52 protein-coding genes (2 of these 52 running past the window's edge) are annotated in these 55,979 nt (G+C 66.9%); 30 read left to right on the top strand and 22 right to left on the bottom strand.

The window, feature by feature from the left end:
- The 6 genes in view from ACUJB0_RS03875 to ACUJB0_RS03900 are tightly spaced (each overlapping or abutting the next) and all read left to right on the top strand, a layout consistent with a single transcriptional unit that may run on beyond the window.
- On the top strand, positions 1–801 hold the 3' portion of the coding sequence (locus ACUJB0_RS03875) for a glycosyltransferase family 2 protein (protein WP_444844086.1). It extends 126 nt beyond the left edge of the window; the window shows 801 of its 927 coding nt (coding positions 127–927); its start codon lies off the left edge, out of view; the stop codon is at positions 799–801.
- Entirely contained in the window at positions 782–2,089 is a 1,308-nt protein-coding gene (locus ACUJB0_RS03880) for an O-antigen ligase family protein (RefSeq protein WP_444844087.1), read from the top strand. The genes ACUJB0_RS03875 and ACUJB0_RS03880 overlap by 20 nt, the downstream gene beginning before the upstream one ends.
- On the top strand, positions 2,076–4,040 hold the full coding sequence (locus ACUJB0_RS03885; RefSeq protein ID WP_444844088.1) for an acyltransferase family protein: 1,965 nt from the start codon (positions 2,076–2,078) through the stop codon (positions 4,038–4,040). The genes ACUJB0_RS03880 and ACUJB0_RS03885 overlap by 14 nt, the downstream gene beginning before the upstream one ends.
- Complete coding sequence (locus ACUJB0_RS03890; protein ID WP_444844089.1) at positions 4,037–5,293, top strand: glycosyltransferase family 4 protein; 1,257 nt, start codon at positions 4,037–4,039, stop codon at positions 5,291–5,293. The genes ACUJB0_RS03885 and ACUJB0_RS03890 overlap by 4 nt, the downstream gene beginning before the upstream one ends.
- On the top strand, positions 5,253–6,014 hold the full coding sequence (locus ACUJB0_RS03895) for a WecB/TagA/CpsF family glycosyltransferase (protein ID WP_444844090.1): 762 nt from the start codon (positions 5,253–5,255) through the stop codon (positions 6,012–6,014). The genes ACUJB0_RS03890 and ACUJB0_RS03895 overlap by 41 nt, the downstream gene beginning before the upstream one ends.
- Positions 6,011–6,304 carry a hypothetical protein gene (locus ACUJB0_RS03900; RefSeq protein ID WP_444844091.1) on the top strand — a complete coding sequence of 98 codons (294 nt, stop codon included), beginning with the start codon at positions 6,011–6,013 and terminating at the stop codon, positions 6,302–6,304. Before ACUJB0_RS03895 ends, ACUJB0_RS03900 begins: the two co-directional genes overlap by 4 nt.
- Before the next feature lie 23 nt (positions 6,305–6,327).
- Here ACUJB0_RS03900 and ACUJB0_RS03905 read toward each other — a convergent pair whose 3' ends face one another.
- Positions 6,328–8,772, bottom strand: a complete 2,445-nt coding sequence (locus ACUJB0_RS03905) for a hypothetical protein (RefSeq protein WP_444844092.1) — start codon at positions 8,770–8,772, stop codon at positions 6,328–6,330.
- Between the two features lie 28 nt (positions 8,773–8,800).
- On the opposite strand from ACUJB0_RS03905, the gene ACUJB0_RS03910 reads away from it, so the two are divergent.
- Complete coding sequence (locus ACUJB0_RS03910; RefSeq protein WP_444844093.1) at positions 8,801–9,256, top strand: hypothetical protein; 456 nt, start codon at positions 8,801–8,803, stop codon at positions 9,254–9,256.
- A gap of 115 nt (positions 9,257–9,371) precedes the next feature.
- On the opposite strand, the gene ACUJB0_RS03915 is transcribed toward ACUJB0_RS03910, so the two are convergent.
- The gene (locus ACUJB0_RS03915; protein ID WP_444844094.1) at positions 9,372–10,106 is read right to left on the bottom strand and encodes a polysaccharide deacetylase family protein; all 735 of its coding nucleotides are present in this window, start codon (positions 10,104–10,106) and stop codon (positions 9,372–9,374) included.
- Between the two features lie 417 nt (positions 10,107–10,523).
- Between ACUJB0_RS03915 and ACUJB0_RS03920 the strand changes: the two genes are divergently transcribed.
- Both ACUJB0_RS03920 and ACUJB0_RS03925 read left to right on the top strand, forming a co-directional pair.
- Positions 10,524–11,255 carry a Crp/Fnr family transcriptional regulator gene (locus ACUJB0_RS03920; protein WP_444844095.1) on the top strand — a complete coding sequence of 244 codons (732 nt, stop codon included), beginning with the start codon at positions 10,524–10,526 and terminating at the stop codon, positions 11,253–11,255.
- Between the two features lie 49 nt (positions 11,256–11,304).
- The gene (locus ACUJB0_RS03925; protein WP_444844096.1) at positions 11,305–11,676 is read left to right on the top strand and encodes a hypothetical protein; all 372 of its coding nucleotides are present in this window, start codon (positions 11,305–11,307) and stop codon (positions 11,674–11,676) included.
- Between the two features lie 16 nt (positions 11,677–11,692).
- On the opposite strand, the gene ACUJB0_RS03930 is transcribed toward ACUJB0_RS03925, so the two are convergent.
- The 3 genes from ACUJB0_RS03930 to ACUJB0_RS03940 all read right to left on the bottom strand — a co-directional run bounded on the left by ACUJB0_RS03930 (position 11,693) and on the right by ACUJB0_RS03940 (position 14,038).
- Positions 11,693–12,457 (bottom strand): helix-turn-helix domain-containing protein, encoded by a 765-nt coding sequence (locus ACUJB0_RS03930; protein ID WP_444844097.1) that lies wholly within the window; start codon positions 12,455–12,457, stop codon positions 11,693–11,695.
- On the bottom strand, positions 12,454–13,164 hold the full coding sequence (locus tag ACUJB0_RS03935; RefSeq protein WP_444844098.1) for a helix-turn-helix domain-containing protein: 711 nt from the start codon (positions 13,162–13,164) through the stop codon (positions 12,454–12,456). Before ACUJB0_RS03935 ends, ACUJB0_RS03930 begins: the two co-directional genes overlap by 4 nt.
- Positions 13,165–13,318: 154 nt before the next feature.
- Positions 13,319–14,038 (bottom strand): sensor histidine kinase, encoded by a 720-nt coding sequence (locus tag ACUJB0_RS03940; protein ID WP_444844099.1) that lies wholly within the window; start codon positions 14,036–14,038, stop codon positions 13,319–13,321.
- A gap of 180 nt (positions 14,039–14,218) precedes the next feature.
- Between ACUJB0_RS03940 and ACUJB0_RS03945 the strand changes: the two genes are divergently transcribed.
- Positions 14,219–17,413, top strand: a complete 3,195-nt coding sequence (locus tag ACUJB0_RS03945) for an EAL domain-containing protein (protein WP_444844100.1) — start codon at positions 14,219–14,221, stop codon at positions 17,411–17,413.
- Between the two features lie 36 nt (positions 17,414–17,449).
- On the opposite strand, the gene ACUJB0_RS03950 is transcribed toward ACUJB0_RS03945, so the two are convergent.
- Positions 17,450–18,082, bottom strand: coding sequence for a nitroreductase family protein (locus ACUJB0_RS03950; RefSeq protein WP_444844101.1), 633 nt, complete (start codon positions 18,080–18,082; stop codon positions 17,450–17,452).
- 242 nt (positions 18,083–18,324) lie between these two features.
- Between ACUJB0_RS03950 and ACUJB0_RS03955 the strand changes: the two genes are divergently transcribed.
- Positions 18,325–19,029, top strand: a complete 705-nt coding sequence (locus ACUJB0_RS03955) for a Crp/Fnr family transcriptional regulator (protein WP_444844102.1) — start codon at positions 18,325–18,327, stop codon at positions 19,027–19,029.
- Between the two features lie 14 nt (positions 19,030–19,043).
- Here ACUJB0_RS03955 and ACUJB0_RS03960 read toward each other — a convergent pair whose 3' ends face one another.
- On the bottom strand, positions 19,044–19,775 hold the full coding sequence (locus ACUJB0_RS03960; protein ID WP_444844103.1) for a lipid-binding SYLF domain-containing protein: 732 nt from the start codon (positions 19,773–19,775) through the stop codon (positions 19,044–19,046).
- Positions 19,776–20,009: 234 nt separating this feature from the next.
- Here ACUJB0_RS03960 and ACUJB0_RS03965 point away from each other — a divergent pair, with 234 nt between their 5' ends.
- A complete protein-coding gene (locus ACUJB0_RS03965; protein ID WP_444844104.1) occupies positions 20,010–20,219 on the top strand; it encodes a hypothetical protein in 210 nt (69 codons plus the stop codon).
- A gap of 196 nt (positions 20,220–20,415) precedes the next feature.
- Here ACUJB0_RS03965 and guaA read toward each other — a convergent pair whose 3' ends face one another.
- Both guaA and guaB read right to left on the bottom strand, forming a co-directional pair.
- Positions 20,416–22,026 (bottom strand): glutamine-hydrolyzing GMP synthase, encoded by a 1,611-nt coding sequence (gene guaA / locus ACUJB0_RS03970; RefSeq protein ID WP_444844105.1) that lies wholly within the window; start codon positions 22,024–22,026, stop codon positions 20,416–20,418.
- A gap of 69 nt (positions 22,027–22,095) precedes the next feature.
- Positions 22,096–23,568, bottom strand: a complete 1,473-nt coding sequence (gene guaB / locus ACUJB0_RS03975; protein WP_117011286.1) for an IMP dehydrogenase — start codon at positions 23,566–23,568, stop codon at positions 22,096–22,098.
- A gap of 399 nt (positions 23,569–23,967) precedes the next feature.
- Between guaB and ACUJB0_RS03980 the strand changes: the two genes are divergently transcribed.
- From ACUJB0_RS03980 to ACUJB0_RS04005, 6 genes are all read left to right on the top strand, one after another.
- The gene (locus ACUJB0_RS03980; RefSeq protein WP_444844106.1) at positions 23,968–25,119 is read left to right on the top strand and encodes a choice-of-anchor J domain-containing protein; all 1,152 of its coding nucleotides are present in this window, start codon (positions 23,968–23,970) and stop codon (positions 25,117–25,119) included.
- Entirely contained in the window at positions 25,116–26,531 is a 1,416-nt protein-coding gene (locus ACUJB0_RS03985) for a PA domain-containing protein (protein WP_444844107.1), read from the top strand. The genes ACUJB0_RS03980 and ACUJB0_RS03985 overlap by 4 nt, the downstream gene beginning before the upstream one ends.
- A gap of 122 nt (positions 26,532–26,653) precedes the next feature.
- Positions 26,654–27,157: a DUF4124 domain-containing protein gene (locus ACUJB0_RS03990; protein WP_444844108.1), complete on the top strand. Its 504-nt coding sequence runs from the start codon at positions 26,654–26,656 to the stop codon at positions 27,155–27,157.
- A 64-nt stretch (positions 27,158–27,221) separates the two neighbouring features.
- Complete coding sequence (gntR, locus tag ACUJB0_RS03995; RefSeq protein WP_444844109.1) at positions 27,222–28,250, top strand: HTH-type transcriptional regulator GntR; 1,029 nt, start codon at positions 27,222–27,224, stop codon at positions 28,248–28,250.
- 105 nt (positions 28,251–28,355) lie between these two features.
- On the top strand, positions 28,356–29,708 hold the full coding sequence (locus ACUJB0_RS04000) for an MFS transporter (protein WP_444844110.1): 1,353 nt from the start codon (positions 28,356–28,358) through the stop codon (positions 29,706–29,708).
- Positions 29,708–32,074, top strand: coding sequence for a GH36-type glycosyl hydrolase domain-containing protein (locus ACUJB0_RS04005; protein WP_444844111.1), 2,367 nt, complete (start codon positions 29,708–29,710; stop codon positions 32,072–32,074). Before ACUJB0_RS04000 ends, ACUJB0_RS04005 begins: the two co-directional genes overlap by 1 nt.
- A 15-nt stretch (positions 32,075–32,089) precedes the next feature.
- Here ACUJB0_RS04005 and ACUJB0_RS04010 read toward each other — a convergent pair whose 3' ends face one another.
- Entirely contained in the window at positions 32,090–33,001 is a 912-nt protein-coding gene (locus ACUJB0_RS04010) for a hypothetical protein (RefSeq protein WP_444844112.1), read from the bottom strand.
- A gap of 118 nt (positions 33,002–33,119) precedes the next feature.
- Here ACUJB0_RS04010 and ACUJB0_RS04015 point away from each other — a divergent pair, with 118 nt between their 5' ends.
- Positions 33,120–34,346 carry an esterase/lipase family protein gene (locus tag ACUJB0_RS04015; protein ID WP_444844113.1) on the top strand — a complete coding sequence of 409 codons (1,227 nt, stop codon included), beginning with the start codon at positions 33,120–33,122 and terminating at the stop codon, positions 34,344–34,346.
- Between the two features lie 3 nt (positions 34,347–34,349).
- Here ACUJB0_RS04015 and ACUJB0_RS04020 read toward each other — a convergent pair whose 3' ends face one another.
- Both ACUJB0_RS04020 and ACUJB0_RS04025 read right to left on the bottom strand, forming a co-directional pair.
- Complete coding sequence (locus tag ACUJB0_RS04020; protein ID WP_161099717.1) at positions 34,350–34,634, bottom strand: RnfH family protein; 285 nt, start codon at positions 34,632–34,634, stop codon at positions 34,350–34,352.
- A complete protein-coding gene (locus tag ACUJB0_RS04025; protein ID WP_444844114.1) occupies positions 34,624–35,058 on the bottom strand; it encodes a type II toxin-antitoxin system RatA family toxin in 435 nt (144 codons plus the stop codon). The genes ACUJB0_RS04020 and ACUJB0_RS04025 overlap by 11 nt, the downstream gene beginning before the upstream one ends.
- A 75-nt stretch (positions 35,059–35,133) precedes the next feature.
- Here ACUJB0_RS04025 and smpB point away from each other — a divergent pair, with 75 nt between their 5' ends.
- From smpB to ACUJB0_RS04040, 3 genes are all read left to right on the top strand, one after another.
- Positions 35,134–35,583 (top strand): SsrA-binding protein SmpB, encoded by a 450-nt coding sequence (gene smpB, locus ACUJB0_RS04030; RefSeq protein WP_161099718.1) that lies wholly within the window; start codon positions 35,134–35,136, stop codon positions 35,581–35,583.
- 105 nt (positions 35,584–35,688) lie between these two features.
- A complete protein-coding gene (locus ACUJB0_RS04035) occupies positions 35,689–36,462 on the top strand; it encodes a hypothetical protein (RefSeq protein ID WP_444844115.1) in 774 nt (257 codons plus the stop codon).
- Complete coding sequence (locus ACUJB0_RS04040) at positions 36,462–37,022, top strand: FlgO family outer membrane protein (protein WP_117011297.1); 561 nt, start codon at positions 36,462–36,464, stop codon at positions 37,020–37,022. The genes ACUJB0_RS04035 and ACUJB0_RS04040 overlap by 1 nt, the downstream gene beginning before the upstream one ends.
- Before the next feature lies 1 nt (position 37,023).
- Here ACUJB0_RS04040 and ACUJB0_RS04045 read toward each other — a convergent pair whose 3' ends face one another.
- On the bottom strand, positions 37,024–37,875 hold the full coding sequence (locus tag ACUJB0_RS04045) for an NAD-dependent protein deacetylase (protein ID WP_444844116.1): 852 nt from the start codon (positions 37,873–37,875) through the stop codon (positions 37,024–37,026).
- A 103-nt stretch (positions 37,876–37,978) separates the two neighbouring features.
- On the opposite strand from ACUJB0_RS04045, the gene ACUJB0_RS04050 reads away from it, so the two are divergent.
- The 6 genes from ACUJB0_RS04050 (at position 37,979) to ACUJB0_RS04075 (ending at position 43,303) form a co-directional block, all read left to right on the top strand.
- A complete protein-coding gene (locus ACUJB0_RS04050) occupies positions 37,979–38,563 on the top strand; it encodes an RNA polymerase sigma factor (protein ID WP_444844117.1) in 585 nt (194 codons plus the stop codon).
- Positions 38,560–39,393, top strand: a complete 834-nt coding sequence (locus tag ACUJB0_RS04055; RefSeq protein WP_444844118.1) for a zf-HC2 domain-containing protein — start codon at positions 38,560–38,562, stop codon at positions 39,391–39,393. The genes ACUJB0_RS04050 and ACUJB0_RS04055 overlap by 4 nt, the downstream gene beginning before the upstream one ends.
- Positions 39,390–40,727 (top strand): S8 family peptidase, encoded by a 1,338-nt coding sequence (locus ACUJB0_RS04060; protein WP_444844119.1) that lies wholly within the window; start codon positions 39,390–39,392, stop codon positions 40,725–40,727. Before ACUJB0_RS04055 ends, ACUJB0_RS04060 begins: the two co-directional genes overlap by 4 nt.
- Positions 40,724–41,428 (top strand): TorF family putative porin, encoded by a 705-nt coding sequence (locus ACUJB0_RS04065; protein ID WP_444844120.1) that lies wholly within the window; start codon positions 40,724–40,726, stop codon positions 41,426–41,428. The genes ACUJB0_RS04060 and ACUJB0_RS04065 overlap by 4 nt, the downstream gene beginning before the upstream one ends.
- A 69-nt stretch (positions 41,429–41,497) precedes the next feature.
- A complete protein-coding gene (locus ACUJB0_RS04070) occupies positions 41,498–42,553 on the top strand; it encodes a TIGR03118 family protein (protein ID WP_444844121.1) in 1,056 nt (351 codons plus the stop codon).
- A gap of 132 nt (positions 42,554–42,685) precedes the next feature.
- Complete coding sequence (locus ACUJB0_RS04075; RefSeq protein ID WP_444844122.1) at positions 42,686–43,303, top strand: FxDxF family PEP-CTERM protein; 618 nt, start codon at positions 42,686–42,688, stop codon at positions 43,301–43,303.
- 48 nt (positions 43,304–43,351) lie between these two features.
- Here ACUJB0_RS04075 and ACUJB0_RS04080 read toward each other — a convergent pair whose 3' ends face one another.
- The 4 genes from ACUJB0_RS04080 to ppsA all read right to left on the bottom strand — a co-directional run bounded on the left by ACUJB0_RS04080 (position 43,352) and on the right by ppsA (position 47,805).
- Positions 43,352–43,768 carry a DUF4259 domain-containing protein gene (locus tag ACUJB0_RS04080; RefSeq protein ID WP_444844123.1) on the bottom strand — a complete coding sequence of 139 codons (417 nt, stop codon included), beginning with the start codon at positions 43,766–43,768 and terminating at the stop codon, positions 43,352–43,354.
- 52 nt (positions 43,769–43,820) lie between these two features.
- Positions 43,821–44,774, bottom strand: coding sequence for an SPFH domain-containing protein (locus ACUJB0_RS04085; RefSeq protein WP_161084821.1), 954 nt, complete (start codon positions 44,772–44,774; stop codon positions 43,821–43,823).
- A gap of 22 nt (positions 44,775–44,796) precedes the next feature.
- A complete protein-coding gene (locus ACUJB0_RS04090) occupies positions 44,797–45,219 on the bottom strand; it encodes an NfeD family protein (RefSeq protein WP_444844124.1) in 423 nt (140 codons plus the stop codon).
- A 156-nt stretch (positions 45,220–45,375) separates the two neighbouring features.
- Positions 45,376–47,805, bottom strand: coding sequence for a phosphoenolpyruvate synthase (gene ppsA / locus ACUJB0_RS04095; RefSeq protein ID WP_444844125.1), 2,430 nt, complete (start codon positions 47,803–47,805; stop codon positions 45,376–45,378).
- A 154-nt stretch (positions 47,806–47,959) separates the two neighbouring features.
- Here ppsA and ppsR point away from each other — a divergent pair, with 154 nt between their 5' ends.
- Together ppsR and ACUJB0_RS04105 are read left to right on the top strand one after the other, a co-directional pair.
- Positions 47,960–48,808 (top strand): posphoenolpyruvate synthetase regulatory kinase/phosphorylase PpsR, encoded by an 849-nt coding sequence (ppsR, locus tag ACUJB0_RS04100; protein WP_161091794.1) that lies wholly within the window; start codon positions 47,960–47,962, stop codon positions 48,806–48,808.
- A 22-nt stretch (positions 48,809–48,830) separates the two neighbouring features.
- Positions 48,831–50,186 carry an amidohydrolase family protein gene (locus ACUJB0_RS04105; protein WP_444844126.1) on the top strand — a complete coding sequence of 452 codons (1,356 nt, stop codon included), beginning with the start codon at positions 48,831–48,833 and terminating at the stop codon, positions 50,184–50,186.
- Between the two features lies 1 nt (position 50,187).
- Here ACUJB0_RS04105 and ACUJB0_RS04110 read toward each other — a convergent pair whose 3' ends face one another.
- The 5 genes from ACUJB0_RS04110 to rnhB all read right to left on the bottom strand — a co-directional run.
- Complete coding sequence (locus ACUJB0_RS04110; protein ID WP_444844127.1) at positions 50,188–52,653, bottom strand: catalase; 2,466 nt, start codon at positions 52,651–52,653, stop codon at positions 50,188–50,190.
- 271 nt (positions 52,654–52,924) lie between these two features.
- Positions 52,925–53,371, bottom strand: a complete 447-nt coding sequence (locus ACUJB0_RS04115; protein WP_444844128.1) for an Xre family toxin-antitoxin system antitoxin — start codon at positions 53,369–53,371, stop codon at positions 52,925–52,927.
- 53 nt (positions 53,372–53,424) lie between these two features.
- Positions 53,425–54,627, bottom strand: coding sequence for an EAL domain-containing response regulator (locus tag ACUJB0_RS04120; RefSeq protein ID WP_444844129.1), 1,203 nt, complete (start codon positions 54,625–54,627; stop codon positions 53,425–53,427).
- A 20-nt stretch (positions 54,628–54,647) separates the two neighbouring features.
- Complete coding sequence (locus ACUJB0_RS04125; RefSeq protein ID WP_161084814.1) at positions 54,648–55,433, bottom strand: TrmH family RNA methyltransferase; 786 nt, start codon at positions 55,431–55,433, stop codon at positions 54,648–54,650.
- Positions 55,430–55,979, bottom strand: partial view of a ribonuclease HII gene (gene rnhB, locus ACUJB0_RS04130; RefSeq protein WP_444844130.1) — the 3' portion only. It continues 92 nt past the right edge of the window; 550 of the gene's 642 nt are visible here — the last part of the coding sequence; its start codon lies off the right edge, out of view — the gene reads right to left on this strand; its stop codon occupies positions 55,430–55,432. The genes ACUJB0_RS04125 and rnhB overlap by 4 nt, the downstream gene beginning before the upstream one ends.

Genomic DNA, 55,979 nt, shown 5'->3' on the forward strand with positions numbered 1-55,979 from the left:
GTGATCGTCATCGACAACGACCGCGACGGCAGCGCCCGGCCCGTGGTCGAGCAGGCGCGCGCGGCCGGCGGCCCGCCGCTGCTCTACCAGATCGAACCGGTGCAGAATATCGCGCTGGCGCGCAACCGCGCGCTGGCGCTGTGCCGCGCCGAGTTCATCGCCTTCATCGACGACGACGAGACGCCGTGTCCGGGGTGGCTGGCGGCGCTGCTCGAGTGCGCCGGCCGCTACCAGGCCGACGTCGTGTTCGGCCCGGTGCACAGCGTGCTGCCGCCGCACGCGCCGGCCTGGACGACCGCCTGCTTCCGCAAGGCGTCGCTGCCCACCGGCGCGCCGGTGCGCGTCGGCGGCGCCGGCAACGTCCTGCTGCGGCGCGCCGCGCTGGCAGCCGGCGACGGCTTCGACCCGGCCTTCGGGCTGACCGGCGGCGAAGACACCGACTGGTTCCACCGGCTGCACCTGCGGGGCCGGCGCCTGGTCTGGTGCGCCGAGGCCGAGGTCAGCGAGCCGGTCGCCGAGCTGCGCCTGCAGCCGCGCTGGCTGCGCCGGCGCGCCTTCCGCAGCGGCCAGACCTACTACCGGGTGTTTGTGCGGCGCTACCGGGCCGGCGCCAGCGTGCTGTGGTTTTCCACCAAGCTGCTGCAGCTGCTGGGCGGGCTGGCGCTGGCGCCGCTGCTGCGCGTGGCCAGCTACCCGGCCTACATGGCCCTGACCCTGCGCCTGGCCGGCGCCGCCGGCCAGCTCTCGCGCTGCCTGGGCGCCGCCGACTTCGAGGAGTATCATGCACGCCACCATCGATAGCCCGGCGCCGCGGCGCCACCCGGACCGCCTCAAGGCACTGCCGCTGCTGGTGCTGCTGGCCAGCTCCGGCCTGCCGATCAACTACACGCTCGGCCCCAGCCGCACCATGCTGGTGGCCGACGTGGCCGACATGACCCAGGCCGCCGCCTCCAGCGCCAACACGCTCAGTTCACCCGCCAACCTGCTGATGCTCGGCGGCCTGTACGCGTGCTCGGCCGGCATGCTGCTGGGCCGTCCGCGCAGCGTCGCCCTGGTGCTGGGGCGCAACTGGCCGCTGCTGCTGCTGATGCTGCTGCTGGCCGCCAGCGCCGGCTGGACCTATCTGCCGGAAAAGGTGGCGCTCAACGTGGTGCACAACCTGGGCGTGATCATGATCGCGCTGGCGGCCGCGCTGCACTACCGCCACCAGCCGGAGCGGCTGCCGCGCGACATCGGCCTGGTGCTGGGCGCGAACATGGCGCTGCAGGTGGCCGCCGTGCTGCTGGTGCCGATGTGGGCGATCGACTGGCAGGCCCGCTGGCAGGGCCTGACCGTGCACCCGAACACGCTCGGCGCGCTGGGCTTCACCACCTTCTGGGCCAACGCCAGCGCGCTGGCGGTCAACGGCCAGGCGCGCAGCCGCGTCGGCCGGCTGCACCTGGCCGGCTGCGCGCTGGCCGTCACGGCCATGGCCGGGGCCGACAGCGTGACCTCGAAGATGAGCGCGGCGGCCTCGCTGCTGCTGGTGCTGGCGATGCGCCGCCTGGCGCGGCGCCACGCCGGGCGCCGCCTGTACTTCGGCCTCGTGCTGGGCGGCGCGGTCGGCTTCCTGCTGTACCGGCTGATCGGCAGCGCGATCGACCTGGGCTGGTTGTTCGCGCTGCTTGGCCGCGACAGCAAGCTCACCGGGCGCGACGACGTCTGGCGCGACGCCTACCAGGCGATCGGCGCGCACCCGCTGCTGGGATGGGGCTTCGACGACCATGCGTACCTGATCGCCTCGGCCGGCATGCCCTATTCCAGCTACCACAACGGGCTGCTCGACCTGGCCGTCAACGGCGGCATCGTCGCCGTGCTGCTGCTGGCGCTGGTGTTCCTCAACTGGGCGCTGCGGCACCTGCGGCGCGACCTGCTGGCCGCGCGCTGCGCGCCGTTCTCGCTGGCCTTCGTGCTGCCGTACATGCTGCACAATATGACCGAGGCTTCCTACGTCTCGCCGCGCGGGCAGATGTGGGTGCTGTTCCTGGCGCTGCTGTTTGTCGGCGCCTGCAGACTGCCGCCCACCGGGGAACGCCATGGCGCCGCTTGAACCGGGCCGCTACCGCGCCGACATCGACGGCCTGCGCGCGCTGGCGGTGCTGGCCGTCATGGCCTTCCACCTGTCGCCCGCCGCGCTGCCGGGCGGCTTTGCCGGGGTCGACGTGTTCTTCGTCATCTCCGGCTTCCTGATCACCGGCGTCATCACGCAGGCGCTGCAGCGGGGCGAGTTCAGCCTGGCGCGCTTCTACCAGCGCCGCATCGTGCGCATCCTGCCCGCCTACGCGCTGGTGTCGGCGGTGACGCTGGCGGCGGCCAGCTATCTGATGACGCCCAACGACTACCTGTTCTACACCACCTCGCTGGCGACCTCGTGGGGCTTCGTGTCCAACCTGTTCTTCTCCATGCTGAGCTGGGGATACTTCGGCCAGCGCACCGAGGAGTTTCCGCTGCTGCACACCTGGTCGCTCGGGGTCGAGGAGCAGTTCTACTTCCTGTACCCGCTGCTGCTGCCCTGGCTGTGGCGCCGCGCGCCGCGCCTGCTGGTGCCGCTGCTGGCGCTGCTGGCCGCGCTGGGCCTGGCGCTGTCGGAATGGCGCACCGGCGTGGTCGGCAGCTACTTCCTGCTGCCCTACCGCGCCCACGAACTGCTGGCCGGGGCGCTGACCGCGTGGCTGGTGGCGCGCGCCGCCCCGCCATCGCGCGCGCGGGCGACGCTGTGCGCGCTGGGCGGCGCCGCGCTGGCGCTGGGGGCGGCGCTGTGGCTCAACCGCGGCACGCCCTTCCCCGGCCTGCGCTCGCTCTACCCCTGCCTGGGGGCGGCGCTGCTGCTGTACGCCGGCGCGCGCGACAACCCGGTCAGCGCGCTGCTGCGTCACCGCTGGCTGGTGCGCATCGGCCTGATGTCGTACTCGCTGTACCTGTGGCACTGGCCGGTGCTGTCCTTCCTGCGCTACCGCCGCGTCGAGCTGAGCGGCGCGTCCGCTGTCGCCGCCGTGGCCGCCATGTTCGCGCTGGCCTGGCTGTCCTGGCGCTACGTCGAACTGCCGGCGCGGCGGCGGCCGGCGCCGTTCAGGCGGGGCCTGCTGCGCTATTACGCGGCGCCGGCCGCGGTGTTCCTGCTGGTCGGACTGGTGTCGTACGGCACCGAGGGGTTGCCGCAGCGCTTTTCGGCCGACGCCCGCGAGCTGCTGTCGAGCTACTCGTTCGAACGCGACCTGGGCGGCGACTGCGCGCAGCGCGCCGGCGAATACCATGGCGTCAGCCTGGCCCACCTGGAGCGCCGCTGCGCCTTCGGCGCCGACGGTGCCGCCGCGCCCAGCGTGCTGCTGTACGGCGACTCGCACGCCCACCATTTCAAGCCCTTCGTCGACCTGCTGGCGCGCCGGGCGGCGCTGCGGGCGGTGTACTTCGTCGAAGGCAGTTGCGATCCGCTCGACCTGCCGCCGGCGCCACCGGCACCGGCCAGCGGCTGCCAGCGCCGCAACGCCGACCTGCTGCGGCTGGCGCCGCGGTTCCGCTACGTGGTGGTGGCCGGCCGCTGGCAATACAAGGGCGAGGAAGCGCTGTTTGCCGCGCGCCTGCGCACGGTGGCGCGGCAGGTCACGGCCGCCGGCGCCACGCTGGTGGTGTTCAAGGACAACCCCTCGGTGCAACGCGACCTGTCGCGCTGTGTATTGTTCCGCAAGCGGGGCTGGATCCCGGCCGGCAGCGACTGCGACATGAGCGCGGCCGAAGTGCGCGACGAACAGGGCTCGATGGACGGCGTCATCGACGCGCTGCAGGCGCAGCAGCCGGCGCTGCAGGTGATCGATCCCAAGCGCGCGTCCTGCGACGCCGTCCGCTGCCTGACCGCGATCGGCAACACCGCCTTGTACAAGGACGCCAATCACCTCAACACCCGGGCCGCCGCCCTGCTGGGCATGCGCTACATGACGATGGTCGGCAACCCGCTGGCGCCTGCCATCACCCACGCGGGCGCTGCGGCGCCGGCCTCGCCATGAACGGGCCGCCGCCAAACCGCCAGGCCGGCGGCCGGCCGCTGCGCGTGCTGGTGGTGCACAACCGCTATCAGCAGCGCGGCGGCGAGGACGTGGTGGTGGCGGCCGAAACCGCCCTGCTGCGCGCCAACGGCGTGGAGGTGAGCTCGTACCAGCGCGACAACGGCGAGCTGACGGGATTGTCGCCATGGGCCAGCGCGGCGGCCGCGCTGGCGACGGTGTGGTCGGCGCGCGCCGCGCGCGACATCGCCGCCCTGTGCGCGCAGCAGCGGCCGGACCTGATCCACTTCCACAACACCTACCCGCTGATCTCGGCGGCGCCCTACTGGACGGCGGCGCGGCGCGCGATCCCGGTGGTGCAGACGCTGCACAATTTCCGCCTGCTGTGTCCGCAGGCGATGCTGCTGCGCCAGGGGCGCTCCTGCCAGGAGTGCGTCGGCCGCGTGCCATGGCGGGCGGTGCTCCACGGCTGCTACCACGGATCGGCGCTGCGCTCGGGCGTGGCGGCGGCGGCGCTGTCCACGCACCGGCTGCTGGGCAGCTACCGGCGCCGGGTCGGCGCCTACATCGCCCTGAGCCGCTTCAGCCGCGAACTGTTCATCGCCGGCGGCCTGCCCGCCGCGCGGCTGCACGTCAAGCCCAACTTCGTCGGCGACAGCGGCGCGCCGCCCGCCGGCCCGCGCGACGGCGGCCTGTTCGTCGGCCGCCTGTCGGAGGAAAAAGGCGTCGCCGTGCTGCTGGCCGCCATGACGCGGCTGGGCGCGGGACGGTCCCGGCTGACGCTGGTTGGCGACGGCCCGATGGCCCCGCTGGTGCGCGCGCAGGCGCCGGCCCAGTGGCTGGGCGCGCTGCCGCCCGAACGGGTGCGGCTGCAGATGCGGCGCAGCCTGTTCCTGGTCGCGCCCAGCACCTGCCTGGAGACGTTCGGCCTGGCGGTGATCGAGGCGTTCGCCTGCGGGCTGGCGGTGATCGGCAGCGCCCACGGCGGCGTCGGCGAACTGATCGAGGATGGCGTCACGGGATTGCTGGTGGCGCCCGGCGACGCCGGCGACCTGGCGCGCAAGATCGGCTGGGCGCTGGACCATCCGCAGGCGATGGCCGCCATGGGCCTGGCGGCGCGCGCGCGCTATCTGCAGCACTACACGCCGCAACGCAACTTCCAGCAACTGCTGGCCATCTACCACACCCTGCTTCCCACCCAACCAGGAGAACCGCATGCCTTCCGACCGCCAGATCGTACTGAAGAGTCCTATTGATGTCATCGACTGGGGCCAGGCGCTGGCCAGGTTGCTCGATTGGGGAGCGCGCCGCGAAAGCCGCTACGCGTGCATGTGCAATGTGCACTCGGTGGTCACCGCCGCGCGCGATCCGGCATTTGGCAGCGTCATCGGCAACGCCGACATGACCACGCCGGACGGCGCGCCGGTCGCGTGGGCGCTGCGCCATTTCCGCGGCACGCCGCAACAGCGCATCAACGGCCCGGACCTGATGTGGCGCCTGCTCGGCGAGGCCGAGCGCAGCGGGCTGTCGGTGTTTCTGTACGGCGCCAGCGACGCCACGCTGACGGCGCTGCAGGCGGCGATGCGGCGCCAATTTCCGCGGTTGCGCATCGCCGGGGCGATCGCGCCGCCGTACCGGCGCCTGACCGAGGACGAGGACGATCTCGATGTCGGGCTGATCAACGCCAGCGGCGCCAACCTGGTGTTCGTCGGCCTGGGCTGCCCCAAGCAGGAGTACTGGATGGCCGCGCATTGCGGCCGCGTGCAGGCGCCCATGATCGGCGTCGGCGCGGCCTTCGACTACCATGCCGGCACGCTGCGCCGGGCGCCGCCATGGTGGCAGCATCACGGCCTGGAGTGGTTGTACCGCCTCGGGCACGAGCCGCGCAGGCTGGCCGGCCGCTACCTTGTCACCAACACGCTGTTCGTGTGCGGTCTGTTGCGCCAGATGCTGGCGACGCGGCGGCAACGGCAATGAACGCCGCCACGCCGCCGCCAGCCGCGCCATACGACCCCGCCCGCCTGCTCGACGCACTGCTGGAGCGGCTGCATTTGAAGAACGACGCCGCGCTCTCGCGGCTGCTGGAAATCGAGGCGCCGACGATCAGCAAGATCCGTCACCGCCGCGTCAACATCGGCGCGACGCTGCTGTTGCGCATGCATGAGGTCAGCGATCTCAGCATCGAAGAGCTGCGATCGCTGATGGGAGACCGGCGGGAGCGGCTGCGCCCGTCGGCCAGGAAGTGGCAAGGGGCCGGCCCGCGCTGAGGCGGCCCGGCCCCGCGGCCGGCCTAGCGCAGCAAGCGCAGCGGATGCGGATAGGTGTAAGGCTGGTAGCCCGGCTTGGCAACGAGGAAGTAATCGCGGTTCAGGCCGATCGAGGACGGGCAGGTGTTGTCGATGCCGTTCGTCGTGTAGCCATTCTGCGGATTGGCCGAGTTGTTCCAGATGTACAGCGAACGGATCTGGTCCGGCCCCGGGTAGGTGCCGCACGAGAAGCCTTCGGCCATCAGCTCGATGGTGCGGCTGATGGTTGCGGTGGCGGTGTTGTTGAAGATGACGCCGTCGCCGCCGCGTATGCCGATCGCCGTGCGCTGCAGGCCGCCGCTGATGTTGGTGGAATAGTCGTTGTTGTACACCTCGAAACTGCGCGAGCCGCGCGGCGACGACGACAGTCCATGCGCATCGGTCATCGCATAGTCCTTGGCCGGATCGGTGCCGACCACGCGGTTGTAACGGAACACATACGAAGAACCGTTGTTGGAGGCGATGTTATGCCGGTTTCCGGAGAAATAATTGTTCTCCACATAGACCGCGTTGGGCGAGCCCAGGTCCAGTGCCGGCCACGCGCCGCCACCATACACCACCACGCCATACCCCAGGTTGCGCAGATCGGCGCTGTAGTTGTTGAGGAAGTTGTTATTGTAGATGACGCCGCGCTGGCCCGGCGCATCGCCGACATACACCGCGCTGAAGATGAAGTCCTTGAAGGTTGAGTCATACACGCGGAAATCGCGGCAGCCGTTGAGCAGGCCGAGCCCCTTGTCCTGAATCGCGCCATTGGCGTTGCCCACCAGCGTCATGCCGGAAAATACCGCGGCTTGGCCGTTCTGGCAGTTGAAGGCCACCAGGTAGCTGGTGTTGGGGACGGATCCCTGCCGGCGGATGATGGTCTTGTCCTGGCCGGCGCCATGCAGTGCCACGCCGGCCGGAATCGTCAGCTGCTGGACACCCCAGTTGCAATCGCCCGCGGGAATGGCGACGTTCATGCCCGGCGTCGCCGTGTTGACCGCGTTGCTCACGTCATTGAAGCTGCAACTGAGCGCGACCCGGTCGGGCGTTGGCGCAGGCGTCGGTGCTGGCGTCGGTGCTGGCACCGGCGTCGGCGCGGGCGTGGGCGTGGGCGTCGGCGTGGGCGTGGGCGTCGGCGTCGGCGTCGGCGTCGGCGTTGGCGTTGGCGTTGGCGTTGGCGTTGGCGTTGGCGTTGGCGTTGGCGTTGGCGTTGGCGTTGGCGTTGGCAGTATCGCCGATGCCGAACAGGCGTACGGACTCCAGAAGTAAGTGCTGATGGTCGGGTCCCAGCCTGGATTGTCGTGGGTGGCCTGGTAGTACTTGCCGTTGTCGGCATAGCGCACGATATCCTTGGTCAGGTATTTGTGGCCCCAGACCCAGTCAGGATAATTGCAGGTCGGTGCCGTGCTTGGCGGCGTGGACGGCGCCACCGGTCCGGGATTGACGGCCGCCCGCAGTGGATGCGGGTAGGCATAGGGCGTGTAGCCTGGCCGGGCGCTGAGGAAATAGTCGCGGTTGGCGCCGATCGAGGCCGCGCAGTGGTTTTGCAGCCCGCCCGGATAGGTGGGGCTGGCCACCGCGTTGCCCCAGATATACAGCGAGCGGATCTGGTCCGGGCCGGGATACTTGCCGCAGACGAAGCCGTCCGTATCGAGCTCCACCGCACGGCTGTAGCCGGACGGCACGGCGTTATTGAAGATCACGCCATCGCCGCCGCTGATGTTGATGGCCGAGCGGACCTGGCCGTTGACACCGGCGGCCAGGAAGGTATTGTCGTAAATTTCATAGCTGCGCGTGCCATGCGCCGCAGTGCTCAAGCCGTGTACGTCGGTCATGAAGAAATCCTTGGTGCCGGTGGTGGCCGCCACGGTATTGCGGCGGAACACAAAGCTTGCACCATTGTCGCTGGACACGCTTTGACGATTGCCGCTAAAGCTGTTGTCTTCGATGTAGACCGCTTCCTGGCCGCCCAGCGCCAGCGCCGGCCAGTCGCCGCCGCCGTTGATCTCGACCGCGTAGCCCAGGTCGCCAAGGTCCTTGCTGAAATTGTCGTTGAAGCGGTTTTGCGCGATCACGCCGCGCTGCCTGGCCGCGTCGCCGACATGGATGGCGGCATACACGAAGCGGCTGAACGCCGCGTTGGTGACCTTGAAGTCGCGGCACCCCTTGAGCAGGCCCAGGCCGGCGTCGCGTATCGTGCCATCGCCGTTGCCCACCAGCGCCATGTTGGAGAAGTCGGCCACTTGGCCGTTGGAGCAATCATAGGCGACCAGGTAAGTGCCGCGCGCCACCGCGCCGCTGCGCTGTATCGTGGTCGAGTCCCGTCCGGCGCCGCGCAGATAGACCCCTGCCGGCACCGTCAGTTGCGCGGTTCCCCAGTCACAGGTGCCGGCCGGTATCTGCACCGACATGCCCCCGCTGGCCTTGCGCACCGCGGCGTTCACGTCCGCGTAAGAGCAACTGGCGGCGTTGATGGTGTTCGATGAGGTGACTACGCCCTGGGCCAGCAGCACCGCTGCCGGCGCCGCCTGGGTGGCGGCGGGACCGCTGCTACCGCCGCAGGCGGCGACGGACAGGAGTCCGGCGACCGGCCACAGCGTGGCCAACGATCGTTGGATGGATTTCGGATGCATCGTTCAATTTCCCTTGCAAAAACAAATGTCGGTTCATAAAAGCCCTAGTAGTTTCTTGTTGTGGGCCAATATTACGATGAAACAATTTGTCGCTACAAGGAAAATTTCACATTATGAAATTTCCATGGAAAAATGCAAACCAGCAAAACCAGTTAAAAATTCCATGGAAAAAATGCCTGATCTCTTTCCTCTCGTCACATTGCTGCAGCGCAGCTACCGATTGAGAATTATTAAAAACAGTCCATGGCTCACTAAATTCATCAATTTAACCAGTTTAATGTTTTTACTTGAATAAGATTGCCAGATAAATATTACCGTTCAAATTCTGCGCCAAGAATTTCCTGATTGAAACTTTTTTTTGCGAAAAATATTTTGTGCACACCTGCGTGGCCGGTGTTGCGCGCCATCGTTTAGAGCGGAAAGAAGCGCTGCGCCAGCTGGCCGTTGGTCAGCCGCGCGGACGGCGGCGTGCAACTGGCCGCGTAGGCCAGGAAGGCCGACAGCTGCGGCCATGCCTGCAAGCGGTCGATGTCGAGCGCGTGCATCCACAAATGGAACACCCCGCCACGGCGCCGGGCCGCCTCCAGCAGCAGGTACAGGCGCCGCTGCCAGTCCTGCTGGCGAACGGCGATGTCCAGGGCAGGCAAGCGCTCCAGCCAGTGTCCGCCGCGCACGAAATTGCGCAGATAGACATCGCGCCGGTGCGGGTAAAACTGGCAGGTGGTCGGCATCTGATAGCGATCATGTCCCGGCCCCAGGAACAGGTTGCCGGTGGTGCGGGCGTAGGCGAAGCCGGCGTCGCGCACCAGCGCCACATCGCGCCTGCGATAGGCGCCGCCCGGATAGCAAAAGCCTTGTACGGCCTGGCCGAGGATGTGCTCCAGCGCCTGCTTGCCGCGCACGATCTGGAACCTCGCCTCGCGCTGCCCCAGGCGGCTGAGGAAACGATGGTCGAGCGTGTGCGATCCGACTTCGAAATCGCGGGCGATGCCGCGCATCGCCGCCTCCGCCAACACCGGCGCGCCCTCGGCATTTGTCACCGGAAAGTAGAACGTGGCCGGCAAGGCGTGGCGCCCGAGCAGGTCCGCCAGCCGGACATCGGACGGATGCCCATCGTCGATCGAACAGGTAAACACGAAGCCCATGCAGTCCTCCAAATAGCTGCGCGGACTGGGTTCGCTCCGGCAGCGCGCCGATTTCACTAAGGAAAATTTGTCGTGGACAAACGACAACTAATTATCCTGAGGCAACGTTCGACCGTCCTAAAACTGTTCAAGATCACTTATCCATAAATAATTTCAAAATGCCCACAATACAAATCAGATAATTCTTATATATTTATCAGCAGAATCTGATTGACAAATTGAATATAGCAATTCTCCCAATTCTTCTGGGAACTATTCAGTCCGAAGTCACCCCATGTCGCGAGGATTCATTATTACCGGGCGCTCCGTTCAGCCGCTGAACCGGCCGCCACGCCGATTGTTAGTTATCAGGAGATAGGCATGTTTTCCATTTATCCTTCAATCGCAACCCCTCATTACGGCCCTCGGCCCTCCGCCATGAACAGCCTGGCCCGGCCGGCGGCGCCCCGCCAGTCCACACTGGCCGAACTGTGCAAATTGCTGGGCATCTGCGCGGACTTGCAGGGCCAGCCTCCCAACCTGCGTTTCCATCACCTGCGCCTGCGCACCGGCGACTGCCTGTACCAGACCGGCGAGCCGTTCCGGCATCTGTACGCGCTGAACAGCGGCTTCCTGAAGGCGGTGCTGGACCTGCCAGACGGGAATGAGCAGGTGGTCGGCTTTTCGCTGCGCGGCGCGCTGCTGGGCATCGACGGCATTTGCTCGCGCTCCCACGCCAGCAGCGCCATCGCCCTTGGCGATGCCGACCTGATCCAGATACCGGCGCAGGTGCTGCGGCAACTGGCCAGGACCTGTCCCGGCTTCTCGCGCGGGCTCTACAGCGCAATCTCGCGCGAGCTAACGCGCACCAGGCCGGCGATCAGCCGCACAGGCCTGACCACGCGCGGCAGGGTCGGCAGGCTGCTGCTGGACCTGGCCGACCGCTTCGCGGACATGGGTTACTCCGCCGCCGAGTTCAACCTGCCGATGACACGCGCCGAAATGGCCAGCTACCTGGGCATGGCGCAGGAGACGGTCAGCCGCGCCCTGCTGGAGCTGGAAGCCAAGGGGCTGATTCAGCTGGACCAGCGCACCATCCGCATCGTCGACCGCGAGCGGCTGCGCGCACTCAAGCGCTTGCCGCGACTACGCCCATTCAACTGTGACTAGCCGGAAGGGAACCTCTATGTCTGCCGCATGGATCATCTTTAACAATGCATTGCAAGAATTAATCGGCCCGGGAGGCCATCGCCAGCGCCTGGCGCGCGCCTGCAGCCCCGGGCTGCAGACACTCAAATCGAAAGAGGTACCGCAGGAAAGCCGCGCCGACTTCGGCGCGCTGCTGCAGTTGATCGGCGCCGCAGGCAGCTCCACGCCGGCCGACGTCGCCTCACGGATCGCCTCGCTGAGCGAGGGCCAGCTGCTGCTGGCGGCGGAAACCATGCTGTCGATCTATGACCAACTGGCGCGCTACCAGCCGCTGAGGGTTCCGGGCACCAGAGGACGCGGGAAGAGAACCGCGGCAGGCGCCGGTGCGCGCACCGCTGCGGCGCCGGCACGCCGTCCCACGGACCTGTGCCAGGAAGAATGACCGTGCCGGCGCAGCGCTAGGCCGGCCCATCGGCCAGCCGGCGCAGCGCCTGCGGATCGACGATGTCCACCATGCGCCGGTGGATGGCGAGAAAGCCGGCGCGCTCGAACTGGTGCAGCAGGCGGCTGACGGTCTCCGCCATCATGCCCAGGTAGTCGCCGATGTCCTGGCGCGTCATCGCCAAATGCAGCTGCCGCCGCATCTGTCCCGGGGCCCCGTGGTGCAGCGCCTGGGCCAGCAGGAAGCCGGCCAGCTTCTGGTCCGCCCTGCCCTCGCGCACCAGCAAGGCGCGCCACTGCTCGCGGACCAGCGCCCTGCTCAACAGCCGGTCGAGCTGCGGCAGGATGTCGGCGCTGCGCAGATTGGCGTGCGCCAGCCGCGGATAGGAGAACTCGCACAGCACGCTGTTGGTCAAGGCCACCGCGCTGCACCGCTGGTCCGGCTTGCCGATGGTGTCGAGCCCCAGGATATCGCCTTCCGCCTGAAAGCTGGCGACGCGCTGCGCGCCCTGGGTCGACAGCTGGTAGATCTTGAACTGGCCGACCCGTATCGCATACAGCTTCTGCGCGACCGCCTGATCCATCCAGTACAGATGCTCTCCGCGCGGCAGGAACACCCGGCGCTCGACCAGACGGTCGATGACGCCGCAATCCTGGTCGTCGAATGCGCCCGGCACGCACTGCTGGCGCACCGGGCAGTCCAGGCAGGATGGCGCGGCGCTGGCGGGCCGGCGCCGCGGCAGCCGCAGCGATTGCACCAGGTCGTGCTCGGACGGCTTCATGCGGCAACGCGGTCGCCGGCGGCAAACTCCACCACCGCGCGCTCGCTGCCGGCGATGCGGCAAAGGCGGGGCGCGTCGCAAATGGTGATCAGGCGGCGCTCGGCCTGGACCACGCCCTCGGCGCCGAAGCGCGCCAGGCTGCGGCTGACGCTCTCGGCGGTCAGGCCCAGGAACTGGGCGATGTCGACCCTGGCCATCTGCAGCCGGAAGCTGCGCGCCGAATAGCCCGCCGCGCCAAAGCGATGCGACATGTTGAGCAGGAAGGCGGCCAGGCGCTGGTCGGCGCCGCTGCAGCGTAACATTTGCGCCAGGTTGCGCGCCTGCGCGGCCGCATCGCTGAGCAATTCGTGCAGCACCAGATGGGCCTGCGTCAGCTGCAGCAGGGACACCTCGCACACCTCGCTGTCCTCCAGCGCCACGGCCTGGCAACGATGCAGCCGCAGGCCGAGCGCCTCCAGCGCCAGGAACTCCTTGGTCATCTGAAATCCGGTGATGTGCAGGCTATCGCCGACGCCAACCCTGCAGGTCTTGAAGGCGCCGTAGCGCACCACATACAACAGGTTCTTGACGGGGTCGCCGCAGTGGTACAGCACGCCGTCGCGCGGCACACGGATGCGCCGTTCCGGCAGCGCGTCGCGCCCCCCTGCGCCGCGCCACCTGTGCAGCGGCGCGCCAGCGGGGGATGGATGGGCGGTGGGCGGTTTCAAGTGTTCTTCTCCGGTCATGATCGTCGCGGACACCGGCAGCGTCCGGCAGATAGTGAAATGCTAAAGACTTCACCATCGGCGCCCATGATGATTGTCACTTGGCGGCCGCGTCGGACAACGCCGCAGCGGGAACCCGTCCTCGCCCCCGCCAGCGCTACAGGATTTGCGCCGGCGCGTTTCCATGTTGCGCCGCGGCTGCGCGCTGGCCGTCGCGCCGGCGGTCGCCGCCGGTCCGGCGCCGCTCGCGCATCAGCGGGACCGCGACGTGCAGCACCACGCCGCCGGTTGCCACGGTCGCGATGCGCAGCCGCCCGCCCAGCATGCCAGCCCGTTCGCGCATGCCGCGTATCCCGTGGCGGCCGCCAACATCCGTGGCCGCCTGCGCCAGGCCGACGCCGTCGTCGATGACCGTCAATTCCAGCTGTTGCGGCGACTGCGCCAGGACCACGGTGACGTTGGCGGCGCGCGCATGGCGCAGGATATTATTCAACGACTCCTGCAGGATCCGGAACATGGCCAGCTTGCAGCGGGCATCGAGCTCAACCGGATCGCCGATCACCCGCAATTTGCACGACAAGCCGCTGCGCAGGCGAAACTGCTGCAGCTGCCATGCGCAAGCGTCGGCCAGCCCCTGCTCCAGCACCACCGGATGCAGATCGTTGATGATCATGCGCACGCCGCCCAGCGACTGGTCCAGCCGCGCCAGGCCCTCCTGCAACAACGCCTGGGCCGGATGCTGGCCCGCGCCGAGTTGCTGCTGCAGCCGCACCAGGTCCATGCGCAGCACCAGCAGCCCCTGGCCCACCTCGTCGTGCAGCTCGCGCGCGATGCGCGCCCGCTCGGCTTCCCTGGCGTCCTCCAGCTCGCTCAGCATCCTCTTCCCCCCGCTTGTGATGGTCGCTACATTTTATCCGGCCCGGCCGCCGCGGCTCCTGCTCATTGTCATTTTTTCCGGTGCGCGCCGGCGGAGTGACGACGGTCAAGGCAAGCACGCCCCGGGCGGCCACACTGTGGGGCCGGCGCTGTCCGCTGGCGCACCGCTGACGAGGGCAACATGAACGCCTACACCATACGAAAATCCCTGCTGGCCATGGTTGCGGTCCAGGTGCTGACGGCATCGGCGGCCGGCACGGCCCTGTCCTGTTACGCCGGCCTGGCCGAGCGCCGGCTGCTCGCGGCGCAAGCGCAGCAGGCCGCGCGCTCGCTGCAGCTCGATCTCGACGCCGAGTTCGACGCGTACCGCAGCCTGGCCAGCGCACTGGCCGCCGCACCGGCGCTGCGCCAGCACGACTGGCGGGCGTTTCAGCAACAGGCGCAGTGGGCGCTGCGGCACAGCAAGGCCGACAATTTGACCTTGATCACCGTCGCTGGCCAGCCGCTGGTAGACACGCAGCGGCCGTTCGGCGCCGACCTGCCGGGCCCTCCGGAGCCCGCCGTGCTGGCGCGCGCCGCCGCCGGCGAACGGCCGGTGATTTCGGACCTGTACCTGGGCGCGGCCGGCGCCGCGCACACCATGAGCGTGTGCGTGCCGGTCTGGGAAGACCGCAGGCTGGCGTACTTCATCAATGTCGGCGTGGCCGCGACGCGCTTCTCGGCGATGCTGGCGGCGCGCGGGTTGCCGCCCGGCTGGCGGGTCACGCTGCTGGACGGCCGCGGCACGGTCGTCGCCCGCAACGGCGACGACCGGGCATGGGTGGGAAAAAAAGCCGCGCCGGCGCTGTTGCGGGCGCTGGGCGACCAGGGCGCATCCGCTCCGGCCACCATTGCCAACGGCGACGCGCAGGTCTACCAGTTTGGCGCCCGTTCGCCGGCCAGCGGATGGCGTGTCGGCATCGGCGTGCCGGTGGCCGACATGTGGGCGCGGCTGTGGGTCATGCTGGGACTGACGCTGGGAGCGGCCATCCTGCTGGCCGGCCTGGGCGCGTGGCAGGCCGGCGCCCGCGGCCAGGCGCTGCGGCGGGCGCTCGACGAGTTGCGCGCGCTGGCGCGGGCGCTGGCGACCGGCCGCGCATCGACAACACGCCCGCTGGAACTGGCCGAGGCACGCAGGGTGGCGCGGGCGCTGGCCCAGGTCGGGCTCAAGATGGACAGCATCGCCCAGGCGCAGCGGGCGGCCGAGGCGGCGCTGCACCGGGCCCGCGCGGACCTGGAGGCGCAGCTGCGCTCGCGCGCCGCGGAACTGAAGCAATCGCGCCACCTGCTGGCCGCCATCATCGAGTACATGCCGGCCATGGTGTTCGTCAAGCGTGCCGGCGATCTGCGCTACCAGATGCTCAACCGCGCCGGCGAACTGCTGCTGGGCATGCCCAGGGCACAGGTGGTCCAGATGAACGATATCGATCTGCTGGGCACCGAACAAGGGCAGCAGCGCATGGCGGCCGAACGCCGCGCGCTGGCCTCCGAACAGGTGGTGGAGATCGACGAGGAGCCGATCCGGCTGCCATCGGGCGCGATCCGCTCGCTGCGCACGCACCGCTGCGCGCTGCGCGACGCCAACGGCAAGCCCAGCTACTTGCTCGGCATCTCGCTCGACATCACCGACAGCCAGCACGCCGCCGAGCAGTTGCGGATCGCCGCCGTGGCGTTCGAGTCGCAGGAGGCCATGCTGATCACCGACAGCCATAACGTCATCATCCGCGTCAACCTGGCGTTTTCAGCCAGCAGCGGCTACGACGCCAGCGAGGTGCTCGGCCGCACGCCGAAGATGCTGCAGGCGGGGCGGCACGACGAGGCGTTCTACGCCGACATGTGGCACACGATACACCAGCGCGGCGCCTGGCAGGGAGAGCTGTGGGTCCGCCGCAAGAGCAATGAGGTCTATCCGGCCTGGACCACGATCAGCGCGATCCGCGATCCACAGGGCCGCATCTGCCACTACGTGTGGGCCCAGACCGACATCAGCGCGCGCAAGAAGGCCGAGGAAGAAATCCGCCAACTGGCGTTCTTCGATCCGCTCACGCGCCTGCCGAACCGGCGCCTGCTGCTCGACAGGCTGCGTCACGTGATCGGCAACGCCAGGCGCAACGGCAAATTCAGCGCCCTGATGTTCATCGACCTGGACAACTTCAAGCTGCTGAACGACACGCTGGGCCACGACCAGGGCGACCGCCTGCTGCAACAGGTGGCCGAGCGCCTGCCCGCCTGCGTGCGCGCGGGCGACACGGTCGCCAGGCTGGGCGGCGACGAATTCGTCGTCGTGCTGGAGGAGCTCGATACCGACAGCCAGGCCGCGGCGCTGCATGCCCAGGCGGTCGGCGAGGACATCCTGGCCGAGCTGAACCGCCCTTACCAGCTGGCCGGACGCAGCTGCCGTTGTTCGCCCAGCATCGGCATCACCATGTTCTCCGATCACAATGTCAGCGTCGACGACCTGCTCAAGCGCGCCGACCTGGCGATGTACCAGGCCAAGAAGCATGGGCGCAACACGGCGCGCTTCTTTGAGGAGAACATGCAGGTGGCGGTCGACACGCGCGTCCAGCTTGAGCACGAGTTGCACGAGGCGCTCAGCCATGGACAGTTCGAACTGTATTACCAGGCCCAGGTCGATCACGCCAATCAGGTGACCGGGGCCGAGGCGCTGCTGCGCTGGATCCACCCGCAACGCGGCATCGTCGAGCCCGAACAATTCATCGGGCTGGCCGAGGATACCGGTTTCATCGTGCCGCTGGGGCGCTGGGTGCTGCAGCAGGCTTGCGCCCAGCTCAGCACGTGGCGCGGGCTGCCCGTCCTGGGCGGCCTGAGCGTCGCCGTCAACATCAGCAGCCGCCAGTTCCTGCAGGCGGACTTCGTCGAGCAGGTGCTGCGCACCGTCGAGCGCAGCGGCGCCGACCCGTGCAAGCTCAAACTCGAACTGACCGAAAGCATGCTGTTGAAGGATGTCACCGGCGTCATCGCCAAGATGGAGACTCTCAGGCGACATGGCATCAGCCTGTCCCTGGACGACTTCGGCACCGGCTACTCCTCGCTGTCGTATCTGAAACGGCTGCCGCTCGACCAGCTGAAGATCGACCGCAGCCTGGCCTGCGACCTCCAGAGCGATCCCGACGACGCGGCCATCGCCCGCATCATTCTGACGCTGGGCCAGTCGCTGGGCCTGTCGATCGTGGCCGAAGGGGTCGAGACGGAGGCGCAACGGCATTTTCTTGCGGCGCTGGACTGCAGGCTGTATCAGGGCTACCTGTTCAGCCGGCCGCTGCCCGAGCAGGCGTTCCGGCGCTTCGTGCACGCCACGCTGGCGCCGGCGCCCTAGCCCGGCGCGCCCGGCCGGGCGCGGCGCACGGCGCTCTCAGGCGTCCCCGGCGGCCGGATAGCCGACCGACTGTGTCGCGACGATCCACTGCGCCGGCGCCAACCCCAGCGCAGCCGCCAGGGCGGGACGATCGAAGGCGTCGCGCACCACCGTGGCCAGGCCCTCGGCGGCACACAGCAGATAGACGTTCTGACTGATGAAGCCCAGGTCGGCGGCGGCCGCCAGCTTTTGCTCGAACCGGCCGGCGCCGTCGTCGTCGCCATCGAGGCTGGCCACATACACCAGGTTGACGGGGGCGCTGGCGGCAAACTCCTGCATGCCGGTCGCGGCGCGCAGATCCTGCGCCGACACCGGCGCCAGCAACAGGCGCCGCGCGTCAAAGCGGAAAGCGCCCTCGGCCAGTGCGACGTAGATATCGATGACCTGACGGTCGCGTGACGAGGGCGCCGTGCGCTGGCGGCCGTCGCCACAATTATTGCCCCACGCCGCCCACAACAGCGACGACAGCTGGTGCGCCGACAGGCCGCGCCCATCGAACGCGCGCGCCGAGCGCCGCCGCCGCAACAGCTCCAGCAGCGTCGCCGTGGCCGGCACCACGTCGGCATCGTACATCAGGGCGGCGGGCCCCATCAGCGGCACCGGGGCCGGCAAGATACAGTTGTTCTCCATCGTTCTTCCTCTGGTCCGACATATCAATACGCGCCGCCCGTGCCGCCCCTCCGGATCCACCGCGGCATGGCGGGGCGAAAACCGGCGCGCGGCGCCACACCGCCGCCCACAGACATCGCTTTTTGCAAGTTACCTGTTTATCTATCAAGTATTATTGGTTATAATTGATTTGTGATTAAGAATGAAGGCTCCACTTCCATCACTTGAACCGTGGCCGCTGTCAAGACTAGCGGATTCAAAATATGCCGGACATTGTCGAACAGACCCCGTGTGCACGCTGCCCCCACCCCGACCTCTGCCTTGATCCGCAGGGTAAGCTCAGCTTGGCCAGGCAGCGCGTCCGCGTCGAACGCAACCAGCCGCTGTATCGCGTCGGCGACCCGGTCGACCATCACATCTACAGCATCCGCGCCGGCAGTTTCAAGCTGGAGCGGCCAGCGCCCCACCGCGCCGGATCCCAGGTCATCGACTTCCTGCTGCCGCCCGCACTTCTGGGACTCAATGAAATTGGCAGGGATCGCCACGCCTGCAGCGCGATCGCGCTCGAGCAGAGCGAGGTCTGCCGCATTCGTTGGGGGCGCGCGGGCGGCGCGCACCAGCAGCCGTCGCAACGCAGCGCGCAACACGCGCTGCTGGCCGCCGCCATCCGTCGCCAACAGCGCGTCCTGCTGACGCAGCAGGCGATACGCGCGGACACCCGCCTGGCCTCGCTGTTGCTGCAGCTGTCCCAGGTCCATCGCGACAATGGCTTCTCCGGCAACCGCTTCCGCCTGCCGATGTCGCGCAACGACCTTGCCAGCTACCTGAGTGTTACGCCGGCATGCGTGGGCCGCCTGTTCGACCAGTTCGCGCGCGAGGGCATATTGACCAAAGACAGGCGGGAAATCACGCTGCACTGCCTGGCCAGCGTCGCACACCTCGCCAAAGGCAGAGCTGCCCGGTCCTGACGCCCACCCTCCCGCTACCTGGCGCGCGTTGCGGCGGCCAGCGCCTGCTGCAGCGGCTGCGATTGCGGGTTGCTCACACTGCCCGCCGCGATATCGTGCGGCGACAAGCCACGCGCATAATAGCCGTTCGTCATATCCTCGTTGTAGCGAATATCATTCAGTCCGACCGCGACGGCATCGCCGAACAACCCCTTGGCCGCGCTCCAGGCCAGCACGTCGCCGGTGCCGGCAGTGCCCTGCGCCAGCCGGGACCAATTCACCACCGTCAGGCCCGCTTCCGCGCTCAGGGAGAAGTTATTGTTCTTCATGAACTCACCGACGGCCTTGTCGTTGTTGAGCACCATCGCAATGGCCCCCCCCTCGGCACCGGCCTGCAGGCCGATCGTCAAGCCACCCAAGTTGTAAAACGCCGGGCCGCTCCAGCTGCCGTCCGGCCGTCGCAGCAGCAGCACCCCGGCGCCGCCTTGCGCGCCGACGCCAAGCGCCGCGCGGCCGTAGGCGGGAACGATCAGCACACCCTTGGCCTGACGCAGCCATTGCCGCATGCGCGGCTCGGCCTCCATCTGACGCACCACGGCAAGGGCGTCATCAACGCGCCGGACGGCGCGCTGCGCCGGTCTGGCGGCGAAGTCGGTCTGACCGGGCTGTCCGGCCTGGGTGTCGGTGTTTTGGGCCGCCGCGTTACACGACAAGCCAGCGATCAGGGCGGCCAGCAGGCCTGCCCGCGAATAGGAGGTAATAGGCATGACTTTTCCTTTGCGGATTAGCTACGCGATGCGTGCGGGATTCCATGCTAGCGCCGATGCGGGCACGCCCCCATTGATTACTGTCACAGCGGAGCCAGATCCGGTCAAGCTTCCCGCGCCGAACAAAAAAGCTGGCGCACTTGATTTGCCACACGTTGGCCGCTGCCGCGCCGCGCAAGCGCAGGTAGGGTAGACATTTTTCCGGCAGCGACGAAAGCGAAACAGGAGACCACGATGAACAAAGCCTTCCGGCATATGCTGATATGCCAAGAACTGCTTGAGCGGGAATCGCCGTCAGCGGCCCGGGCGTATTGCCTGCGGCAAGGCATCGAGCCGCCGCACGCCGGCAGCCACGACCCGAGCGCGGCGGCCGACAAGCTGGGCGACTATGGCTGGTGGGTCAAACGCCTCAAAAGGCGCAGGGCACGCGAATCGCCAAGATAGAAGCCAACACCGCCGAGTTCGCCAGCATCATCCCCGACATGCAAATGGCGTTACGCGCCGGGATGCAGGCCGTGCTAGCGGACGACATCTTGCATGCACGGCACTGGACGGCGCAGCACCAAAAAAAAGCCCCTGAAAATCAGGGGCTTGGTCTCATCCGTTTTCCCGCCAGCACCAGCGGCTGCCGGCTACGGAATCACTCCCACTCGATGGTCGCAGGCGGCTTGCCCGAGATATCGTAGACCACGCGGTTGATGCCGCGCACTTCGTTGATGATGCGGTTGGACACCTTGCCCAGCAGCGCGTGCGGCAGGTGCGCCCAGTGCGCGGTCATGAAGTCCTGCGTCTGCACGGCGCGCAAGGCCACCACGTATTCGTAGGTGCGGCCGTCGCCCATCACGCCCACCGACTTCACCGGCAGGAACACCGCGAACGCCTGCGACGTTGCCTCGTACCAGTTGGTCGGCACGCTGTCCTGGTCGAAGCCTGGCACCACCACCGGCTCGTACGGCGTGTTGCGCAGCTCTTCGATGAAGATGGCGTCGGCGCGGCGCAGCAGGTCGGCGTAGTCCTTCTTCACTTCGCCGAGAATGCGCACACCCAGGCCCGGGCCCGGGAACGGATGACGATAGACCATGTCATGCGGCAGGCCCAGCGCCACGCCCAGCTTGCGCACTTCGTCCTTGAACAGTTCGCGCAGCGGCTCCAGCAGTTGCAGCTTCATGTGCTCCGGCAGGCCGCCCACGTTGTGGTGGCTCTTGATGGTCTGGCCCTTCTTGCCCTTGCCGGCCGATTCGATCACGTCCGGGTAGATGGTGCCCTGCGCCAGCCACTTGGCGTTGACCAGCTTGCCCGACTCGGCGTTGAACACCTCGACAAATTCGCGGCCGATGATCTTGCGCTTCTGCTCGGGATCGGACACGCCGGCCAGGTGGCCCATGAACTGGTCCTCGGCGTCGATGCGGATGACCTTGACGCCCAGGTTCTTGGCGAACATGTCCATCACCATCTTGCCCTCGTCCAGGCGCAGCAGGCCGTGGTCGACGAACACGCAGGTCAGCTGGTCGCCGATGGCGCGGTGGATCAGCGCGGCGGCCACCGACGAATCGACGCCGCCGGACAGGCCCAGGATCACTTCATCGGTACCCACCTGCGCGCGGATTTTCTCGACCGCTTCCGAGATGTAGTCCGGCATGTTCCAGTCCGATTTGCAGCCGCAGATCTCGTGCACGAAGCGGCCCAGCATGGCCTTGCCCTGCACCGTGTGGGTCACTTCCGGGTGCCACTGCACGCCGTAGAAACGCTTCTCCTCGTGCGCCATGGCGGCGATCGGGCAGCTCGGGGTGTTGCCCATCAGGACGAAGCCCGGTGGCATCTCCAGCACCTTGTCGCCGTGGCTCATCCATACTTTCAGCATGCCGTGGCCTTCGTCGGTGACGAAGTCGTTGATGCCGTCGAGCAGCTTGGTGTGGCTGCGCGCGCGCACCTCGGCGTAGCCGAATTCACGCACCAGGCCGTTCTCGACCTTGCCGCCCAGCTGGGCCGCCATGGTTTGCATGCCGTAGCAGATCCCCAGCACCGGCACGCCCAGTTCGAACACGGCTTGCGGCGCGCGCGGCGAGTCGCCGTCCAGCGTCGAGTTGTGGCTGCCCGACAGGATCACGCCGGCGGCGCCGTAGTTGCGCACGAATTCGTCGCTGACGTCGTACGGGTACACTTCCGAGAACACGCCGGCGTCGCGCACGCGGCGCGCGATCAGCTGGGTGACTTGGGAGCCGAAATCGAGGATGAGGATTTTTGAGTGCATGAGTAATGTACTGGAGAGGTAAAGAATAGAAAAACGCCGGCTTTGCTAAGCCGGCGTTGCAAGGACGGTTTAGTCGCCGGAACGGTAGTTCGGCGCTTCCTTGGTGATCTGCACGTCGTGCACGTGCGATTCGCGCATGCCGGCCGAGGTGATCTCGACGAACTCGGCTTTGCTGCGCAGTTCGTCGATGGTGGCGCAACCGCAGTAACCCATCGATTGACGCACGCCGCCCACCAGCTGGAAGATGATCGCCAGCACGCTGCCCTTGTAGGCGACGCGGCCTTCGATCCCCTCGGGCACGAACTTGTCGGCCTTCATGGTGGCGTCCTGGAAGTAGCGGTCGGCCGAACCGTCGGACATGGCGCCCAGCGAGCCCATGCCGCGATACGATTTGTACGAACGGCCCTGGTACAGGATCACTTCGCCCGGCGCCTCTTCGGTGCCGGCGAACATGGAGCCCATCATCACGGTCGACGCGCCGGCCGCCAGGGCCTTGGAGATGTCGCCCGAGAAGCGGATGCCGCCGTCGGCGATGCATGGCACGCCGGTGCCTTCCAGCGCTTCGGCCACGTTGGAGATGGCGGTGATCTGCGGCACGCCGACGCCGGCCACGATGCGGGTGGTGCAGATCGAACCGGGGCCGATGCCGACCTTGACCGCGTCCGCGCCGTGCGCGACCAGCGCCTTGGCGGCGGCCGCGGTGGCGATGTTGCCGCCGATGACGTCCACTTGCGGGAACTTGGTCTTGATCCATTTCACGCGGTCCAGGATGCCTTGCGAGTGGCCGTGGGCGGTGTCGACCACCAGCACGTCCACGCCGGCGGCGACCAGCAGTTCGATCCGCTCTTCATCCTTGGCGCCGACACCGACAGCGGCGCCGACCAGCAGCTTGCCCTGCGAGTCTTTCGACGCCAGCGGGTGCTCGGTGGATTTCTGGATGTCCTTGACGGTGATCAGGCCGCGCAGTTCGAAGGCGTCGTTGACGACCAGCACGCGCTCGAGGCGGTGCTTGTTCATCAGGCGCTTGGCTTCGTCGCGGTCGGCGCCTTCCGCGCCCTCTTTGACGAACACCAGTTTTTCGCGCGGGGTCATCTTGGCGCGGGCTTCGGCGTCGAGTTCCTGTTCGAAGCGCAGGTCGCGGTTGGTGATGATGCCCACCACTTCCTTGCCTTCGACGACAGGGAAGCCGGAAATGCCATATTGCTCGGTCAGCTTGATGACGTCGCGGATCTTCATGGTCGGCGGAATCGTGATCGGATCACGCAGCACGCCGGCCTCGAAGCGCTTGACGCGCGCCACTTCGCGAGCCTGATCTTTCGGATTCAGGTTCTTGTGGATGATGCCTATGCCGCCCTCTTGTGCCATGGCGATCGCCAGGCGGGCTTCGGTGACCGTGTCCATCGCTGCGGACAGCAACGGGATGTTCAGGCTGATGTTACGGGTCAGGCGAGTTTTGAGGGACGTATCGGCAGGCAGAACATTCGAGTACGCTGGGACGAGAAGCACATCATCAAACGTGAGTGCTTTTTGGAGTAGACGCATAGCATTTCCTATAGGCGCAAAAGCAGATTATACAGAATCAGCCATGGTTTGTCCGAAACTTCTGCAAACCGCCGGAAACGCCCGGTTAAACCACTGCATGCATTTTTGCAAGTTTGCTTTCCTTTAAGCATGAATTCCTGACCATGTTGCAAAAAAGCCTCGACTGCGGCCTCTAATTGTCCGGTGCGCAAATTACTGTCGAGCTCGGAAATATCGGGCGTCGCGACGTTTCCAGGCCGCCATTCGTGGATATTTTATAAATAATATATATAGATAGCCAAGAAAAATTGCTGTACTTTATTAAACGTAGTCATTTGGGCCAGATGCACGCAAACGTCGCATCAGGCATGTTCAACACGCTCGCTTGCAGCGCAGGCAAATCAATACCATTGGGGCACTATGAACTTGAATAAATACCTGATCGGACTCGTGGCTTCCGTCGCCACCTGCTCCGCCTTCGCCAGTCCCTTGTTATCCGAGGGATTCAATGACATCAACACCCTCGGCGCCAGCGGATGGGTGATGACCAACAACAGCAGCCCCGCCGGCGCGACCAATTGGTTCCAGGGCCAGGAGTTCGCGTTCCCCGCCGCTGCTGGCGCCAGCAATTCCTACATCGCGGCTAACTTCGACAACGCAGGCTTTGGCGGCGCCATCAGCAACTGGCTGATCACCCCGGAAGTGGCCATGGCGAACGGCGAAAAACTGAACTTCTCGCTGCGCCTGCTCGGCGAGTCCACCCTCGGCCTGACCGATACGGTTGAGGTCTATTACAGCGCGCATGGCGCCAGCACGAATGTCGGCTCCTCGACCACGTCGACCGGCGACTTCGTCCTGCTGCACCCGGCCTTCTCCAGCGGCTCCGACACCGGCTGGCAGAACTACTCCTTGTCCTTGGCGGGCCTGTCGGGCGCCACCACTGGCCGCTTCGCTTTCCGCTACGTGATCGACGACAACTCCCTCAACGGCAATCAGATCGGCATCGATACCGTGAGTATCAGCGCCGTGCCTGAACCAAGCACCGCTCTGATGCTGTTGCTGGGCCTGGGCGTGGTGGCGTTCAGCCGCAAGAAGCTGCGCCTGCTGGCCTTGGCCGGCCTGTCCGCCAGCACGCTGGTGGCGCAAGCGGCCGAGCCGCAGACCGGCGCCAATGGCCTGATGAGCTTCCCGAACGCGCGCGTCGCCGTACAGCCTGAGCTGGTCGCGACCGCCGCGCCAGCCGGCAGCGGCATGGTCGCCTATAAAGATCCCGCCACTGGCCAGCTGGTCGGCCCGTCGGCCGAACAGGCAGCCGAGCTGGCCGCCGCGGCCGTGCCCGCCGCCGCCAGCGTGCAACCCAGCGGCCGCCAGGCAGCGACCGCCCGCGTCGCCCCGCTGACCACCGCGCGCGGCGGCGTCGGCCGCAAGCTCGACGACTCCACCGCCAGCTACGCCGTCGTCCACAAGGACGCCAACGGCCAGCTGGTCGAATCCTGCGTCCCCGGCGAAGAAGTCGCCAGCCACCTGGCGCACGGCCCCAGCCTGCCAGCCGCACAAGGAGAACAACAATGAAGCGCTTCACCCTGAACGCAGCGGCCGCAGCGGCCGCCTGCCTGTTCGCCTCGTCCAGCTGGGCCGCCGCCACCATCGTGATCGTCAACGGCGACCCGGCCAACGTCGGCTTCAATGACCCGACCGTGGTCGCTCCCGTCGGCGGCAACGCCGGCACCACGCTGGGCGTGCAGCGCCTGAACGCGTTCCAGGCCGCCGCCAACAAATGGGGCGCCACGCTGACCAGCACCACCCCGATCCGCGTGCTGGCCACGTGGGAAGCGCTGACCTGCACCGCCACCTCGGCCGTGCTGGGCAGCGCCGGCGCCACCGAGGTCTTCCACGACTTCGACGGCGCGCCGCAGGCCGGCGCCTGGTTCGGCAAGGCCCAGACCGCCAAGCTGACCGGCTCCGATCCGGATTCGTCGGTGGCCGACATCCGCGCCCGCTTCAACATCAACCTGGGCAAGTCCAACTGCCTGGCCGGCTCGCCGTTCTACCTGGGCCTGGACGCCAACCACGGCACCGCCGTCGACCTGGTGACCGTGCTGACCCATGAATTCGGCCACGGCCTGGGCTTCCAGACCTACACCAACGGCTCGACCGGCACGCAGCTGGGCGGCGTGCCCAGCGTGTGGGACTTCTACCTGAAGGACAGCACCACCAACAAGCTGTGGAAGGACATGACAGACGGCGAGCGCGCCGCCTCGTCGCTCAAGTCCGGCAAGCTGGTCTGGACCGGCCCGATCGCCAACAGCTACGTCGGCACCGTGCTGCAGCAAGGCGCCCCGGCGCTGACGCTGATCAGCCCGGCAAACATCGCCGGTAACCTGCAGGTCGGCACGGCCAGCTTCGGCCCGGCGCTGAGCAGCCCTGGCCGCACCGGCGAAATCATGCCGGTGGTCGACACCGCCCCCAACCTCGGCCTCGCCTGCGGCCCGCTGTCGGCGCTCAACGCCGCCGCGGTCAACGGCAAGATCGCGCTGGTGGACCGTGGCGTGTGCGCCTTCACCATCAAAGCCAAGGCCGTGCAGGACGCCGGCGCGATCGGCATGATCGTGGCCGACAACGCTCCCGGCTCGCCGCCGCCAGGCCTGGGCGGCAGCGACCCGAGCGTCACCATTCCAGCGGTCCGCATTTCGCAGGACGACGGCATCGCCCTGAAAGCGGCCCTGGCCAAGCGCACCCGTCTGCATTCCAACGTGTTCGCCAACCTCGGCGTGAACCTGGCGCTGCGCGCCGGCGCCGACGCGGCGGGCCGCCTGCAGATGTTCGCGCCCAACCCGTATCAGCCAGGTTCGTCGGTGTCGCACTTCGACGTCAGCGCCTTCCCCAACCTGCTGATGGAACCGGCGATCAACAACGACCTGACCCACGAAGTCACGCCGCCGTTCGACCTGTCCTTCCCGCTGCTGCGTGATGTAGGCTGGTAAGCACCACGGCGGCATCCGCCACCGAAAGCCCGTCGCCCTCCGGACGACGGGCTTTTTTCTTTGCGGTTGACAGTGGCGGCGAATCATGGCGAAATCGGGGCTGGCCTTACTGGAGCCTCACCATGACTTACCGTATCCTGCGCGGCCTGGCCGGCGCCCTGCTGCTGGCAGCTTCCTCGCTGGCGATGGCCCAGTACATCTGGATCGACGACAAGGGCGTCAAGCAGTTGTCGGACCGTCCGCCGCCGCCGTCGGTGCCGGAAAAGCGCATCCTGAAGGCGCCCGGCAAGGCGCCGTTCAATCCCAACGCCGAGCCCGAAACGCCGGCCGAAGAGCCGGCGCCGGAAGCGGCGATCAAGCGCCCGCCCACGCTGGCCGAGCGCAACGCCGACTACAACAAGCGCAAGGACGAAGCGGCGGCCGCCGCCAAAAAGGCCGCCGACGAGGCCCAGCAAAAGGCCGATATCGCCGCCAACTGCGACGCCGCCCGCAAGAACCTGCAGGCGCTGGCCGACGGCGTGCGCATGACCAACTACGACAGCAAGGGCGAACGCGGCATCATGGGCGACGCCGAACGCGCCGAAATGACGAAAAAGAATCAAAAAGTGTTGGCCGGATGCAAATAGCCACTGTCGGTTGGCGGCCTTGCTGCCGTATGATATCGCTATCAACATTTCTTCCCGGCCCAACATGATCAAACCAGCAGCGAACAAGAGCCGCGCCAGCGGCCGCATCACCTTGGCGATGGTGGCGGCGCACGCCGGCGTGGCCACCATGACCGCCTCGCGCGCCATCACCCAGCCGGACATGGTGTCGCAGGCGCTGCGCGACCGGGTGGACCAGGCCGTCGTCGAACTGGGCTACGTGCCCAACCGCGCCGCGCGCGCGCTGGCCTCGTCGCAGTCCAAGGTGATCGCGGTGCTGGTGCCGTCGCTGTCGAACGCGGTGTTCACCGAGGTGCTGGCCGGCATCCAGGACGCGCTGGACGCCGACGATTACCAGATCCTGATCGGCAATACCCGCTACTCCGACAAGGAAGAGGAAAAGCTGATCGGCACCTACCTGCAGTCCAATCCCGACGGCATGCTGCTCTCCGGCCTGAGCCACAGCCCGCGCGTGCAGCAGATCCTGACCAACTCGCGCGTGCCGGTGGTGTCGATGATGGACATGTCCACCGATCCGTCGCAGCTGACGGTGGGCTTCTCGCAGGTGCAGGCCGGCTACGCGATGACGCGCTACCTGATCGACAAGGGCCACAAGCGCATCGGCTTCCTGGCCGCGCAGCTGGACGAGCGCACGCTGCGGCGCGCCGAAGGCTACCGCCAGGCCATGCAGGAAGCCGGCCTGCTCGACGCCAAGCTGGAGGTGATGGTGGGCGAGCCGTCCACCATCGCGCTGGGCGCCGAGCTGCTGGGCCGCATGCTGGCACAGGCGCCCGATTGCGACGCCATTTTCTGCTGCAACGACGACCTGGCGCACGGCGCGGTCTACCAGTGCCAGCGGCGCGGCATCAGCGTGCCGGCGCAGCTGGCCATCTGCGGCTTCAACGACCTGCCCGCGTCGGCGTGGATGAATCCGTCGCTGACCACGGTCGCCACGCCGCGCTACCGCATCGGCTACGAGGCGGCCAAGCTGCTGCGCGCCGTCATCAAGGGCGAAGACCCGGCCAACAAGCAGATCGACCTGGGCTTCACGCTGATGGCGCGCGAAAGCGCATAGATGGTTGCGGCGCCGCTGCGCCGCAACATCAAATCTTGTTTACAAATTTCGCCAAACGCTTACACTGCGATCACCTTTGTTAGCGCTACCATAGTGGACCGACATGTGAAGACTTCCCTGACCTGGCGTGAAAAAATCAGCTACGGCATCGCCGATATGGGTTTCAATTTTTATTGGACCAATATCGCCACCTTCCTGCTGATCTTCTACACCGACGTCTTCGGCATCTCGGCCGCGGCGGCGGCGTCCATGGTCTTCGCCATCAAGATCGTCAACGCCTTCACCGATCCGCTGATCGGCGCCCTCGCCGACCGCACCCGCACCCGGCACGGCAAGTTCCGCCCCTACCTCATCTGGGTTTCGGTGCCGCTGGCCTGCGCCGCCGTCCTCACCTACACCACGCCCAACCTGCCGCAGGGCGGCAAGATCGCCTGGGCCTACGGCAGCTATCTGCTGATGATGGTCTGCTACACCGGCATCAACATCCCGTACAACGCCTTGTCCGGCGTGCTCTCGGCCGATCCGCAGGAGCGCTCCACCGTCAACGGCCTGCGCTTCATCTTCGCCTTCGCCGGCGGCACGCTGGTGACCGCAGCCACGCCGGCGCTGGTGCGCTGGCTGGGGCACGGCGACGACCGGCTGGGCTGGCAGCTCACCATGCTGGCCTGGGGCGTGCTGGCGTCGGCGCTGTTCGCGCTGACCTTCCTCAACACCCGCGAACGCATCGCGCCGCCCCCCGCGCAGAACAGCAAGGTGTGGCAGGACATCGGCGACCTGTCGCGCAACCGGCCATGGGTGGCGCTGTTCTTCCTGGCGCTGATCATCATGATCACCATCACGCTGCGCACCACCAGCGCGGCCTACTACTTCAAGTACGTGGTCGGCCGGCCGGAGCTGATGCAGGGCTTCGTGCCGGCGTATATGATGTCGGCCGCCGCCGGCGCCGCGCTCACGCCGGTCCTGACGCGCTACGTCGACAAGCGGACGCTGATGATGATCCTGATGAGCATCACCGCCCTGCTGTCGCTGGCCTTCTTCTTCGTCGGCAAGGAGCAGGTCACGTTGATGTTCGCGCTGCAGATCGCCACCGGCCTGGCGCTCGGGCCGAAATCGCCGCTGGCGTTCTCGATGTACGCCGACACCGCCGACTACAACGAATGGCGCACCGGCCGCCGCGCCACCGCGATGACCTTCGCCGCCGCCACCTTCTCGCAAAAGCTGGGCACCGCCGTCGCGGTGGCCGTCATCGGCTGGCTGTTCACGCGGCTGGGCTACGTGGCCAATGTGGCGCAGTCGGCCGGCTCGCAGGCCGGCATCGTCTGGCTGATGTCCTTGATACCGGCGGGGTTCGCGCTGTGCGCCGTCGCCGTGATGTACTTCTATAACCTCGACAACGCCATGCTGGCCAGGATCCAGGCCGACCTGGCGGCGCGCAAAACAACTATGGAGACCGATTGATGCTGCGTCCTACCCACGACGGCGACCGCTACGAACTGACCAGCCCCACGGCCATGCCGCGCGCGGCGGGCTTCCTGTGGAACCAGAAGATGATGATACAGGCGACCTGCCGCGGCTACGCCACCGCGCAGTTCATGCAGCCGGAGCCGGCCAAGTATGCCTACGCGCCCAACCTGGAGGCCAAGACCTTCATGCAGCCGGAGCAGAACTACTACGCGCATCATCCGGGCCGCTTCTTCTACATCAAGGACGAGGACAGCGGCGAGCTGTTCTCGGCGCCGTACGAGCCGGTGCGCGCGCCGGTGGACGCCTTCACTTTCTCGGTCGGCAAAAGCGATATCGGCTGGACCGTCGAGCACCTGGGCGTGCGCGTCGAGCTGACATTGAGCCTGCCGGTGGAGGACGTGGTGGAACTGTGGTCGCTACGCGTGACCAACCTGTCCGGCCGGCCGCGCAGGTTGAGTGTCTACCCCTACTTCCCGATCGGCTACATGTCGTGGATGAACCAGTCCGGCGAATACCGCGCGGACCTGGGCGGCGTGGTGGCCAGCTGCGTCACGCCGTATCAAAAGGTGGGCGACTACTTCAAGCAGAAGGACTTCAAGGACAAGACCTACTTCCTGTGCGAGGAAGCGCCGCAGGCGTGGGAGGTGCAGCAGGCGGCCTTCGAAGGCGAAGGCGGCTTGCATCATCCGTCGGCGATCGAGGCGGACCAGCTGTCCAACGGCGACGCGCGCTACGAGACGCCGGCCGCCGTGGTGCAGTACCGGCTCGCGTTGGCGGCCGGCGCGTCGCACGACTACCGCTTCATCTTCGGCCCCGCCTTCGACGACGCAGAGATCCGCGCGGTGCGCGCCAAATACCTGAGCGCCGCCGCCTTCGACGCGGCGCGCGCAGATTACGCCGCCTACATCGCCGGCGGGCGCGGTTGCCTGCGGATCGAAACGCCGGACGCGGACCTCGACAACTTCGTCAACCACTGGCTGCCGCGCCAGGTGTTCTATCACGGCGACGTCAACCGCCTCAGCACCGATCCGCAGACCCGCAACTACCTGCAGGACAATATGGGCATGAGCTACATCCGCCCCGGCGTGATGCGCGCGGCCTTCCTGCACGCGCTGTCGCAGCAGGAAGCCAGCGGCGCCATGCCGGACGGGATCCTGCTGGCCGAAGGCGCGGAACTCAAATACATCAACCAGGTGCCGCACACCGACCATTGCGTGTGGCTGCCGGTCGCGCTCAAGGTCTATCTCGACGAGACCGGCGACTACGGCATCCTCGACGCCGAAGTGGCCGGCCATGAAGGCGGCGCCACGCTCAGCGTCGCCCAGCGCATGCACCGCGCCATGGACTGGCTGCTGCAGGCGCGCGACCAGCGTGGCCTGAGCTACATCGCGCAGGGCGACTGGTGCGATCCGATGAACATGGTCGGTTACAAGGGACGCGGCGTGTCCGGCTGGTTGACGGTGGCCACCGCGTACGCGCTGAACCTGTGGGCGGAGATCTGCGAACAGCGCGCGGACGCGCCGCTGCTGGCAAGCGCCAGCCGCTTCCGCGCCGGCGCCGTGGCGGTCAACCAGGCCGCCAACGAGCACCTGTGGGACGGCGCCTGGTACGCACGCGGCATCACCGACGACAACGTCAAGTTCGGCATCGCCAAGGATGTGGAAGGCCGCATCTGGCTCAACCCGCAGGCCTGGGCCATCCTGGGCGGCACCGCCGACGCCGGCCAGCGCGCCTCCATGCTGGAGCAGGTCGAGCAGCAGCTGGCGACACCCTACGGCGTGGCGATGTTCGCGCCGCCGTACAGCGCCATGCGCGATGACGTGGGCCGCGTCACGCAGAAGCATCCCGGCTCGGCGGAGAACGGCGCGGTCTACAATCACGCCGCCGTGTTCTACATCCACAGCCTGTACACCATCGGCGAGGGCGACCGCGCCTACCAGCTGCTGCGGCAGATGATCCCCGGCCCCGACGAAGCCGACTACCTGCAGCGCGGCCAGCTGCCGGTGTTCATCCCGAACTACTATCGCGGCGCCTGGCGCGAGTATCCGCGCACGGCCGGCCGCTCCAGCCAGTTGTTCAATACCGGCACGGTGTCGTGGGCCTACCGCTGCTTCATCGAGGGCTTGTGCGGCTTGCGGGGCGACGCCGACGGCTTGCGCATCGCGCCGCAACTACCGAAGGTGTGGGATGCCATCAAGGTCACGCGCGAGTTCCGTGGCGCGACGTTCAAGCTATCGATACGGCGGGCGGACGTCGCCGACGTCCAGGTCTGGCGCGATGGCGAATGTTTGGCCGATGCGCGCGTGACCGGCATCGTGGCGGGCGCGGTCCAGGCGCTGGAGGTGTTGATCCCCCGATGAACTAGCTGGAAGGCGCTACTCCTTCCAGCTGACGTCCATCGCGCCGAGAAATTTGTCGTTCCAGACCACCACCGTGGCGCTGACGAAGGTGCCATTGCTGTTGCCCATCACGAGGATGTTGTTGACGTGGTAGCGATACTTGGCGCCCTCCTTCTGCGCCGCCAGCTCTTCGGCGTGGCGGCCACGCTCGCCGAGCATCAGCGTGAAGAACATGACGCCGTATCCCGCCAGCAGCAAGGCGCCCAGCGCCAGCGGCACGCGCATGTCGTAGGGCTTGCGGCCCTCGAACGCCCGCGCCTGCCGGATCGCCGGGTCGCTCAGCAAGTGCAGCATCCACAGCGACATGGCGCTCTTGAACACCGGCAGCAGGAAGTTGATCGCGTACGCGGAGGGCTGCAACGCCAGCTGCGTCAGCGTCAGGTCCAGCGGCTGCATGAAGGCCATCAACGGCCACAGCGCCAGCATGGGCACGCCCAGCACGGCCAGCCAGCGCAGCACGATCGCGACCCGCAGTCCGCCGAACGCCAGCAGCAGCATCACGACCAATGACGACACGTCGATGTTGAACATCGATCCCATCCCGTGCATGGCATTCCAGATGCCGGCGGCGACGTCGACCGCCGCCACGCACGCCATCACCCTGGCCGCGCGGCGCATGACAGGCCGATAGCTGGCGGGATCGGCGCGGGGCCGGTCCGCGATCACGGCGGCGGGCGGCGCGGCCGATGCGCCAGGCTGGGCGCCCGATACGCCGGGGTGTGCGGCCGATACGCCGGGCCGATCGCCCGATGCGGCGGGCTGCGCGGCCAATTCCGCCAGCCGCGCCTCGATCTGCGCCACGCGTTCGGGAAAGCGTTCGGCATCGATGCTGCGGCGGATTTGCCGCAGCTGTTCTTGGTCGTACTTGGAATAATCGGGCTGGTTCAACATTGCTCCATCGCGGGTTCGGGCATGGAGTGTAGCCGAGCGCGCGGCACTTGCGCAAACCGGCGCGGCGATCGGCCGCCGCATCGTACACTGATGTCAAAACCATCAGGAGATCGCCATGCAATTCACCAAGCATGCGGAACTACAACGGGCGCTGGCCGACGCCGCGCCGGAGCTCGTCCTATCGCCATCATCGCTGCTGCCCGCAACGCCCTTGCCGGCCGCCGAGATCGCCGATGAGAACCTCAACATCGTGCGCCACAAGGACAGCGGCTGCATCCAGTTCGTGTTCCCAACCCAGACCGCGCCGATGCTGCTGGCGCCCATGCATCCCGCCGCCGGCCGCATGGACTGGATCAAGCAGGCCGCCCTGCGCGTGAGCGAGCGCATGACGCAGGGGATGGCCGAGACCATCGAAGCCCACAACAAGCTGGAGGCCTTGCTGAGCCTTCGCCACGGCTGGCGCCAGCCGGCGACGGCGGCCGAACTGGCGGCCTCGCGCGGGCGCAAGGTGCTGCTGCTGGTGCATGGCGTGTTCAGTTCCATCGAAGGCGCGTTCGACGACCTGGCGGCGGACGGCACCATGCAGCAGCTGCTGGCGCGCTACGACAACCAGGTGTTCGGCTACGACCACTGGACCATCGCCAAGACACCGCAGCAGAACGCGCTGGACCTGCTGTCGCACCTGCCGGCCGATGCCGGATGGGACGTCGACATCGTCTGCCACAGCCGCGGCGGACTGGTGGTGCGCTCGCTGCTGTCGACGGCGCCGCACGCGCAGGACGCCGTGCTGGCCGCCGTCGCAGCGCAGCGTGCGGGGCGTATCGCCAGCGTGGGCAAGGTGTTCTTTGTGGCGGCGGCCAACCAGGGTTCGCCGCTGGCGTCGCCGGAAGAGATCCAGCACTTCCTCAACGTGGCCGCGATGCTGGCCTCGTTCAGCGGCGGCATGGCCCTGGACCTGGTGATCGGGCTGGCGCGGATGGCGGTGTCGCTGGGCTTCGAACTGCCCAGCGTGGAGGCGCTGGCCAGCGGCTCGGCGCTGATCGCCCAGCTGGACCGGAGCGATTCACTGCTGGCCAGCGCCAGCACCTACTATGCGCGCGCGGATTTCGATTTCGGCCATTCGATGCTGGAGAAAGCGGGCACACTGATCAACCGCATGCTGCTGCAAGTCGATAACGACGTGGTGGTGCCCTACGACGGCGTACTGCTGCCCGAGGCGCAGGTGGCCGAGGCGCGCATGCTGACCTTCGGCACGCCGCAGCAAAAACAGTCCGAGGTCTGGCACACGGAATTCTTCAAGCAGCCCACCCTGCGCCAGTTCCTGGTCGAGCGCGGGGCCTGAGCGTCAGGCGGCGGCCTTGCGCCGGCGGCGGGCGTTCTTGGGATCGGCGATCAGCGGGCGGTAGATTTCAACGCGGTCATGCTCGCGCAGCACCGTGTCCAGCGTCTTCTTCTTGGCGTAGACCCCGACCTGCATGACCGCCAGGTCGATTTCCGGCGCCTCCTGCAGCACGCCGCTGATGGCGATGGCCTGCTCGATGGTCGTGCCCACAGGCACCCGCAGCGCGCGCAGGAACTGCACCGCGTCGCTGGCGTAGCAGACTTCGATGTTGAAGGTTTCAGCCGCCATACACTGTTTCCGCCCGTTTGCAGAAGGAATCGACCATGCTGTTGGCGATCATGCCGAACACCGGCCCCACCAGCTGCGCCAGCAAGGCGCTGGAGAACTCGTAGTGCAGGTCCAGCTCGATCTTGCAGGCATCCTCGCGCAGCGCCTTGAAGGTCCACACGCCGTCGAGGCACTTGAAAGGACCGTCCACCAGCCTCATCTTGATCTCGGTCGACGGCGTGTTCTCGTTGGAGGTGGTGAAGCTTTGCTTGACCCCGTGGTAGTTGATGCCGACGCTGGCCGTCACCGTATTGCCGTTACGTTCACGTATTTCGACACCACCGCACCACGGCAGGAACTTGGGATAGTCCTCGATCGCGGCGACCAGGTCGAACATCTGCTGGGCGCTGTATCCGAGGAAAACTGATTTGTGTACTACTGCCATAGGCTAACCATTTGCTATGATGTTGAATTATTCGCGTTTCTGTGCGCGAAGCAGTAGTTTAACCGATACCATCCCATGACCATAGCCGATAACAAAAAAGCCTTTTTTGACTACTTCATCGAAGACCGCTACGAAGCCGGCATCGTCCTCGAAGGTTGGGAAGTCAAGGCCATCCGCGACGCCCGCGTGCAGATCAAGGAAGCCTACGTCACCATCAAGGGCGACGAGCTGTTCCTGTTCGGCGCCCACATCAGCGCCCTGCCGACCGCGTCCACCCACATCAGCCCGGAAGCCGTGCGCACCCGCAAGCTGCTGCTGCACCGCCAGGAGATGGACAAGCTGATCAGCAAGGTCGAGCGCGCCGGCTACACGCTGGTGCCGCTGAACCTGCACTACAAGGGCGGCCGCGTCAAATGTGAAATCGGCCTGGCCAAGGGCAAGAAGATGCACGACAAGCGCGCCACCGAGAAGGATCGCGACGGCAAGCGCGAGGTCGCGGCCGCCATGAAGACCAACCGCCGCTGACCCGCCGCAGTGTTGCGCGCCCTGTACAAAACCCGGTCCCGCACCGGGTTTTTTATTACCCGACGAGTTTCTAATCAGAAACACCCGTGCTAAACTGGGAGAAGAATGATTTTACATTCGTGGCAGGCGCTTGCCGATTGCGCGCGCGGCCGCGAACCAGACGAGACTTTTGACGACGAGGCAATGATGGCGCTGAAAACTGCAATGGCTCTGGCAGCCGGTATCGTGCTCGCAGGCTGTGCGTCGCACTACACGCCGACCCCGCTGGCGGCGAACTTCCCCACCACCAAGCAGGCCAAGCTGCAGGCGGCTTACCACTGGGGTGTCATTTCCAACAACATCGAAAAAAGCATCGTCGCCGAGCTCAAGAAGAGCCCGCCCCGTCCGGTGTTCCTGAACGAGCCGCGCGACCCGAGCCCGTTCCAGCGCGCGCTGACCACCCAGCTGACCACCTCGCTGGTCAACGACGGCTACGTGGTGACGCGCTCGCCCGCCGGCTCGCTCAAGGTCGACATGGACGTGCAGGCCGTGACCTTCACCGCCAACCGTCCGCAATACCGCTACCACGGCGAGCGCGCCGCGCTGGCCACCGGGGTCTGGGTGCTGAGCGAGATCGAGGCGCCGCTGCTGGGCGGCGTGGCGGCCGGCGCCGCGGCCTGGGATTCCTACGACTGGTTCAACGCCCAGTTCGCACCGGGCGCGACGCCGCGCACCGAAATCATCGTCACCGTCTCGGTGTCCGACCAGTTCCGCTACGTGGCGCGCAACACCTCGGCCTATTACGTGGCCGACAGCGACCGCATCCTGTACGGCATCATCGATCCCGAGCCGGAGGAACCCAAACTGACCCGACTGTTCAAAGTCCGCGGAGACATGTAATGCCGAACCACCTTCTGACCCTGGCCCGCGCCTCCGTGCTGGCGCTGCCGCTGCTGCTGGGCGCCTGCTCCTCCACGCCCACCAAGGACGAGGGCAATTATTCGACCATCTCCTCCAACCAGTTCATCGACGCCAACTACAAGGCCGCCGACGCGCTGATGCACCAGCTCAACGGCAAGCTGATGGCCGACAAGCCGCTGATCATGGCCACCATCGTCAACATCGACGCGCTGGAGCAGACCACCACGCTGGGCCGGCTGGTGTCGGAGCAGCTGTCCACGCGCCTGGCGCAGGGCGGCCTGAGCATGCTGGAGATGAAGCTGCGTAACAGCGTCTACCTGAAGCGCAACCAAGGCGAGCTGATGCTCACCCGCGAGATCGGCGAGGTGGCCACCGCCCACAACGCGCAGGCCATCGTGGTCGGCTCGTATGCGGAGACGTCGGACATGGTGTTCATCAACATCAAGGTGATCCAGCCAAACACCAACTTCGTGCTGGCCGGACAGGATTATGTGCTGGCCAAGGAAGCCATCGTCCGCTCGATGCTGCAGCGGAATTGACCTACAACAGGCGCGGCAGCACTTCGCTGGCCGTGGCCTCCACTTTCAGGCCGATCAGCTCGTCCGCCCGGGTCTTGCCCAGGTTGACGGCGGCGATCGGCTTGCCGGTCGCGGCGGCCAGCTTGCAGAAGCGGTAGCCGGAAAACACCATCAGCGACGATCCCACCACCAGCAAGGCGTCGGCCTGTTCCATCAGGTCCAGCGCGGCTGCCGTGCGCGCCGGCGGGATGTTATCGCCGAAGAAGATCACGTCCGGCTGCAGGGTGCCGCCGCAGGCGTCGCAGCTGGGCATGCGAAAATCCTGCAGGGCGTCGAGCTCGATCTCGGCGTCGCCGTCGGGGCGCGCCTCGGGCACGATCTCGCCGCCCTCCCCGGCGCCGGCGTTGGCCAGCGCGGGGTTGGCCGCCGTCAGCCAGGCCTGGATGTCGGCGCGGCGGTGCAGCGCGCGGCAGTCCAGGCAGACCACGCCGTGGATATTGCCGTGCAGTTCGATCAATTTGCTGGTGCCGGCTCGCTGGTGCAGGCCGTCGACGTTCTGGGTGATCAGCGCATCGATGCGGCCGGCCGCCTCCAGCTGGGCCAGCGCCTGATGGCCGGCGTTGGGCGCGGCCTGGGCCAGCGTCGGCCAGCCGGCCATGCTGCGCGCCCAGTAGCGGCGCCGCACCGCCTCGGACTTGCGGAAGTCCGGTCCCTGGATGGGTGTGCGGCCGCGGCGCACGCCGTCCTTGTCGCGATAGTCGGGAATGCCGGAGGCGGTGCTCAGGCCGGCGCCGGTCAGCACCAGCACGCGCCGGTGGCGGTGCAGGAAACCGGCCAGGTGGTCAACTTGTTGGTTCAGATTCATAAGCGCCATGTTAGCCGAGAATCGCGGTGGTAGCATGGGAGCATAAAATTTCCCAACTTGTAGAACCGTTTTCGCTAGGCAAGGCATTAACGGGGGAAATGGAGGAGGACGGATGCAGCAAGAACGGGGCCGGAACGGCGGCCCGAACCCGGAAGCGGAAGAGGTGCGGCTGGTGGCCAGGATAGCGGCCGGGGACAAGCTCGCCTTCGAGGCGCTGTACCGGATTTATTTCCCGCGCCTGTCGCGCTTCATCGGCCGCATGGCGCGCAACGCGGCGCTGATCGAGGAAGTGGTCAATGACACCATGTTGGTGGTCTGGCAAAAGGCCGCCAGCTTCGACGGCACGTGCAAGGTATCGACCTGGGTCTTCGCGATCGCCTACCGCAAGACCTTGAAGGGCTTGAAGGCCAGCGACGAGCCGATGGAATCGGATGCGTCGCTGTACGAGGACGACAGCGGCAACCAGCCGGAGCAGACGATGAAGCGCCAGCAGTTGCAGCAGACCGTGGCCGAGGCGCTGGACCAGCTGCCCGCCGCGCAACGCGCTGTGATGGTGCTAACCTACTATCACGACATGGCTTACAGCGAAATCGCCGAGGTGGTGGAGTGTCCGCTGAACACGGTGAAGACCCGCATGTTCCATGCGCGGCACAGATTGAAGGACTTGTTGTGGAACGAAAGAGAGAGCAGCCAATGAACGGGCGCATCTTCAGAATGGATATCCCGGCCCATCAGGCGGTGCAGGAACTGCTGCCCTGGTACGCCAGCGAACAACTGGCGCCGGACGAGACGCAGCGCGTGCGCGAGCATCTGCAAACCTGCGCGCAATGCCGCCAGGACCTGGAATGGGAACGCGATATGCGGGCCGAGGCCGCCGCGTCGGACGCCTTGCCGCCTGGCCTGGACATGGAAGGCGCGCTGGCCCGGCTGATGCCGGCGCTGGGCGCACAGGAGCACGTCGCACCAGTAATGGTGACGGCGACGCCGGCCACGCCGGAAGCGGCGACGGCGGCAACGGCACCGGCCGCACCGGAAGCAGCGGCTGTGGCAACGGCACGGGCCGCACCGCAAGCCGCGACGACGGCAGCGGCGACAGAGGCACCCGCCGCCACGCCGGCAACGCCGCCTGTCGCGGCCGGAACGACGCAACGCGTGTCGTGGTGGCGCGCGGCGGCGGCCAACCAGCCTTCGTGGCTGCGCTGGACCGTGGCGGCGCAATGGGTGCTGATCATCGGCCTGGGCGCCCTGCTGCTGCGCCCGGACACCGACCCCGCTCCCTACCGCGTGCTCGGCTCGGCCGTCAGCAGCGGTGCCAACCTAGTGGTGATCTTCCAGCCAAACACCAGCGAGCGCGAGCTGCGCCATATCCTGCAGGCGCAAGGCGCGCGCGTGGTCGACGGTCCGACCGTCACCGACGCCTACCTGCTGCACGTGCCGCCAGCCAGCCGCGAGCGCGCGCTGGCCGCCTTGCACGCCGAGCCAGCCGTCCAGCTGGCCGAGGCCTTGGATGGAGGTACGCCGCCGTGAACACCTTCTGGCCACGCGTCGGCGCGGTGCTGGCCTGCCTGGCATGGCTGGCGGGGGCGCCGCTGGCCGCCGAAGCGCAGGCGGCCCCGCCGGACGGCGATGAAACGCTGCGCCCCGTGCCGGCCGCCAGCCACGATCCCGGCGAGCACACGCTGCTGGTGATGTTGCGCCTGCCCGCCACACACTTCCGCCCGGACGCCAGCTACGGCGGGCGCTACATCGACGACAGCGGCCGCGCCTCGCGCCGCCGCCGCGCCGAGGAGCTGGCGCGCCAGCACGGCCTGACGCTGGTGGACGACTGGCCGATGCCGGTGCTGGGCCTGGACTGCTATGTGATGCGCTACCCGGACCGGGAATCGCCCGAGCGCATCCTCGCCAACTTGGCGCGCGACCCGCAGGTGGAATGGGCGCAGCCGGTGGCCAGTTTCAACGGCATGGCGTCCACCCCGCCGGCGCCGGCCACCGAGACCGACGCGCTGTACCCGGTGCAGCCCGCCGGCCGCTACTGGCACGTGGCCGAGCTGCACCGCGAAACCACCGGCCGCGACATCAAGGTGGCCGTGATCGACAGCGGCATCGACGCCAGCCATCCCGACCTGCAGGGACAGCTGGCGGTCAACGCCAACTTCGTCGACGGCGGCGCCACGCCGGCCGAGAACCACGGCACCGCCGTGGCCGGCATCATCGCGGCGCGCGCCGGCAACGGCGGCATCCTCGGCGTGGCGCCGCAGGCAAAGCTGATGGGCCTGCGCGCCTGCTGGCAGCAGCCCGACCTGGCCACGCGCTGCAACAGCTTCACGCTCGGCAAGGCGATCAACTACGCCATCCTGAACGGCGCCCAGGTCATCAACCTCAGCCTGGCCGGGCCGCCGGACCGCCTGCTGGACCGGCTGCTGGACGTGGCGCTGGAGCGCGGCATCGGCGTGGTCGGCGCGATCGACGCCAAGGCCGCCGGGCCGGCCTTCCCGGCCAACCATCGCGGCGTGCTGGCGGTGGCCTCGCAGCCGGCCCGCGGCACGGCCGCGCCAGCGGCCGGCAGCGAAGCCGATCCCGCGCTGCTCGCGCCCGGCAACGACATCCCGACCACGGCGCCCGGCGGGCGCTGGTCCTTCGTCAGCGGCAGCTCGTACGCGGCGGCGCACGTGAGCGGCATGCTGGCGCTGATGGCGCAGCTGCAGCCGAAGGCCACGCCAACCCAGTTGCGGCGGCTGCTGCAACCGGGCGATGCGCTGAACACTGTTAATATTGACGCATGCGCAACCATATCCCGCCTGCTCCACCATTGCAGCTGTTCCTGCACCGCCAATCTCACGCAACGCGGCGTGGGGCCGTGACGCTACGCACCGCCGCCGTCGCCTGTTTAGCCCTGCTGCCATTCGTGCCGTGGCAGTCCGCCGTCGCACAAGCCGACTTCAGCGGCAGTGTCGCGCTGCAATCGGATTACCGCTACCGTGGCCAGTCGCTGGGCGACGGCCGGCCGTCGCCGCAACTCACGCTCAACCTCGATAGCGCCAGCGGCTGGTACGGCGGCGTGTTCGCCGCCGGCACCTCGATCGGCGACGTGCGCGGCGCCAAGCTGCAGGCCTACGGCGGCTATGCGCTGCGGCTGCGCTCTGGCTGGAGCGTGGAGGCCGGCTGCAGCCGCGCCACCTACACCCAGCTGCATTCGGCCGACTACAACGAGTGCTACGCCGGCGCGTCGGGCGAGCGCCTGACCACGCGGCTGTACTACTCGCCGCGCTATTTCGGCGGCCCGGCGCGCGCGCTGTACGGCGAGGTCAACGTGTTCTACCCAATCCCCCCCAGCGTCAACCTGATCGCCCACGCGGGCCTGCTGCGCACGCTGCGCGGGCGGGATTGGCCCGCCACGCCGGCCAGTTCGCGCTACGACCTCAAGCTGGGCGCCAGCCTCCCGTTCGGCAACTGGAGCGTGCAACTGGCGCGCGAGTACACGCGCGACGATGGCATCGGCTACTCCTATGTCCCGCAGCGGCCCAGCCAGGCCTGGGTGCTGAGCACAAACTACGCCTTTTAAAAAAAGGGAACCGCGCGGCGCCGGCCGGGAATCCACGGGATATCCACCCTGATCCCGAAAGGAACCGCCATGCATACCCGCACACTCACCGCCGTGGCCGCGCTGGCCCTGTCCGCCTGCGGAGGCGGCGGCTACGACACGCCGATGGCCCCGCCCCCGGTCGTCATGCCGCCGGTCGCCACCCTGTTCAATGTCAGCAAGCTGGTCGGCGACACCGCCGGCAGCGCCGCCCAGACCGACGCCAAACTGGTCAACGCCTGGGGCATCGCCTTCAATCCCACCGGCTTCGTCTGGGTCGCCAACAACGGCAGCGCGACGTCGACGCTGTACGACGGCAACGGCGTGCCGCAAGCGCTGGTGGTCGCCACGCCGCCGGCGCCGACCGGCATCGTCTACAACGGCAGCGCCGACTTCCGCGCCAGCCCCTTCCTGTTCGCCACCGAGAGCGGCAAGATCGCCGCCTGGTCGCCCACCGCCGACCGCACCAACGCCCCGGCGGTGGTGGACGGCGCCGCCGCGCAGGCGGTCTACAAGGGCCTGGCCATCGCCACCTGGAACAACGCCCACTATCTGTACGCGGCGGACTTCCACAACAACCGCGTCGACGTCTTCGACGCCAACTTCAACAAGGTGGCGCTGGCCGGCGCCTTCCGCGACCCGGCGCTGCCGGCCAACTACGCGCCGTTCGGCATCCAGGCCATCGGCGACCGCATCTACATCGCCTACGCCCAGCGCGAGAGCGGCGGCGACGACGAGGTGGCCGGCGCCGGCCTGGGCGCGGTCGACGTGTTCGACACCGGCGGCAACCTGCTCAAGCAACTGGCGATGGGCGGCGCGCTGAACGCGCCCTGGGGCATGGCGCTGGCGCCGTCCAACTTCGGCACCTTCAGCGGCAAACTGCTGGTCGGGAATTTCGGCGACGGCAGGATCAACGCCTATGACACCGCCAGCGGCGCCATGGCCGGCACGCTATCCAAGGCCGACGGCGGCGCCATCGCGATCGACGGCTTGTGGGGCATCGCTTTCGGGCCCGGCGTCAACAGCCAGCCCACCAACACGCTGTTCTTCGCGGCCGGGCCGGGCGATGAAACGCACGGGCTGTACGGCCGCATCGATATGCGCTAACGCCACAGCCATGCGGCTTTCAAATCGTCCATGACAAAAAAAGCTCGCCAAAAAGAGATTCATGAATTACAATGCTCTTGTCTTTCGGGAAATATAAGTTTCTAATAACCAACATCACGGGGAATCACAAGAATGCATATCAAAAATCTGATCAAATCCGCCGCGCTCGTCGCCCTGCTGTCTGGCGCCAACGCCTTCGCCGCGCCAGTCGAACTGCTGGTCAACGGCAGCTTTGAAGCCAACCACCAGTCGGCCAACACCTGGGCCAATTACGCCAACCTGACCGGCTGGACCGGCGGTGAGCACGGCATCGAGCTGCGCAACAATGTCGCCGGCAGCGCCGCCCAGGGCGTGAACTTCGTCGAGCTGGACACCAACAAGAACAGCAGCATGTTCCAGTCCGTGCAGACCGTGCTCGGCCAGCACTACACGCTGTCGTTCCAGTTCGAGAACCGTCCGGGTGTGGCGCTCTCGTCGCAGGGCCTGTCGGTGGACTGGGGTGGTGCCGAAATCGCCCACGTCAACAACTCGTTGAACGGCGCTTGGGAAACCCGCACCTACTCGCTGATCGGCAACGGCAGCGCGATGAAGCTGAAGTTCATCGCCACCGGCACTTCGGACAGCTACGGCACCTCGCTGGACAACGTTTCGCTGACCACCGCCGTGCCTGAGCCGGAAACCTATGCCATGATGCTGGCGGGCCTGGGCCTGGTCGGTGTGGTGGCGCGCCGTCGCAAGGCCGCCAAGTAATCCGGACGCACGTCCATCAAAAAACGCCCTTCGGGGCGTTTTTTCATTTCAGGCGCTGATCCGTCCGCGCAGCGCTTCGACCGAGGCGCGCCATTCGGCGTAGTGTTCGCTGTCGGCCCACAGCTCGCGCAACTCCGATTGATCCGACAGGATGCGCTCGATGGCGCGGCCGGCCTTCTCCGCCAGGTCGGTGCGCGCGCGGGCCTTGGCCTTGCGCGCGTCGACCCACTCGTCGACCGCCGCGCTGTCCTCGCCGCGCTCGCCGCCCTTGCCCTGCAGCCGCGCCAGCACTTCCACCGCCACCAGCGCCTCGGCCGCGAACGGCGCTTCGAGCATCTCGCCGGGATGTTCCAGCGCCACGTCCAGCGTGTTTTCCACCGCCTCCAGATTGCTGGTCTGCGCCAGGTCTTCGGCCCAATCCTGCGCGTAGTCGTTGCCGAACGCGTCCACCGCCCATGTACCCATCGCTGCTCCTATATTATTTCGTCCGGCATTTTATCAGCGCACCTGCCGCCGGTCAGCCCTTGACGATGGCCTTGGCCGCCGGTCCGTCCTTCTGCGATTTGACCACCTGCATGGCGGTCGCGATCAAGCCGCTCATCTCGCCCAGGTTGGCCGGGATGATGATGGAGTTGTTGGTCTTGGCCAGCTGCGAGAAGGCGCCCACGTACTGCTCGGCCACCTTGAGGTTGACGGCGTCCTCGCCGCCCGGCTCGCGGATTGCCGCGCCCACCTGGCGCAGCGCGGCGGCGTTGGCCTCGGCCAGCGCGACGATGGCGGCGGCTTGGCCCTGCGCGCGGTTGATGGCGGCCTGCTTGTCGCCCTCCGAGCGGGCGATCTGCGCCTCGCGCTCGCCGCTGGCGATGTTGATCTGCTCCTGCTTGCGGCCCTCGGAGGCGGCGATCAGCGCGCGCTTTTCGCGCTCGGCGGTGATCTGCGCCTGCATCGCGTGCAGGATCTCCTTCGGCGGCGTCAAATCCTTGATCTCGTAGCGCAGCACCTTCACGCCCCAGTTGGCGGCCGATTCGTCGATGGCGTTGACGATGGCGGTGTTGATATGGTCGCGCTCCTCAAAGGTCTTGTCGAGCTCCATGCGGCCGATCACCGAGCGCAGCGTGGTCTGCGCCAGCTGCGTGATGGCGGAGATGTAATTGGAAGAGCCGTACGAGGCGCGCATGGCGTCGGTGATCTGGAAGTACAGGATGCCGTCCACCTGCAGCTGGGTGTTGTCCTTGGTGATGCAGACCTGTGGCGGCACGTCGAGCGGGATCTCCTTGAGCACGTGCTTGTAGGCGACGCGGTCGACAAAGGGGATCACGATGTTCAGGCCGGGGCCCAGCGTGGCGTGGTATTTGCCGAGCCGCTCGACCACCCACGCGTGCTGCTGCGGCACGACGTTGATGGTCTTGAACACGAACACCAGGGCCAGGATGAAAATGATGAAGGTGACATTGCCGAAGCTGATATCCATAAAACTCTCCAGTGGGTGAATCTCAAGCCGCCACGATCAGGCGGCTGCCGCGTACTTCACGTATCTTGTACTGCCCCGGCGCCGGCGTCGCGCCCGGCGCCAGTTCGACATCCCACAGCGCGCCGCGGTACATCACGCGCGCCGCGCCGTCGTGCCAGGCCGGCACGTGGACGGTCTGGCCGATGTCCATGTTGACGTTGGGGTCGTGCTCGGCGCGGGTGCGGTTGACCAGCTTGCCGAAGCGGCTGCGCCGCAGCAGCATGGTGGCGCCGATGCCCACCACGGCGGCGAACAGCGTCTGCAACGCCATGCCGAAGCCCAGCGCCGCCGCCAGCGCGCCCGACACCAGCCCGATGGCGATCATCAGCAGATAGAACGTGCCGCTGAACAGTTCCAGGATCACGGTAACGCCGGCGGCCATCAACCAAAAACTCCAGTCAGCCATGATGCACTCCTCTCAGGTTTGAAAATGCAAAAACCCCCGCGTCCCGGTGCGGGCTGCGAGGGTTTTTGCTGCAAGGCGTATGGTATTGATAGTGTTATTTACAACTCAATTCGATAACTCCAGTCTAAACCAAAATACGCCCGCGTCAACACTTTATTACTTTTGCAGGGCTGCCAGCTTCTGCCAGGTGTCGATCACCGAGTCCGGGTTCAGCGACATCGATTCGATGCCCTGCTCCATCAGCCAGACCGCGAAGTCCGGATGGTCGGAAGGACCCTGGCCGCAGATGCCGATGTACTTGCCGCGCGCGCGGCAAGCCTTGATCGCCAGCGCCAGCAAGGCTTTGACGGCCGGATCGCGCTCGTCGAAGTCCGCCGCCAGCAGCGCCATGCCGGAATCGCGGTCCAGGCCCAGGGTCAGCTGGGTCAGGTCGTTGGAACCGATGGAGAAGCCGTCGAAGTGGTCGAGGAACTGATCGGCCAGCAGCGCGTTCGATGGCACTTCGCACATCATGATCAGGCGCAGGTCGTTCTCGCCGCGTACCAGGCCGTTCTTGGCCAGCAGGTCTACGACCTTCTCGGCCTGGCCCAGCGTGCGCACGAACGGCACCATGATCTCGACGTTGGTCAGGCCCATGTCGTTACGCACGCGCTTCATGGCCTGGCATTCCATTTCGAACGCACCGGCAAAATCGGCCGCCAGGTAGCGCGCCGCGCCGCGGAAGCCCAGCATCGGGTTTTCCTCGTCCGGCTCGTAGCGCGAACCGCCGATCAGCTTCTTGTACTCGTTGGACTTGAAGTCCGACAGGCGCACGATGACAGGCTTCGGCCAGAAGGCGGCGGCGATGGTCGCCACGCCTTCGGCCAGTTTGTCGACGTAGAAGGCTTTCGGCGAGGCGTGGCCGCGCGCGACCGACTCCACGGCCTTTTTCAGGTCGGCGTCGATGTTCGGATATTCGAGGATCGCCTTCGGGTGCACGCCGATGTTGTTGTTGATGATGAACTCAAGACGCGCCAGGCCAACGCCGCCGTTCGGCACCGACTGGAAGTCGAAGGCCAGCTGCGGATTGCCGACGTTGAGCATGATCTTGGTGGCCAGCTTTGGCAGCTCGCCGCGCGACACTTCGGACACTTCGGTTTCCAGCAGGCCGTCGTAGATCTTGCCCTCGTCGCCTTCGGCGCAGGACACGGTGACGAAGGTGCCGTCCTTCAGCACTTCGGTGGCGTCGCCGCAGCCGACCACCGCGGGCACGCCCAGTTCACGGGCGATGATCGCCGCGTGGCAGGTGCGTCCGCCGCGGTTGGTGACGATGGCCGAGGCGCGCTTCATCACCGGTTCCCAGTTAGGGTCGGTCATGTCGGCGACCAGCACGTCGCCTGGCTGCACGCGTTCCATGTCGGCCGGGTCGTGGATCACGCGCACCGGACCGGCGCCGATCTTCTGGCCGATGGCGCGGCCGGAGGCCAGCACCGTGCCGGTGGACTTGAGCTTGAAGCGCTGCTGCACGTCGGTCGCCTTCTGCTGCGACTTCACGGTTTCAGGACGCGCCTGCAGGATGTACAGCTTGCCGTCGCGGCCATCCTTGCCCCACTCGATGTCCATCGGACGGCCGTAGTGGTTCTCGATGATGACGGCGTACTTGGCCAGTTCCACCACTTCGGCGTCGTTCAGCGAGTAGCGGTTGCGCATTTCGACCGGAACATCCACGGTCTTGACCGAACGGCCAGCCTTGGCTTCGTTGGTGAACTCCATCTTCAGCAGCTTGGAGCCGATATTGCGGCGGATGACCGGCGATTTGCCTTTTTCCAGCATCGGTTTGTGGACATAGAACTCGTCCGGATTGACCGCGCCCTGCACCACCGTCTCGCCAAGGCCATAGCTGGAGGTGACGAACACCACGTCCTTGAAGCCGGACTCGGTGTCGATGGTGAACATCACACCGGCCGCGCCCAGGTCGGAACGGACCATGCGCTGCACGCCGGCCGACAGCGCCACTTCAGCGTGGGTGAAGCCCTTGTGCACGCGGTAGGAGATGGCGCGGTCGTTGTACAGCGACGCGAACACGTGTTTCATCGCGTCGAGCACGTTCTCGATGCCGACCACGTTGAGGAAGGTTTCCTGCTGACCGGCGAACGAAGCGTCCGGCAAGTCTTCGGCGGTGGCCGAGGAGCGCACGGCGAACGACATCTCGGTGCTGGAATCGGCCACCAGCTGGTGGTAGAACGTCTCGATTTCCTGCTGCAGACGTGGCTGGAACGGGGTTTCGACGATCCATTGACGGATCTCGGCGCCCGCTTGCGCCAGCGCGCGCACGTCGTCGATGTTCAGATCGGCGAGGCGGTCGGCGATGCGGTCGGCCAACGGCTTGCCGCCGTCGACGCTGTGCGACAGGAAGTCGCGGAAAGCCTGGGCCGTGGTGGCGAAGCCGCCCGGAACCCGCACGCCGGCGCCGGCCAGCTGGCTGATCATTTCGCCTAATGAGGCGTTTTTACCGCCGACGGATTCGACGTCCGTCATGCGTAAATGTTCGAACGATGCGACGTATACCGCTCCGTTACTCTGCTCCTTCAATGCTGCGTTGGACATAATGACACCTTTTTGATGATAGAAATCTTCCAGCGAGGCGCAGACTTTGTTTCTTGTTATTCTGGTCGTCGTGCAGCACAATCTTACCTATGGCGCCCATTCTACAGCCTGCGGCCCAAATTGACGATTCACAATAACGACAGGCCAACATTACATGACACTAGAACAACGTCCTCCCCTGCCCACGGTGGCCCGCACGGTCTTCTTCGTTTCCGACGGCACCGGCATCACGGCAGAAACCTTTGGTCACTCGGTATTGACCCAATTCGAGTTGCGTTTCCGCCAAATCCGCCTGCCATTCATCGATACACTTGATAAAGCGCACGACGCGGTACGCAAGATCAACGAGGCGTTTGAAACCGATGGTCAACGTCCGATCATCTTCTCGACCTTGGTCAAGACCGAGCTGTCCGACGTGATCCGCCACTGCAAGGGCATGTATATGGACATGTTCCAGACTTTTGTTGCGCCGTTGGAACAAGAGTTGGGCGCCAAGTCGACCCACACCATCGGCCGCTCGCACAACATCGTCGACAGCGAGGAGTACAAGAACCGCATCGAGGCGATCAATTTCTCGCTGGCGCACGACGATGGCCAGTCGCACAAGAACCTGTCGTCGGCGGACGTGATCCTGGTGGGCGTGTCGCGCTCGGGCAAGACGCCGACCAGCTTGTACCTGGCGATGCAGTACGGGATCAAGGCGGCCAACTATCCGCTGATCCCGGACGATTTCGAGCGCGGCAAGCTGCCGTCGTCGCTGTACGAGTTCAAGTCCAAGATCTTCGGCCTGACCATCACGCCGGAACGCCTGTCCGAGATCCGCAACGAGCGGCGCGCCGGCAGCAAGTACGCGGCGCTGGAAAACTGCCGCTACGAGGTCAACGAGGCCGAGATGATGATGAAGCGCGAAGGCATCCGCTGGCTGTCCTCGACCACCAAGTCAATCGAAGAGATCTCCACCACCATCCTGCAGGAGATCAAGCCTAACCGGCGCGAGTACTGAAATGCGGCCGACGGTGCGGCTGATGACGCGGCTGATCGCGCGGCCTGTGGCGCTGCTGGCGGCGCTCGCGCTGGCATCGGCGGCGTGGGCGCAGTCCGGCCCGCCGCAGTCCACCGCCTTCGTGCACGTCAACGTGGCGCCGATGGACAGCGATCACGTGCTGCGCGACCAGACGGTGCTGGTCAAGGACGGCCGCATCGAGGCGGTCGGTGCGGCGCTGGCCACGCCGGCCGGCTACCGCGTCGTCGACGGCCACGGCACGGCCTGGGTTTCGCCCGGCCTGGCCGACATGCACACCCACTCCGAAACCCGCGACGACCTGGCGCTATACCTGTCCAAGGGCGTGACCACGCTGCTCAACATGGGCGGCGCCCGCCCCAACCTGGTCGACAGCATCATACCGGCGGTGGCGCGCGGCGCCCTGCCCGGCCCTCACGTCTATGCCAGCCTGATGGTCGACGGCACGCCGGACTACAACGGCCTGCAGGTGAAGACGCCGGCGCAGGCGCGCGCGGTGGTCGATCTGGCCGCCGCCAACGGCTATGACTACATCAAGGTTTATACGGGACTGGCGCCGGAGGTGTTCGGCGCATTGGCCGACGCGGGCCGCGCCCAGCACATGCCGCTGGTGGGCCACGGCGTGACGGCCGTGCGGCTGGAGCGCCAGCTGGCGCAAGGCCAGGTGATGGTCGCCCATCTGGAGGAATTCTTTTATACGTTTTTCACGCCGGCCGGCGCGCAGGAAACCGACGTGCCGCCCGATGAGTCGCGCATCCCGGAGGCGGTGGCGCTGGCCAGGCGCCACGGCGCGGCGGTGATCGCCGACGTGGTGACCTACCACGCCATCGCCAGCCAGATCGGCCATCCCGAGGTGGTACGCGCCTTCCTGACCGCGCCGGAGACCGCGTACCTTTCGCCGTCCGACATGCAGGCCTGGCGCCGCAGCGGCTACGCCGGCAAGTCGGCGCGGCTGGAGGCCAAGCTGGCCTTCCTGCGCAAGCTGGCCAAGGCGATGGCCGATGGCGGCGTCGAGCTGTTGTCCGGCACCGACGCGCCATCCATCCCCGGCCTGGTGCCGGGCTACTCGCTGCACGACAATCTGGCCGAACTGGAAGGCTCGCACCTGAGCCGCTACCAGGCGCTGGCGACGGCCACCAGCGCACCGGGAGCCTTCATCGCCCGTACCAAGGGTGGCGTGCCGTTCGGCCAGGTGGTGGCCGGCTATCGCGCCGACCTGCTGCTGACCGAGCACAATCCGCTCGACGGCCTGTCGACCTTGCGCGCGCCCTTGGGCGTGATGGCCGAGGGACGCTGGTACGACCGGCCGGCGCTGGCCGCGCTACAAGCCGGCGTGCGCGCCAACTACCGGCCAGACTAGGCTAGACGATCGGCGGATCGGTTTCGCGGGCGTAGACACGGTGACGCACCAGCGCCGCATCGAACCGCAACAGCGCCGCCGCGCCCTCACCACGTTCGAAGATGATGACGCCGGGGTCCGGCTCACCATCCGGCAGCACCTGCGGGAGGCCCGCCGCGTGCAGCAGCTGCGCGCCATTGCCGACGGCCAGCAGTGGCTTGTCGTGCCGGTACTGCAGCCGCACGAACTCCAGCGCCGCCACATCGCGGTTGAGCGGCGTGCCGCCCGGTGTGTCGCTGCCCGGGGTATCGCTGCCCGATGCGTCGGCCGCCAGGCCAGCGTAGGCATCGTCGCGATCCGGCACGATGGCGCCGTCCCACAGCACCGACGGCCCGGTCTCGAAGCTGATCTCCACATCCAGGTCCGTGCCAGGCAGCTTGCCGATGCGCTCCCCGACCAGGCGCGGCACGGCACCGCCGTCCAGCAGCGCGGCATACATGTCCCGCACCTGGGCCGCATCCACGCCGGGCGCCACCAGCAGCGCCACCTTCAGCGTCCGGATGCCGGTGGCGCCGGGACGGCTGAACAGCGACAGCGGCGGCGACGGCGGATAGTCGTGCATCGGCAAGTTGGTGGACAGCGGCAGCGGCGGCGGCACCTCCATGCCCAAGCCTGCGGCCACGCCGGTCGCCAGCCGCTGGTCGACATTGACCAAGCCTGCCAGCATGCGCCGCCGGATCGCCGGCGTCTGCACCCGCGTCAGTTCGAAGCGGAAGCCGGCGATGATGTGGTTCTGCTCCACCGGCGTCTGACTCTTCCAGAACAAACGCGCCTGCGAATAATGGTCGGCGAACAGCTCCGGCTTGCCGCGCACCTTGCTGGCCTGCTGCGGCTCGGGGAAGCTGACGAAGCCCTTGGCGCCTGCCTGGAACGGACAGCCGCCCGCCAGCGAATTGGGCTCGTAACTCACCCGGCCACGGTTGACCGACTGCCGGTGCATGCCGTCGCGCTGGTTGTTGTGGATCTGCGCCAGCGGCGTGTTGATCGGGATCTCGTGGAAGTTGGCGCCGCCCAGGCGCGAGATCTGGGTGTCGATGTAGGAGTGGATGCGGCCCTGCAGCAGCGGATCGTCGCTGAAGTCGACGCCCGGCACCACATGCGCGGCGCAGAAGGCCACCTGCTCGGTCTCGGCGAAGAAGTTGTCGGGATTGCGGTCCAGGACCATGCGGCCGATGGGCTGCACCGGCACCATCTCCTCCGGCACGATCTTGGTCGGGTCGAGGATATCGAAGGGGAACTGCGCCGCCTGTTCGGCGCTGAACAGCTGCACGCCCAGCTCCCACTCGGGGAACTGGCCGGCCTCGATGGCTTCCCACAGGTCGCGCCGGTGGTAGTCCGGATCGGCGCCCGCCAGCCGCGCCGCCTCGTCCCACACCAGCGAGTGCGTGCCGGCCATCGGCGTCCAGTGGAATTTGCAGAACACCGAGGCGCCCTGCGCGTTCACCAGCCGGAAGGTGTGCACGCCGAAGCCCTGCATCATGCGGTAGCTGCGCGGGATCGCGCGGTCCGACAGGTGCCACATCAGCATGTGGGTGATCTCGGGGCTGAGCGAGGCGAAGTCCCAGAAGGTGTCATGCGCGCTGGCCGCCTGCGGCATGCCGTTGTGCGGCTCCGGCTTGACCGCGTGGATCAGGTCCGGGAACTTCATCGCGTCCTGGATGAAGAACACGGGGATGTTGTTGCCGACCAGGTCCCAGTTGCCTTCGTCGGTGTAGAACTTGACGGCGAAACCGCGCACGTCGCGCACCGTGTCGGCCGAGCCGCGTTCGCCGGCCACCGTCGAGAAGCGCACGAACACCGGCGTGCGCTTGCCCGCCGCCGCCAGCAGCGAGGCGCGCGTGATGGGACTGTGATCGCCGTAGCTTTCGAAGTAGCCGTGCGCCGCCGAGCCGCGCGCATGCACCACGCGCTCGGGGATGCGCTCGTGGTCGAAGTGGGTGATCTTCTCGCGCAGGATGAAGTCCTCCATCGCGGTCGGGCCGCGCAGGCCGATCTTCAGGCTGTCCTGGTTGTCGGCCACCTTCACGCCCTGGTTGGTGGTCAGTTCGCGGCCGCTGTCGTCCACCCGCACGCGGTCCAGCGAGCCGTCCAGCGGGTTGTTGCCGATGTTGGGATGGCCCTCGCCGTCCTTGGGCGAAGCCACCGTCTCCGTGCTGGTGCTGGCGGTGGCGAAGGCGCTCGAAGGCGGACGCGTTTCGCCCAGGTGCGGGGTGAAGGCGGCGTCGCCGTATTCCAGCGGCTTGGTTTCGTTAAAGCGCATCGCGGCGGCCAGCTGCTCGTCGCTGGTGACCTTTTCCAGCAACTGCGCGGCAATCGGGTTCGGAGGACCGAGCCGCGACGGGTGCGGCGGGTCGGCGGGCCCGGCCACCGTGCTGAGAATGGAACCGGCGCCGTCTACCGCGCCGCCGTTGTCTTTGGGATTAGCCATGTCGCACCTCGTCTGAATATCGCGCCGGCCCGGATGGACGGCCGCGATTCAGTGTGCGTTTCTTGCGCGGGCAGGTGTTTGATGGTGCTCAAGCGAGCTGGGCATGCCGTGATCAGGCGAAAAACCGAGGATCGTAGATCCAGCGCCTGATCGTTGTCGCGGTAATGGAGGCCACATCTGGATGGCGCGGATTAATCATTGGAGCCGGCGCCAGTCAGATCATTGGCCGTATAGGCAGGCGCCTCGACGGCGATACGCCACAAGGGCGTGGTCATGCATAGGCTCCGCTCTGCATCATGGAAAGCAATTCAGCCACCAGTTTTTGCCCTTCGAACGTGTCCATATAGCTCGCCGGCGTCGCGCCGCCGAGCGCCGGCAGCGGCTTGGCCAACCAGTCCGCCAGCCAATGTGCCGCGTCAAAACCAGTCGGATCGCCGGACTCCTCCACCATCGTCTGCACCTTGCCGACCAAGGCGGCCAGGCCCAGGACGCGCTCGGACTCGTCTTTCGACAATGCCGTCCCGTCCTTCTCCTTCCGGCTGATGGTCGCGCGGGACAGGCCGAGGCTGCCGAGCAGCAGCTCTTTGCTAATTCCCATTGTTGATGAAAGTTCACCGACCATCGAGGCCGGGATACCCTTTCGTATCGCGGCGATGCGCGTTTGCGGGTCGACTTGATAAAGGTAGACAACTTTGGCTGGCGCGCGTTTCGCAGACATAACCTTCTCCTTTGAGACTTCAGTATAGTCCAAATGAGGCAAGCCACCGCGCTTCAGAAGAAGTGCTGCCAGTCGGCCAGCCAGGCCGGGAACTCCTCGACCGGCATTGGCTTGGCGATGTAGTAGCCTTGGGCGTAGGTGCAGCCCAGCCCTTGCAGGAAGTCCCAATCCTGCTTGGTCTCGACGCCAACCGCCACCGAGCGCCGGTCCAGGTTACGCGCCAGTCCAAGGCAGGAGCGCAGCACCGTGCCGATGGCCTGCCGCTTGGAGGCGCCGTCGACAAAGCTGCGGTCTATCTTCAGTTCGGAGAACGGGATGCGCGCCAGAAGCTGCAGGTTGCTGCGCCCCGTGCCGTAATCGTCGATGGCCAGGCCGAAGCCCTTCATGCGCAGGCGCAGCAGCCGTTCGAGGAAATGCGGGTCAGTGGTCAGCACCGCCGATTCGGTCATCTCGAAGGTGATGTAGTCGGCCATGATGCGATGGCGGTCCAGGCAGGCCGCGATCTGCTCCATGAACTGCGGATGCGCCAGTGTCCCTTGGTCGACGTTGATGGAAAACGAAATCGGGATGCCCTGGTCGTGCAAGGTGCGGCAGGCCGCCACCGACTTTTCGATCATGCTCCAGTCGAGGAAATCAATGCGGCGGTTATCCTCCAGCGCCGGCATGAACGACGCCGGTCCAAGCACGCCATACAGCGGATGGCGCCAGCGCGCGAACATCTCCAGGCCCTTGACCTGCCCCGTCTCCAGCTCGATCTTGGGCTGGAAGTAGGGATCGAATTCGCGCATCTGCAAGCCCTGCCCCACTTCGGCAAACGAGATGTGTGGCGTCTGTTCGCGCGCGGCGGCGCGGGCCTCCGAGGGCTGCAGGTAGTCGGTGATGATCGCTTCCAGCCGGCTGCCGATCACCGGCTTGCCGATCGCGCCCAGCATGTTGATGCCGTAGGCCGCCGCCATCGTCTCCACGGAAAACAGCACCGCATTGGACTGCGCGCCCACCACGACCACGCCCACGCGCGATTTGGCTTCAGAGAGCCGGCGTATCAGCTCCAGCGCGTCCATGCCCGGCAGCGCCAGGTCGATGATGGCGATATCCACCGCCGGCGTGATGCCGGCGCTGAAATGGCGCAGCGCCGTATGGCCGTCGGGCGCCTGCGTGATCCGGCCCACGCCCAGGTGCACCAGGATATCGGCCAGCGCGTGGCGTTGTACCTGATCCCCTTCGGCTACCAGAAAGTGCAACTGCGCGATATCCATCGGCGGCTCCAATAAGGCTATTACCCTTGATTCTGCCTGACTTGCTCGAAAAAGCATACTGCCGCGCATGCGGCGACGTTCAGCGACTCCACCTGGCCCAGGTGGGGAATCACCACCTGATGGGTTGCCATGGACAGCAGGTCATCCGCAACGCCCTGCCCTTCGTGGCCAAACAGCCACGCCACTGGCTGGCGCAGGTCGACGTCGTACAAGCGTTGGGTGGCGTAGCCGCTGGTGGCCAGCGAGGTCACCTTGGAGGCCGCGACCAGCTGCGCCAGGTCGACGTTCTCGAAAATGTCGAGCACAAAGTGCGCGCCCATTGCCGCGCGCAGCACCTTGGGCGACCAGCAGAACGCCGATCCGGCGCTACAGTACACCTGGGTGATGCCGGCCGCCGCCGCGCTGCGCAGGATGGAGCCGACGTTGCCGGGATCCTGCACGTTATCGAGCAGCACCGCCGACACGGCCAGCGGCTCGGTCACGGCGCGCTCCGGCGTCTCGATCAGGAACATCACGCCGACACCGTGTTCCACCTGGCTGACGGCGTTGTACAGCGCATCCGGCAATCCCAGCACGTGCGCGTGCTGGGCCTCCAGCTGGCCGACGATGTCCATCACTTCCGGGTTGTGCAGCGCGGTTTCGCTGACGATGCACTGCTCCGGCAGGCCGCGCAGCTGCAAATAGGCCTGGCACAGGTGCACGCCGTCGAGCAGCGTGCGGCCGGACTTGCGGCGCGCCTGCGAACTGCCGGCCAGCTTGACCAGCTCCTTGTACTGCGCGTTGTCGCGCGAGGTGATGGTCTTCATGCGGCTCTCCCTGCGCGCAGCGCGAATTCCTCCAGCACCGCCCGCACCGGCGCGAACGAGCGGCGGTGCACCGGCGAGGCGCCATGCGCGCGCAGGCGCTCCAGGTGCAGCGCGGTGCCGTAGCCTTTGTGCTGGTCGAAGCAGTACTGCGGATACTGCGCGTGCAGGGTCACCAGCGCGGCGTCGCGCGCGGTCTTGGCCAGGATCGAGGCGGCCGAGATGGCGTCGACCTTGTCGTCGCCGCCGATCACCGCGATGCTCTGTATCTTCATCACCGGGCACCGGTTGCCGTCGACCAGGGCCAGCGTCGGCACGGTGCTCAATGCCTCCACCGCGCGCCGCATCGCCAGCATCGACGCCTGCAGGATATTGAGCTTGTCGATTTCCTCTTCCGACGCCTCGGCGATCGCCCACGCCAGCGCGTTGGCCTTGATCAGCGGCGCCAGCATGTCGCGCTTGGCCTCGGTCAGCTTCTTGGAGTCGCGCAGGCCTTCGATCGGCCGCGAGACATCCAGGATCACGGCAGCCGCGTACACCGGGCCGGCC

The sequence above is a fragment of the Duganella caerulea genome (genome assembly GCF_040362985.1).
In the GTDB taxonomy this organism is placed as follows: Bacteria; Pseudomonadota; Gammaproteobacteria; order Burkholderiales; family Burkholderiaceae_D; genus Rugamonas; species Rugamonas vulcania.

What these genes read in the sequence shown, in the direction of transcription:
- ACUJB0_RS03880 (WP_444844087.1), top strand. Translation starts at nt 782, where the DNA reads ATGCACGCCACCATCGATAGCCCGGCGCCGCGGCGCCACCCGGACCGC.
- ACUJB0_RS03885 (WP_444844088.1), top strand. Translation starts at nt 2,076, where the DNA reads ATGGCGCCGCTTGAACCGGGCCGCTACCGCGCCGACATCGACGGCCTG.
- ACUJB0_RS03890 (WP_444844089.1), top strand. Translation starts at nt 4,037, where the DNA reads ATGAACGGGCCGCCGCCAAACCGCCAGGCCGGCGGCCGGCCGCTGCGC.
- ACUJB0_RS03895 (WP_444844090.1), top strand. Translation starts at nt 5,253, where the DNA reads ATGCCTTCCGACCGCCAGATCGTACTGAAGAGTCCTATTGATGTCATC.
- ACUJB0_RS03900 (WP_444844091.1), top strand. Translation starts at nt 6,011, where the DNA reads ATGAACGCCGCCACGCCGCCGCCAGCCGCGCCATACGACCCCGCCCGC.
- ACUJB0_RS03910 (WP_444844093.1), top strand. Translation starts at nt 8,801, where the DNA reads ATGGTGTTCGATGAGGTGACTACGCCCTGGGCCAGCAGCACCGCTGCC.
- ACUJB0_RS03915 (WP_444844094.1), bottom strand. Translation starts at nt 10,106, where the DNA reads ATGGGCTTCGTGTTTACCTGTTCGATCGACGATGGGCATCCGTCCGAT.
- ACUJB0_RS03920 (WP_444844095.1), top strand. Translation starts at nt 10,524, where the DNA reads ATGAACAGCCTGGCCCGGCCGGCGGCGCCCCGCCAGTCCACACTGGCC.
- ACUJB0_RS03930 (WP_444844097.1), bottom strand. Translation starts at nt 12,457, where the DNA reads ATGAAGCCGTCCGAGCACGACCTGGTGCAATCGCTGCGGCTGCCGCGG.
- ACUJB0_RS03940 (WP_444844099.1), bottom strand. Translation starts at nt 14,038, where the DNA reads ATGCTGAGCGAGCTGGAGGACGCCAGGGAAGCCGAGCGGGCGCGCATC.
- ACUJB0_RS03945 (WP_444844100.1), top strand. Translation starts at nt 14,219, where the DNA reads ATGAACGCCTACACCATACGAAAATCCCTGCTGGCCATGGTTGCGGTC.
- ACUJB0_RS03950 (WP_444844101.1), bottom strand. Translation starts at nt 18,082, where the DNA reads ATGGAGAACAACTGTATCTTGCCGGCCCCGGTGCCGCTGATGGGGCCC.
- ACUJB0_RS03955 (WP_444844102.1), top strand. Translation starts at nt 18,325, where the DNA reads ATGCCGGACATTGTCGAACAGACCCCGTGTGCACGCTGCCCCCACCCC.
- ACUJB0_RS03960 (WP_444844103.1), bottom strand. Translation starts at nt 19,775, where the DNA reads ATGCCTATTACCTCCTATTCGCGGGCAGGCCTGCTGGCCGCCCTGATC.
- ACUJB0_RS03965 (WP_444844104.1), top strand. Translation starts at nt 20,010, where the DNA reads ATGAACAAAGCCTTCCGGCATATGCTGATATGCCAAGAACTGCTTGAG.
- guaA (WP_444844105.1), bottom strand. Translation starts at nt 22,026, where the DNA reads ATGCACTCAAAAATCCTCATCCTCGATTTCGGCTCCCAAGTCACCCAG.
- guaB (WP_117011286.1), bottom strand. Translation starts at nt 23,568, where the DNA reads ATGCGTCTACTCCAAAAAGCACTCACGTTTGATGATGTGCTTCTCGTC.
- ACUJB0_RS03980 (WP_444844106.1), top strand. Translation starts at nt 23,968, where the DNA reads ATGAACTTGAATAAATACCTGATCGGACTCGTGGCTTCCGTCGCCACC.
- ACUJB0_RS03985 (WP_444844107.1), top strand. Translation starts at nt 25,116, where the DNA reads ATGAAGCGCTTCACCCTGAACGCAGCGGCCGCAGCGGCCGCCTGCCTG.
- ACUJB0_RS03990 (WP_444844108.1), top strand. Translation starts at nt 26,654, where the DNA reads ATGACTTACCGTATCCTGCGCGGCCTGGCCGGCGCCCTGCTGCTGGCA.
- gntR (WP_444844109.1), top strand. Translation starts at nt 27,222, where the DNA reads ATGATCAAACCAGCAGCGAACAAGAGCCGCGCCAGCGGCCGCATCACC.
- ACUJB0_RS04005 (WP_444844111.1), top strand. Translation starts at nt 29,708, where the DNA reads ATGCTGCGTCCTACCCACGACGGCGACCGCTACGAACTGACCAGCCCC.
- ACUJB0_RS04015 (WP_444844113.1), top strand. Translation starts at nt 33,120, where the DNA reads ATGCAATTCACCAAGCATGCGGAACTACAACGGGCGCTGGCCGACGCC.
- ACUJB0_RS04020 (WP_161099717.1), bottom strand. Translation starts at nt 34,634, where the DNA reads ATGGCGGCTGAAACCTTCAACATCGAAGTCTGCTACGCCAGCGACGCG.
- ACUJB0_RS04025 (WP_444844114.1), bottom strand. Translation starts at nt 35,058, where the DNA reads ATGGCAGTAGTACACAAATCAGTTTTCCTCGGATACAGCGCCCAGCAG.
- smpB (WP_161099718.1), top strand. Translation starts at nt 35,134, where the DNA reads ATGACCATAGCCGATAACAAAAAAGCCTTTTTTGACTACTTCATCGAA.
- ACUJB0_RS04035 (WP_444844115.1), top strand. Translation starts at nt 35,689, where the DNA reads ATGATTTTACATTCGTGGCAGGCGCTTGCCGATTGCGCGCGCGGCCGC.
- ACUJB0_RS04040 (WP_117011297.1), top strand. Translation starts at nt 36,462, where the DNA reads ATGCCGAACCACCTTCTGACCCTGGCCCGCGCCTCCGTGCTGGCGCTG.
- ACUJB0_RS04045 (WP_444844116.1), bottom strand. Translation starts at nt 37,875, where the DNA reads ATGGCGCTTATGAATCTGAACCAACAAGTTGACCACCTGGCCGGTTTC.
- ACUJB0_RS04050 (WP_444844117.1), top strand. Translation starts at nt 37,979, where the DNA reads ATGCAGCAAGAACGGGGCCGGAACGGCGGCCCGAACCCGGAAGCGGAA.
- ACUJB0_RS04055 (WP_444844118.1), top strand. Translation starts at nt 38,560, where the DNA reads ATGAACGGGCGCATCTTCAGAATGGATATCCCGGCCCATCAGGCGGTG.
- ACUJB0_RS04070 (WP_444844121.1), top strand. Translation starts at nt 41,498, where the DNA reads ATGCATACCCGCACACTCACCGCCGTGGCCGCGCTGGCCCTGTCCGCC.
- ACUJB0_RS04075 (WP_444844122.1), top strand. Translation starts at nt 42,686, where the DNA reads ATGCATATCAAAAATCTGATCAAATCCGCCGCGCTCGTCGCCCTGCTG.
- ACUJB0_RS04080 (WP_444844123.1), bottom strand. Translation starts at nt 43,768, where the DNA reads ATGGGTACATGGGCGGTGGACGCGTTCGGCAACGACTACGCGCAGGAT.
- ACUJB0_RS04085 (WP_161084821.1), bottom strand. Translation starts at nt 44,774, where the DNA reads ATGGATATCAGCTTCGGCAATGTCACCTTCATCATTTTCATCCTGGCC.
- ACUJB0_RS04090 (WP_444844124.1), bottom strand. Translation starts at nt 45,219, where the DNA reads ATGGCTGACTGGAGTTTTTGGTTGATGGCCGCCGGCGTTACCGTGATC.
- ppsA (WP_444844125.1), bottom strand. Translation starts at nt 47,805, where the DNA reads ATGTCCAACGCAGCATTGAAGGAGCAGAGTAACGGAGCGGTATACGTC.
- ppsR (WP_161091794.1), top strand. Translation starts at nt 47,960, where the DNA reads ATGACACTAGAACAACGTCCTCCCCTGCCCACGGTGGCCCGCACGGTC.
- ACUJB0_RS04105 (WP_444844126.1), top strand. Translation starts at nt 48,831, where the DNA reads ATGACGCGGCTGATCGCGCGGCCTGTGGCGCTGCTGGCGGCGCTCGCG.
- ACUJB0_RS04110 (WP_444844127.1), bottom strand. Translation starts at nt 52,653, where the DNA reads ATGGCTAATCCCAAAGACAACGGCGGCGCGGTAGACGGCGCCGGTTCC.
- ACUJB0_RS04115 (WP_444844128.1), bottom strand. Translation starts at nt 53,371, where the DNA reads ATGTCTGCGAAACGCGCGCCAGCCAAAGTTGTCTACCTTTATCAAGTC.
- ACUJB0_RS04120 (WP_444844129.1), bottom strand. Translation starts at nt 54,627, where the DNA reads ATGGATATCGCGCAGTTGCACTTTCTGGTAGCCGAAGGGGATCAGGTA.
- ACUJB0_RS04125 (WP_161084814.1), bottom strand. Translation starts at nt 55,433, where the DNA reads ATGAAGACCATCACCTCGCGCGACAACGCGCAGTACAAGGAGCTGGTC.